The organism is Elusimicrobiota bacterium, from assembly GCA_040757695.1.
Lineage (GTDB): Bacteria > Elusimicrobiota > UBA8919 > UBA8919 > UBA8919 > JBFLWK01.
The window spans coordinates 1-57,671 of sequence record JBFLWK010000009.1; the positions used below are offsets into that span (position 1 = coordinate 1).

Here is a 57,671-nt window from a genome sequence, read left to right on the forward strand (position 1 = left end):
ACTATTCATAGGAATTGTTCAGGTTTCTTGTGCATCCCTGTTTTACAGGGTTATTCCATTTTTGTCAATGAACAATATGTTTCAACATTTATTAGCAAAAATTTGCCAAACTACAGTAATTAATTAAAATGTTAACATCTATTCTCGGTGGTATTACAGAAAAATGAACATTATAGTTTTAATTAAACAAGTGCCTGCGACAACAGATGTCAAAATTGATGAAAAAACCGGCACACTAAAAAGGGAAGGTGTTGAGGCACAGGTGAATCCGTTTGATTTATATGCTGTTGAAGAAGCGGTGCGATTGAAAGAAAAATTCGGCGGAAAAATCACCGTCATCACAATGGGGCCGCCTCAGGCAGAAAAAGCACTCCGTGAATGTTTGGCGATGGGTTGTGATGAAGCAGTTCTTGTTTCCGATAGAGAATTTGCAGGTGCTGATACGCTCGCGACTTCTTATACACTTGCACAAGCAATAAAAAAAATTGGCAATTTTGATATAGTTATTTGTGGAAAACAGGCAATTGATGGTGATACTGCACAAGTAGGACCCGGTGTGGCTGAAATGCTTGATATTTCTCATATTGCATATGTAAAAAAAATAGAAGATTTTGTATGCGACGCTTCAGCCCCAACGGGGCTTCAGCGTCGTATCCGTGTGCAACGAATGATGGAAGATGGCTACGATGTAATTGAATCACCGCTACCTTGTCTTTTAACAGTTGTGAAAGAAATAAACACACCACGATTTCCATCCTTGCGGGGTATGATGTTTTCTAAAAAAGCGGAAATAAAACATTTCACTTCAAAAATAATTGAAGCGGATAAAACAAAACTCGGCATTGCGGGTTCACCAACAAATGTGATGAAAGTTTTTTGTCCACCACCACGAAGCGGTGGCGAAAGAATCGCAGGCGAACCAATAGAACAGGCACAAAAATTAGTTGCAAAATTAAAAGAAACAAAAATTATATGAACCAAATACCTTGTTTCGCTCGTCGGTATCGTTAACTTATTAATTAATTAATTAATTCGTTAATTTATTAATTTATGTCCAAAATTTTTGTAATCTCTGAAAAATGTGTTGGTTGTGGGCTTTGTATAAAAGCATGCCCTTTTGGTGCTATAACTTTAACTGAAAGACCTGACCATACCAAAAAAATAAAACTCGCAGTGATAGAACTAACAAAATGTAATTTTTGTTCTGCCTGTCTTGAGGCATGCAAAAAATATGAAGCAATAGTTATAGAGAAAGACGACTTCCGACTTCCGACTTCCGACTTCCTGTCTTTCAAGAATGTCTGGGTTTATGCCGAACAACGGCATGGTGAAATTTCGCCGGTTGTTTTTGAACTTTTGTGGAAAGGCAGAGAGCTTTCCGATAAACTCAATGTAAAACTTTGTGCAATTTTGATGGGTCATAATATTGAACCCAAAGCAAAAGAACTTATAGAATACGGTGCTGACATAGTTTATGTTTATGACGATGAAATTGTAAGCGAGTTTCAAGATGACCCATATTCAGAACTTCTAGCTCAACTTGTAAAAGAAGAGAAACCTGAAATAATTCTGATGGGTGCAACAAATATAGGCAGAAGTTTTGCATCACGTGTAGCTGCAAAAATAGAAACCGGTCTTACTGCAGATTGTACAGGACTGGATATTGAGCTGGAAACACGAAACCTTTTACAGACAAGACCTGCATTTGGTGGGAATATTATGGCAACAATTAAAACAGCCAATCATAGACCGCAGATGGCAACTGTCCGTCATAAGGTATTTAAGAAGGCAGCAAGAAGAGAGAAGAGAGAAGGAGAGATAGTAGAAAAGACATTTGACAAAACGAAAATAAGAAATAGAACAAAATTTTTACAATTTGTTGCCGATATCTCGCAGAAAGTCAATCTTGCAGAAGCGGATATAATAGTTTCTGGTGGACGCGGACTTGGAAAACCCGAGGGTTTTCAGTTAATAGAAGAATTTGCAAAAGCAATCGGCGGTGCGGTTGGTGCTTCACGTGCAACTGTTGACGCTGGCTGGATTCCTTATTCACATCAGGTTGGACAGACAGGCAGAACTGTTGCTCCGAAACTCTATATCGCCTGCGGTATTTCCGGACAAATCCAGCATCTTGTAGGAATGCAATCGTCAGAACGAATTGTTGCTATAAACAAAGACCTGGAATGTCCGATGATGAAACTCGCCACCTACGCCATAGAAGGCGACCTCTACCAAATAATTCCAGAAATAATCAAGGAATTAAAAAAGTAATAGCTTGAAGGTTTCAAAAATTTTCCGCGATCGTAATTGTTAAATTGTTTTTGTCTACTTTATTTTTCTGAATGTACCTCTTAATCCTTTTTCTTTGTAAACATCTCTCCTTGATTTCAAATAACTCCATATTCTACTATCTAATCTTGAACAGTTAATTACTTCTTCTCTCAATGCTTCAAACCAATTTATTAATTTCTTTGTTTCTATTGTTTCATTAATTGGTATTGAATTAATAAGCAAGTCAAATATTTTTTTCATTTTATCTCCAGGCATTTCATCTAAAGAACGGTATGTTTTTAATTTTAATGAATCCATTTTTTTCACCTCCCCTGATAAATATTGTAAAGTTGAAAGTAGCAGAAACTTTTATCAAATTCAAACGTTTGCCCAAATATCATCATCAACATACTAGTAGACCCATTTCAGTTTCAACCCGTTTATTTGCAAGATTACAATATTCTTTGGATATTTCAAAACCGATGAATTTCCTATTTAATTTAATCGCTGAAATTGCTGTCGTTCCGCTTCCAATGAACGGGTCTAAAACAATTCCACCTTCGGGACAAAAACACTGAATTATATCGTAAGGTAACTTATCCGGAAAAGTCGCTGGATGTTGATGTTTGAGACGGTCACCATCACCACAGGTTAGATATTCCCAAACAGTTCCCCTACATTTCATCGGATTGATTGTAATCGGTCGTGAATTTAATGTTTTTCCATTGGTGCATCGAGTGGCACCACCAGTCATTGTAACACCTGCCCATTTGGAAGGAATTTTCAGTGGTTCTTTATTAAAATATTGCGGCTTTGCACCTTTAAGAAAAATAGGAATATACTCGTGGTCTACCCTGAACCTTTTTGAATACCAAGCACCATCAGTTCCGTGTTTTCTGTAAAGACAACATTCAAAAAGACGAAAACCTGCATTATCACACCAGTCAATAATTGTCCTGAAAGATGTAAGTGTTTTAGCATAATTTACTGTCTGATCCTGAATAACCATAACTGCAACTCCACCATCTTTTAAGATGCGAAACGACTCTTTTCCAACATCAGACAAATTTAGTGTAAAACCATTATATTTTCTAATACTGTCATATGGTGGTGATGTAACAATTAAATCAATTGATTCGTTTGGTAACTGTTGCATCCCTTTTATACAGTCAAGATTTTGAATTGTGTTAAGCCATTTTTTAATCATTACAATTTTATTATACAAAATCTAAATATTTTTTTCAACATTATTATTATTATACAAATTTTTTGTCTAATTGTCTACTTGATTTTTTTTGTTTTTTGTGTATAATTGTTTTTATGCGATACGCAATTTTTTCTGATATTCATTCAAGCATTGAAGCGCTGGAAGCAGTCCTATTAGAAATTTCTAAACAAAATGTAGACGAATATATCTGTTGTGGCGATATTGTCGGCTACGGTCCGAATCCAAACGAATGTGTTGAAAAAATAAAAACTATAAAAAAGGGGGGGGAGAGGGTGGATTTAAAAATTGTTGCCGGGAATCACGATAGAGCATCAATCGGTCTGTTTGATATAGAATGGTTTAATGATAATGCTAAAGCAGCGGTTCGGTGGACTGTTTCAGTATTAACTGATGAAAACAAAAAGTTTTTATTAGAACTGCCAGAAAAAATTGTTATTGCCGATTTTACAATTGTTCACGGCAGCCCCCGAGAGCCAATCAACGAGTATCTTTTGAAATCAACTGATATGGCTGAGAATCTCAACTTTTTTTCAACCCAATTCTGTTTCATCGGACATAGCCATAGACCGTTTATTTATAGTGCCGAAACCGGGATAACCATTCCAGGCGAAAATGAAACAATAGAAATAGCATCAAAATCAATAATAAATGTCGGCTCTGTCGGACAACCCCGAGATGGCGATAATCGTGCAGGTTTTTTGATATTTGAAAATAACAGCGTTACATTTTATCGGGTTGAATACGACATAAAAGCGGTTCAAGAAAAAATGAGAACAGCAACTTTACCGGAATATCTTATAGAACGATTAAAATATGGCAGATAAACTTTATGATGTGATTATTATTGGTGGCGGACCTGCGGGACTGACTGCCGGGCTTTATGCTGCAAGGGCACGATTAAACACACTTCTGATAGATAATTACGGGATAGATAGTCAGGTAGTTTCCGCTGATATTATTGAAAATTATCCTGGATTTGTTGATGGTATAAAAGGTGTTGAACTTTTGCAAAAATTGAAATTACAGTCAGTAAAATTCGGGCTTCAGATGCTTTCTGATGAAGTTGAGTCAGTAACAGAAACGAATCAACATTTTGAAATCAAAACTACAACTAAATCTTATTCAACTTGTGCTCTAATTATTGCAACAGGCGGGAAACCTAAACAACTCGGTATCTCTGGCGAGAATGAACTTAAAGGCAGAGGTGTGTCTTATTGTGCAACTTGTGATGGTGCACTTTTTAGAAATAAAACTGTCGCAGTAGTCGGCGGTGGCGATACTGCAATAGAAGAGGCGCTTTTTTTGACAAAGTTTGCTGATAAGGTTTTTGTTATTCATCGTAGAGATAAACTGCGTGCAACAAAAATACTGCAGGAACGTGCTCTATCAAATATCAAAATAGCGTTTGTGTTGAACTCTAAAGTTGTTGAAATCAAAGGCAGCGGGGTGGGTGGCATTCAAAAAGTAGAAAGTGTAGTAATTGAAAATGTTCAATCAGCACAAAAAAGTTCTATAAATTGTGCTGGTGTTTTCATATTTGCCGGATTTACACCAAATACTGAGTTCCTGAAAAAAAGGGAGAGGGAGGGTGGGGAGGGTGGTGATATTGCTGTCCAAATGGACGACTTTGGCTACATAATTACTGACGCGGAAATGAAAACAAGCAATCCAGCAATTTTTGCCTGTGGCGATTGCCGTGCAAAACCGTTAAGACAGGTTGTTACCGCTTGTAGTGATGGTGCGATTGCAGCAATATCTTGTGAAAAATACATAGAAAGTATCAGATTGAAAGAAAAAGGTTAAAAGGGCTTGACAAAACCAAAATTTATATGTATAATTAAAATTGTAATTAGGTAAGTTTTGCTAAAATTTGTAGTCGTGAACTTTTAGTTCACGGTTTTACGGTGATTGAAAATCACCGACTACAATTTGTGAGGTGGTTTATGAAAAACGCAGAACAGACACAAAACAAAACACACAGAACAGACACAGAACAAAGAATATGGAATAGCGACTACAAAAAACACCAACTGAAGTTGGGTAGAATTACCTTTTACCTTTTACCTTTTACCTTTTACCTTTCTACCTTTCTACCTTTCTACCTTTCTACCTGCCTCTATGCGGATGTAATAAATACTGTTGCAGGAACAGGTGTATCAGGTTTTTCAGGTGATGGTGGTGCTGCAACCTCTGCACAGGTAGCTATGCCACGTGGTATAAATATGGACACCTCCGGAAATATATATATCGCAGATACCGGTAATCATTGTATTCGTAAAGTGAACACATCAGGCATAATTTCTACTGTTGTTAATACATCTACACAAGCAGGTTTTTCAGGTGATGGTGGTGCTGCAACCTCTGCGCAACTTAATTTTCCATCTGATGTTGCTGTAGATAGTTCAGGAAATTTATATATCGCAGATAGCAGTAACCACCGTATTCGTAAAGTAAATACATCCGGTATAATTACAACTGTTGCAGGCACAGGTACAGCAGGTTATTCAGGCGATGGTGGTGCTGCAACTGATGCGAAACTAAACCAGCCGATGGGTGTTACTATCAAGGGAAGCGATTTATACATCGCTGATACAAACAATAATCGGATTCGTAAAGTAGATAGTTCAGGAATAATTACAACTGTAGCAGGCACAGGTGTATCAGGTTCTTCAGGTGATGGTGGTGCTGCAACCTCAGCACAGATTTCAGAAGTGCGTAGTGTAACATTTGATAATGCAGGTAATTATTATATTGTAGAGTTGACAAGCAGTTGTGTTCGTAAAGTGAACACATCAGGTATAATTTCTACTGTTGCAGGCACACCAGGTTCGTCAGGTTTTTCAGGTGATAATGGTGCTGCGACCTCTGCACAACTCTGGAATCCACGAGATATAGCAGTAGATAGTTCAGGTAATTTATATATCGCAGATGGCAGTAACCACCGTATTCGCAGAGTAAATACATCAGGTATAATTACAACTGTTGCAGGCACAGGTACAGCAGGTTATTCAGGTGATGGTGGTGACCCCAGAGCTGCCAATCTTAACGCACCGCATGGTATTGCATTTGATAGTTCCTATAATTTATACTATGTAGGTCACTGTGAGTATACTGTTCGTAAAATTGTTTATACAGGCACTATTCAAGGTAACCTTGTGTATACTGGCAGTCAAACAGGGACATATATTGTAAATGTCTCAACCGATATAAATTTCTCAGTCCAGAATACCACAAAACCAGCCACAACATCATATACTTCATCAGGTTTGCTTGGTGCTAATACACATTATGTACAAGGTTTCTTAGATACTAATGGAAATAGTAAAGTAGAGAATTTTGAGCCACGCAGAGCATACCCGGCTATTCAGCAACCGGATACAGACCCTGCTACTGCAAGTATGAAGCAGAATTATGTTGAAATTGGCTCAACAGTATCTAATATCAATCTGAATTTTATTGATTATGGTGCGTTAGCAGGTGAGATTACAAAAACCAGCGCTCAGACCGGTAATATAGTTGTATATGTGGCTACAAATACATGGCCATCTCCAGGTAACAGGTATTCCCGGACTGGTGCTGGTGAATCAGAATTGGTTCTTGCAGCACCGGGGAATTATACGCTTTATGTTCCAACAGCACCCGGGAATTATTCTGTAATTGCGTTTATTGATGGTGATAGTGATCTTTACAGGGATACCGGTGAAGATTATGCTCAATCATTAGCCACTATGACTGTTACTGCATTAACTACTTCTTATATTAACTTAAATATCGCGCCTGAAACACTTGCACAGCCATCTAATTTCTACGCTACTTCAGTAGCGGTTTCATCTATTCAATGGCAGTTCACAGATAATGCTGATAATGAAACAGGCATGTATGTTTCATCAGGAATCAATACAACAATGCGACTATCCGAGAATTTAGGTCCGTTAGCAGGCACAGGTGGGACAACAAAATGGTGGGAAACCGGGTTATCAATAAACACACAATACACCAGATACGCAGAAGCATATAATGCTGGTGGTTCAACCTGGTCTGTCTCAGCATCAACCTACACACTTGCTAACCCACCGTCAGGCAGTAGTATAGTGTCAGTGTCAAGTTTCAGTATCAGTATTTCGTGGTCAAATAATTCTAATCCTGGTTATACCAGATGGGGTATCTTGCGGTCAAGTGATAATTTTGGAACAAGCACTACATTAAAAGCATTTGTTGATAATTACACGAGTACAAGTTATACCGACTCCGCAGGATTAAATCCTGCGACTACATACTGGTATAAAGTGAATGCATTCAATGAGGATGTATACGCAACTACATATGACACGACTGTATCAACAATAACTTTACCACCACCACTACCTGCACAACCATCTAATTTCTACGCTACTTCAGTAGCGGTTTCATCTATTCAATGGCAGTTCACAGATAATGCTGATAATGAAACAGGCATGTATGTTTCATCAGGAATCAATACAACAATGCGACTATCCGAGAATTTAGGTCCGTTAGCAGGCACAGGTGGGACAACAAAATGGTGGGAAACCGGGTTATCAATAAACACACAATACACCAGATACGCAGAAGCATATAATGCTGGTGGTTCAACCTGGTCTGTCTCAGCATCAACCTACACACTTGCTAACCCACCGTCAGGCAGTAGTATAGTGTCAGTGTCAAGTTTCAGTATCAGTATTTCGTGGTCAAATAATTCTAATCCTGGTTATACCAGATGGGGTATCTTGCGGTCAAGTGATAATTTTGGAACAAGCACTACATTAAAAGCATTTGTTGATAATTACACGAGTACAAGTTATACAGACTCCGCAGGATTAAATCCTGCGACTACATACTGGTATAAAGTGAATGCGTTCAACGAGGATGGGCTTGCTACGGGCTATGACACTACAATAACAACTGTGACACTGCCAGCACCACAACCACCACTCGCACCAAGCAATTTACACCCCACTTTAGTGGGTTCTACATCTATTCAATGGCAGTTCACAGATAATGCAGATAATGAGACGGGATTGTATGTTTCAAGTGGCACGAATACGGCTATGCGAATTTCACCGAATTTAGCGAATGGCACATATACTGGAACAACAAGTTGGGTTGAGACAACACTATCGCCAAATGTTCAATACACCAGATATGCAGAAGCATATAATGCTAGTGGTTCAACATGGTCTGTCTCAGCATCAACCTACACACTTGCTAACCCACCGTCAGGCAGTAGTATAGTGTCAGTATCAAGTTTCAGCATCAGTATATCGTGGTCAAATAATTCTAATCCTGGTTATACCAGATGGGGTATCTTGCGGTCAAGTGATAATTTTGGAACAAGCACTACATTAAAAGCATTTGTTGATAATTACACAAGTACAAGTTATACGGATTCGTTGGGGATAAACCCCAACGCTACATACTGGTATAAGGTGAATGCGTTTAATGAGAATGGGCTTGCTACGGGCTATGACACTACAATAACAACTGTGACACTGCCAGCACCACAACCACCACTCGCACCAAGCAATTTACACCCCACTTTAGTGGGTTCTACATCTATTCAATGGCAGTTCACAGATAATGCAGATAATGAGACGGGATTGTATGTTTCAAGTGGCACGAATACGGCTATGCGAATTTCACCGAATTTAGCGAATGGCACATATACTGGAACAACAAGTTGGGTTGAGACAACACTATCGCCAAATGTTCAATACACCAGATATGCAGAAGCATATAATGCTAGTGGTTCAACATGGTCTGTCTCAGCATCAACCTACACACTTGCTAACCCACCGTCAGGCAGTAGTATAGTGTCAGTATCAAGTTTCAGCATCAGTATATCGTGGTCAAATAATTCTAATCCTAACTATACCAGATGGGGTATCTTGCGGTCATCAGACAGTTTTCTATCAAGTATTACCATTAAAGGTTATGCAGATAATTATACAAATACAAATTATACAGATACTGATGGGCTAACTGCCAGCACCTCGTATTGGTATAAAGTTCAGGGATGGAATCAAAATGGTATAGCAACTGATTTTGATACAACTGTATCAACCCAAACATTATCACCCGAAGCAGTGCCACCACCTGCACAACCAACATACCCGACCACTGCTTTAATAGGCACTACATCTATCCAATGGCAGTTTACAGATAATGCGAATAATGAGACAGGGCTGTATGTTTCATCTGGGACGTCTATCGTCTATCGTCTATCGTCTAATCTTGGTCCGTTAGCAGGCACAGGTGGGACAACAAGTTGGTGGGAACTTTCGTTAGCAGTGAACACACCATACACCAGATACGCAGAAGCCAATAATGCTACAGGCAGTAACTGGTCAGATTCATCAACAAAATATACTGCTGCAAAACCACCGTCAGGAAGTGGCATAGTGTCAGTGTCAAGTGTCAGTGTCAGTATTTCATGGTCTGCGAACAGCAATCCTAATTATACCAGATGGGGTATCTTGCGATCTGCGGATAACTTTGCAAGTTCTACAACATTAAAGTCATTTTCTGATAATTACACGAGTACAAGTTATACAGACTCCGCAGGATTAAATCCTGCGACTACATATTGGTATAAGGTAAATGCGTTCAATGAGGATGGGATTGCTTCGGTCTACGACCTCGCAATGACTACCATTACATTGTTTGTGCCTGTTGCACCGTCAGGAATGAATGGTACTGCATTGTCACCAACATCTATAGAATGGTCTTGGGTTGATAATGCAAGTAATGAAGATGTTTACAGGGTAAAATCAGATACAAACGGGGTAATGGCTTCACTTTCAGCGAATACAAATTCCTGGCCAGAAACCAATCTTTCAGTAAACACCTTGTATAACAGATATGTTGAAGCGTTCAATACAATTGGTGCGTCTTCATCAACTACTGTGGGTAAATATACATTAGCCAATTCACCAGTCACACTTATATTCAAGAGTGTTGGGACATCAAGTGTAGAACTTCAATGGGATGTGAACGATAATCCTATTTGGACAAGGTTTGGAATCGCACAATCTACGACATCAGATTTCACAGGCCCAACAGTCAGCACACCTGTTGTATTTGCTAATAATTTGACTTCTAATGTTAAAACAGTTTCAGACCTTGAAGCTGCGACAACATATTATTTCCGTGTCTGGGCATATAATGGCGACCAAATAGAGTCCGCACCAATTCAAAGCAGTACAAGAACAGTAGTGCCGCCGCTTGTAAGACCAAGCAATTTATACCCCACTTTAGTGGGTTCTACATCTATTCAATGGCAGTTCACAGATAATGCTGATAATGAAACCGGGCTTTATATTTCTACAGGCACTTATACAACAATGCGGATTAGTGAAAATTTAGGTCCTTTAACAGCCACTGGTGGGACAACAAAATGGTGGGAACAAGGGCTTTCAATAAACACAGCGTATACGCGGTATGCAGAAGCATACAACGCTGATGGTAGTATCTGGTCGGTTTCTATATCATCTTATACTGCTGCTATGCCACCGTCATTAACAGCGGTTTTGAATGTATCACAAAATTCTATTACATTGAACTGGTCAAATAACAGTAATCCAACAGGAACAGAATATCAAGCGAGCAGGTCAACTGCATCTAATTTTGGAAATGAAGTGTTCAGCAACTGGACTACTAATACCGGGATTCTTATTGGTTCGTTGCCTTCGGATACTACATATTATTTAAGAGTAAGGGCAAGAAATGGTGATGGTATCATAACTCAATATGATACACCTGTTTCTACAAAGACAGAACCAGGTCCACCAAATGGTACTGCTGATAATTTAACAGGAACTGTTATCTCTACAAGTTCAATCCAATGGGCATGGACAGATACTGCTACAAATGAAACTGGCTACAGAGTAAAAAGATCGCCGGATGGTACAAATATCTCCGGCGATAAACCAAAAGATACGGTCTCATGGCTACAGACCGGGCTGTCCTGTAATGTAATAGCATATGTATATGTAGAAGCGTTTAATGCATATGGTACATCCACATCTGTAATTGCATCAAAATACACACTTGCTAACCCACCGTCGGGGAGTGGTATAGTGTCAGTGTCAAGTTTCAGTATTAGTATTTCCTGGTCAAATAATAGTAATCCTACAGGAACAAAATGGGGTATCTTGCGGTCTGTAGATAATTTTGCAAGTTCTACAACATTAAAGGCATTTTCTGATAATTATACAACAACTTCTTATCTTGCTTCTGACCTTTTACCGCTTACTTCTTATTGGTTCAAGGTCTGTGCATATAATGAAGAAGGTATTGCAACGACTGATATATCAGTAGCTACAATAACACTTTCACCACCTCAACCACCAGCACCTACTACAGGCTGGCTTGCTGGTAAAGTAACAAAGTCAGATGGCATCACTGGAATTGGTCAAGCGGTTGTAGAGGCAATACAGTCAGGTATAGTCAAGAGTAGCGCAACAACATCTACTAATGGCACATATCAATTTATCAACCTGTCAACTGGAACTTACGATGTTCGTGCTACAGCGACAGGTTATATTTCACAGACAAAAACTGGCTATACCGTTTCTGCAGGTGCAACAACTACTGTTAATTTTGTATTACAGGAACAAACTGGAACAATCACAGGCAAAGTGACGAAATCTGACGGAGTTACAGGAATTACTCAAGCAATTGTAGAAGCACTCCAGTCAGGTATAGTCAAGAGTAGCGCAACAACATCTACTAATGGCACATATCAACTTATCAACCTGTCAACTGGAACTTACGATGTTCGTGCTACAGCAACTGGCTATATCTCACAAACAAAAACTGGCTATACTGTTTCTGCTGGTGTTACAACAACTGTTAATTTTGAATTACAAGAAACAGCATCAGTCGGCATAATTTCAGGTAAAGTCACAAAGACCGACGGTACAACTACACTCCCTAACGCATTAGTTGAAGCATTCCAATCCGGCACTATCACCGGTGTAGCAAAGTATTCATCCGCATTGGTAAAATCTACCACTACAACAGACACAGCAGGTAATTATTCACTTGTGCTTACTCCGGGTGTCTACGATATCCGTGTATCTTTAACAGGGTATCAATCCCAAACAAAGATGGGCTGTGAAGCATCTGCCGGTAAAACAACAACACTGGATTTTGCACTATACGCTACAATAGACGAAAAACCACAAAAAGAATATAAAACAACTTTAGGTCAAAATCTTTTTATACCATCAAAAGGCGGTACCTGTAAAGTCGGATTTTCAGTTCCAGTAAGCGGTAAGGTTACAATCAAAATTTATGACATACTGGGTCGGTATATAACAACACTTGTAGATGACGAGTTTAATGCCGGGAATTATCAGAAGGATTGGGATGGTACAGATGAAGGTAAAGAGATTGTCCCACCGGGAGTGTATATTTTGCATTACGAATACCCGGGTGGTAAGAAAGAAACAAGAAAAATAGGAGTGAAACGTTAATGGAAATAATAATAGGAATTGCGCTTGGCAGTTTAAGTATTTTTTTAGGATTGTTAGCGATTTTACTTTCCTGGCGCTGGGCTAAAATGACAGACCAAACAATTAAATCAGAGGATGCAAGAGCTAAACAAATCATAGAAGATGGAAACAGACATACACAGCAATTGATAGAAGACGGCAACAGACGAACACACGAGTTGTTGGCAAAGATAGAGGATGGGAATAGATACGCTAGAGAGATACTGGCAAGAATGGATGACAGAACAGCCAAAATGGATGAACGTGCAGCTCGTCAGACTGAAGTCTTGATACGGCTGTTAGAGCAATCACAAACTCGCCAGACGGTTACTACAATTAGAGAAGAAGGACCGTAATATAAAACTAAATAAGATGCAAGGAGGAAATATGAAAAATAATTACATTAGTATGACATTTTGGAGCATTTTCAATTTTACATTTTTAATTTTTAATTGCCTTTACGCTCAGCAAAGTGGCGGGATATTTTTAGAGATCCCATCATCAGTTCGAGCAGGTGGTATGGCAGAAAGTTATACCGCACTATCAAACGAGACATTCGGACTGCACTACAACCCTGCGGGAATTTCGTTTATTGAGAATGCTGCGGTCTCGTTTTTGCATCATATATATCTACAAGATTTTAATGGTGAGTTTTTAGGTTTTGTTAAGCCTGTCGGCAAATTCGCGGTTGGTTGCGCACCTGCATATATCGGGATGAAACAAGAGCCGATTTATGATACGCTTGGGAATGAGACCGGCGAAAGTTTTCAGTATAATGGGCTTGTAATACCAGCTGCGGTCTCGTATCTGTTATCCAAAAATGTTGCTATTGGTACAAACCTCAAACATTATTCTGAGACTATAGACGATTTTTCACAGAGTGTTTTTACGGTTGATGTCGGTAGCATTCTATCTTATCGTAGTTTCCGACTCGGTGTTTCAGGACTGAATTTAATCGGTGAACTTGAAGGATATCAACTACCAAGAACACTAAAAACCGGGTTGGCAGTGGTGGCTAAGAAATTTACTTTATCAACCGAATTTGATAGGCAGTTAGTAAAACAAGAAAACCTTATCAGTGTTGGTGCTGAAGTGCCTGTTGCAAAAATATTTTATTTAAGAGCTGGATATAAGATAAAAGGAAATGGAGACTTTGGTGGACCAACCGGTGGAGTTGGTATAAATTGGAAAGGCATCAACCTGGACTATGCATTCTCAGGTTATGGTGATTTAGGCACTACACATAGAGCTGGGATTTCGCTTGCACTGCTGCCTGAAAAAGAAAAAGTGGTAGAAGAAAAAAGGGAGGTATCTGTTGAAAAACCAGAAATTATCACAAAACCTGTTATAGAAAAGCCAACTGTTCAGATAAATATTGCAGTTGCAGATTTTACAGGGAACAATGTATCCCAAGCGGATGCCACTATCGTTGCAGGTTTCTTAAGAACAGAACTGGTAAAAATAGGTTATTATAATGTTATTGAGAAAGCAAATATGGATAAGATATTAGCAGAAGCAGCATTCCAGCAGACGGGTTGTACAACATCAGAATGCGCTGTCCAAATAGGTAAACTGCTGAATGTTAGAGAAATGGTTGTTGGCTCGCTATCAAAACTTATGGATACATATTTTATAACAGTGAATCTTGTAGAGGTAGAAACCGGTAAGATATTGAAATCAGAAGATATAAAAGCACAAACCGCAGCGGACCTTAGAGCTGCCTGTAAAGAACTTGCAGAAAGAATTTGTCAGTAAGACTGCATACCACAGAGATACGGAGTCACAGAGAAAAAATGCAAAGATTAAAAATCAAAAACTCTGTGTAATCTGGTTCTCTCTGTGGCTCTGTGGGATTTGGAATTTGCCGTTAACTGGAGGCAAATCATGGAAACAGGAATGGCAATAGGAATAATAGCATTAATGTTTACAGTTTATGCATGGTATAATGGCAGGGCAATGAGAAACCTATTAAAAGAACTTTTTTCAAAAATGGATGAAAGAGCAGAACAGCGGCACAGAGAAGTGATAGAAACATCGGAACAGCGACACAGGGAAGTGATGGAGACTCTAAAGCAGCAACATCAAGACCATCTAGATAATGTTGAGCTATTAAAAAAAGGGTTTGGGGATTTAACAAAAGAGGCAAAAGAGATAAAAACAGCTATTGGTCGTTAAGGAGGTTTTATGTTAAAACGGTTTTTGGTAATGGGTTTTGTGGGATTGGTTTTATCTGTGTTTATCTGTGGTCTCATCTGTGTTAATCAGTGTTTTGCAGCAAAATGGACATATGCTGTTTATTTAGATGCAGATAACAATTTAGAGGATGCCGGTATTGACGATTTCTTAGAGATGGCAAAAGTAGGCAGTAATTCCGATATAAATATCGTTGTCCAGATGGATAGGGCGTCTGGCTATGATTCAACATACGGCGACTGGAAAACCTGCAAGAGATTCAAAATAACAAAAGATATGAAACCTTATGCATCAAACGCACTTGAAGACCTCGGTGAAGCAAATATGGGCTCACCTACTACACTGACAAATTTTATCACCTGGGTATGGACAAATTATCCAGCAGATAGATATGCACTCATTTTATGGAATCACGGTGGCGGCTGGCGTGACCGTTCACCATCTCGGTCTCCATTAGAGCGCGCAGTCTGCTGGGACGATGGAAACAATGATGATTGTCTTTATATGAAAGAAGTAAGAACCGCAATCTCTAATGCATCACATACTTTTGACCTCATTGGATTTGATGCCTGCTTGATGGGACATTTGGAAGTTGCATATGAATTAAGAAATGTTTTAGACGATGCTAACGGCGTGATGGTCGGCTCTGAAGAAACGGAACCTGGCGATGGCTGGCCTCACGATACAATCCTGTCATATCTAGCAGCAAACCCATCTGCAACACCAAAACAATTAGGAACAGCAATCGTTGATAAATATGGTGCTTTTTATGGTGCATCTGCGGCGTGTACTCAATCAGCAATTGATACTACAAAAATAAATGATGCCGTCAGCAAACTAAACATATTTGCGGATTCAATGAATGACAACTCTCAACTTACAGCAATTCAAACGGCGAGAACCAACTGCAAGGCATATTCGGAATCCGACGGTTATTATGGTGTTGATATTTATCGGTTTGCTAATCAGGTTGGTGGCACTGCGGCAACCAACCTGAAAACTGCCATAACATCCGCGGTTGTCAAAAATTACAAGGGCTCTGCAAGAAACGATACTGCAAAATACGGCTCTTACGGGCTCTGCGTCTATTTCCCAAAAACAAAATCATATTATGATTCCGCTTACACCTCTGCGATTTTATACGGCTCTGAAACAACAAACAAATGGGACGATTTCTTGAAACGATATTACGATGGTAATCTCGGAACTGGTGGCGGGTCAACACAAACAGGCGCTGACGGTAGTGGCACAGCATCGCTTTCTAAAAAAGGTGTCGCACCGAATACATATTATACATCAATCACATACACACTAACACCAACAGCAGCAGGTTCACTCGGTGGCGGAAAGGTAGAAGTGACTATTCCATCCGGGTGGACTGCACCACAAAATACTTCATCAACCGGTAAGGGCTATGTTAAATCATATATCTATAAATATCAGACAACTTCATACAACCTTACAACTGCTATATCAGGTCAGAAAGTTACTATAACAGGTATTCCATCAGACCGGCTTGCTTATGGAAGCGGTGATAAATTAAAACTGCAATACAAAAAATTTACAACACAATCAACCGAAGGTACTGCAAAGTTTTATACCAAAACTGCAGGTAGTGGCGGGACACTTACCGCAATCTCAAAACAGCCAACAATAACGGTTGGTGCGTCATATGCTTCTTCAAAAAGCGATATAGATGAAGAGGTTGAGGCAGAAGATGGCAGTGTAAAACAGGCAGCACTTGGACAGAATTATCCGAACCCGTTTAATCCTGCGACAACATTTAATTATTTCATACCTGAAGGCGGGCGGGTAACCATCAAACTTTACAATGTTGCCGGACAGGAAGTGGATACTGTGGTTGATGAAGACCAATTATCAGGCGAGCATTCTATAAAATATGACTCCGGCGATAAACTCTCACGCGGCGTCTATTACTACCGCCTGACTCTTAACGGCAAAGAAATCGGTACAAAACGTGCAGTAGTTCTGAAATGAGAATCATAAAACAAATTGAGATTGAACAAAAACCTGCAATTGCACTGTTTGATACCGGTGCAACTGCTTCGTATATCCGTGAGGAACTACTTTTTGATGTACCAAAAAGAATCATTGGGAACCCATATAAAGTTGGTTTAGGTGGTAAACCGATTGAAGTAAAACAAATCTGTGTAGCTATTGGAAAAATGGAAAAATGGGAGATAAAACTTGACCCTAAAACAGGTCAACTTGATTTAGAAGGTCTTAGAAGACGGGAGTTTACAGAGTTTTAGGAATTTACTCTAATGAAAAAACTTATTCTATCCGGACAGGTTTTGTGCCTGTTTTTTTTATCTATGAGATTCCTCGTTTCACTCGGAATGACGCTTTGCGTCATCTGCGTTAATCTGTGTTTTGCAAAATGGACTTTTATCGTCTATATGGCAGGTGATAATTCGTTAGATACTGCGTTAGGTGGCAACCAGTTAAACAAAGATATCAAGAAAATGGAAACTACTATAAATACTACTAATACGAATGTTATTGTGCTTGCAGATAGAAATGGTGATGAAAACACATATATCTACAACATACTGAATGATAATAGTTACTGTATAACAAGTCCAACAATTTCTGTATCAAATCTGCTGCCTGCTTGTACAACAAACGAATTGAATATGGGCGACCCAGCAACACTGGTTGCGTTTTCTACCTGGGTAATTACAAACTGGTCGGCTGATAATTATTGTCTTGTATTATGGAATCACGGTGGTGGCTGGTGGCCTAAAGCACCGAAACGAGGGATTGCTTGGGATGATAATACATTAGACAACGATTACCTTACTACTGCTGAACTTGGAACTGCACTATCACAAATCAAAACTATTCTTGGAGGGGAGTGGAGTGGAAAAAAAATTGATATCGTCGGGTTTGATGCCTGCCTGATGGCACAACTTGAGGTCGCATATCAGATAAAGGACTATGCTGATTATATGGTTGCCTCAGAAGAAAACGAATACGGATGGCCTTACGACGGTTTATTGGCTGAACTTGGTACAAACCCCAATTACGAACCTGAAATAGTTTCACAAAAAATTGTAGAGATATGGGATAAGGCGTATTCAGATGAGACATTTTCCTGGTTTTCTGTAAACTTTGACAGCAGAACTGCTTCAGCAATTGACCTATCAAAAATTGAGACATTGACAACTGCAATAGATAATCTGGCAACTGAACTGCTCGTATCAAAAAACACAGTTCCGCTGTATCTTACAAGAGATGTTGTTGATTTTTTTGGTGGGAAGGGTGGCAGCAGAGATGAGAATGACAAATTTGGTGGTATTGATATTTACGACTTGGCTTATATCATCAAACAGAATCCTGATTTATCTGCCGGTAGTTTGAGAAATGCTGCTGTATCAGTTATGGATACGGTTAATGATTGCGTTATTGCTAATAAGACAGGTAATTCTCATAAAAACGCACACGGGCTTTCAATAAACTTTCCTAAAACATTACTCGCATGGCAAAACGAAAATAATCCTGACAATTATTACGAGACACTACAATTCGCACAGGCAACACATTGGGATGAGTTTTTGACGGATTACTATTCAAAAGTGCTCTACGGACCTCAATCACTAAACTATGTGGTTTCTGCACCGAATCCTTACAATCCTTTAACCGGTAATCTGACAATAAAGAATTTTCCTGATAATTCACAGATAGAAGTAAAAATTTACAATCTTGAAGGAGTACTCGTTAGAAAAATTGAAGGTTCAGGCAACTCAATTGACTGGGATGGCAAAAATGAAGAAGAAAATACTGTAGCATCGGGAATTTATTTTTATGTTGCAAAAACACAAACCGATTCTTGTAAAGGAAAGATTACAGTCATAAAAAGATGAAACTTTATTATAGGACAAGTGTTCTAATTACTAACGACAAAATTTATAGGACAAATGTCCTAATCAAAAAATGAAAAATCAACAGAACAATGGAATTTGGAAACAAGGAAATATGGAAACAAGAAAATATGGCAAAATACTTGTTTCTATATTTCTATATTTCTATATTTCCTGTCTTTTAGCATCTGATTCTGGCACCTCCGCAGGGTTGTTGTTTCGTATCAGCCCATCTGCAAAAACAGCCGGTATCGCAGAGGCGGTAACTTCTATTTCTGAAAATCTGGCTGCATCTGATGTAAATCCTGCTTCTATCTCAACACTGCCTCACTACAATTTTTCGGTTTCACATTCGGAATACTTTGAGGATGTTAATATAGAAGAAATCAAGTTCTCTAAATATCTGCAAATAATGGGTGGGCTTAGCGGTAATATCGGGCTATTAACAAAATATCTATCTCTAAAAGATATAGAACGCGACAAACGCGGTGTAAATCAGAATGAGTTCAGAAACAGCGCTACTGTAATCGGACTTTTATATGCGACAAAAATCTATCCGGTTGATTTCGGGCTTACTTTCAAATATCTTCATGAACAACTATCTGACGAAACCGCTGCTGCGATTGCTTTTGATTGCGGGTTTTTATACTCTACACCACTTTATAAACTGCCAATTGATTTCGGTTTCTCAGTAAGAAACATAGGTCCGAAAACCGGCTATGGCGTTACAAAAGATTTTCTGCCGTTTGAAACCCGTTTCGGAATGAGCCATCAGTTTTCTAAAGCGCTGGTTTCTATAGACGGTATCTGGCAGCGTGAAAATAATCTGCTCGCTAATTTGGGTGCAGAATTGACTGTTACAAAAAATTTTTGTTTCCGCTGTGGATATACAACATTAAATAGATACTCATTAGGTGCTGGATTTTTAGCCGGAATGTTTTCTGTTGATTATTCAGTCACCACACACACGGAACTAACAGATATCCACAGGTTCACAGTAAGTTGTAAATTCTAATGAATACAAAAAAGTGGTTATGTGGTTATGTGGTTATGTGGTTAGTCTCTACTAATCACTTAATCACTTATTCACTTATTCACTTGCTTTTTACTACTTATCCACTTATCCACTGCCTCTCTGCTGCTACCCATACCGGTGCTGATTTCTTGAAACTTGCCGGTGGCGCAAGAATCATCGCACTCGCAGAAACAGCCGCAGCAGTAAAACTGGATGCCAGTTCGTTTTTTCATAATCCAGCAGGAGTTGTCGGTTCGAAAAACGAAATAACTTTTTCACATTCTTCAGCACCGCAGGGTGATGCCGTCACTCAATATCTGGGCGGAATTTATTCGCTAAAAAAAGATGGTGTGATGGCTTTTGGCATACTGAGTTACAGGATTACCCCTATACCCGTTACCGACGAATTCAACTATGATATTGGCGAATTGATTTGGAATGACTGGGCGTTTTCAATCGCATATGGAAGGAACCTTTTTTACAATTTAGCCGCAGGAATAAATATAAAATATATCTATAGATACGAAAAGAATCCACTATTTGGCAAAACGATTGGCAGAGCAACCGCAGTAGATTCTGGCGTTTTGTATAAAATTATCAAAAATCTTAAACTCGGTTTTGCATGTGAGAATCTCGGTACAAAAGTGGCCTATTCTAACGACCCTGTAAAAGATAACCTGCCAACATCACTAAGAACCGGATTCACATACTATCTATTAAATACACGCGAGAATCTGCTTGATGTATCGTTTGATTTATTCAAAGAAAAAGATGATAAGTACAGACCGCGAATCAGCGCTGAATACACATATCTGGACTGGCTGTTTTTACGGGGCGGTTACATAAATAAAGCAGGCGAGATTTCAGGACTGAATTTCGGGCTCGGCGTCGCCTGGCAAGGTTTCATATTTGATTTTGCAAGCAGTGTCAACAGCGTGTTTGCTCGGACAATTTATTTTTCGTTTTCTAAAAAATTCTATTGACAATTAGAAAGAAATTTGGTATAATATAATTGTTATACGTAATAGGTAAGTAGGCGTGAACGTGTAGCCGTGGATTTTCAATCCACGTCCTTTTGCGGTGATTAAAAATCACCGACTACAATGCCAGCAAAATTGATTGGAGGTTAGCTTTATGAGAAAAATTATTATTACCGGGTTCTTGTTCGTCTTATGTATAGGGAGGCTATCAGCATTTGATGTATCGGTAACTGATTTGGTTGGTGAAGATATTGGCGCAAACACAAATATCACGCTGCCATCGGTAATTAAAGCATCCAGCGACTGGATACCACTATACAAAATCACTATTACAACCACTACCAGTTATACTTTGAATATCACAACTGTTACACTAGTTCGTAAAACTACATATTTTGATGCCAGTGTTGATTTGCTCGCGTTATCTAATGGACTGGCTTTTTTCAAAGATGATGGGAATGGTGTCTGGGAAGGTTCTGCTACCGAATACCAATGTAGTGCTTCTGCAACACCATCCACCTGGACTGAAAACCCGGCAGATACCTGGCGGGTGATGTTATCACTTACTTCAAACAGAGGTATAACCGCTGGTGATAACTTTTTCTATTTAGCAATTCGGACTTCTGATAGTATTGAAAATGGTGCTCAATTCCGGGCTGACTATAATGCTAATGGGGAACTGGTGCTTGAATTTTCTGACGGCACAACTGAAACCGGTAATTATGGTGCAGCAGATACTATGACTGCGGATATAATCGCACCGTCATTCCAGTACTCATATACACCTGATGCTACAGATGGCACAACTGCTAAAGTAATCAATTGGGCTTCTGATAATGTATATTCTCAATCTAATGATTCAACTATCAATATCGCAGTAGATTTGGGCGAATTACAAACAAAACTTGACCCGGATAGTATTTTTGCATTATCTGAACTATTCACGATAGATGAAACTGATTATTTAGGTGCGGGCTCGGTTTCATATCCTTGGTATGCTGATATCGCAGATGGCGATGGGAATGCTGATGAGTGTTGGATTCAGTACGATTTAAGCGCATCAACTGTTAATCAAAACACAGATGGTGTTAATCCGCTAAAATTCCAGATACGTGTCCGCGATGCTGCAGGTAATGTCTCAGCACTGGAAGACTCATTCAATATTTATATTGATTCCAAAGCACCTGAAGCAGTCGCACTCAATACACCAGCTGCTGATGCCTGGATAGGTCCTAACAACATGCCAACATTATCCTGGGCAACTTCTACTGAACCACATCTGAACCAATACCGACTTATAGTGACAACAATCACAGATGTGAACTATGCGATGACAGCAGGCGGTACTTCCAGATACCGCTACAAGAACTTAGGTGATGTTACATCCGCATACTTCCCAACTTCTTGGGATGCCGGCTCTTTATCAGTTGCTACTTCGTCTACCACCATATACTACTGGTCAATAGTTGGCATAGATTATGGTAATAATATAACACCATACACATCTCTATCACCACGCAGTTTTTATTATGATAATGAAACACCTACAATTTCTAACAATCTACCTACAACTACACAGACAAGCAGTGTGCCAGTAATTACCGCTGTGTTTCTTGATAATTATAAATCCGGGATTGATATTTCGTCATTCACAATGCTACTTGATGGTAATGCGGTAACACCATCATACGCACAGATAATACCAAGTTCTTATACGATTTCATACACACCAAACCCACCACTTGCAGATGGCTCACATACAGTCCAACTCCAGTGCCAGGATAATGTTGGAAACCAATCATCTGTAACGCAATTTTCATTTTCAATTGATACGAAACGACCTGTTGTATTGGACAGCGATAATGATGGCTGGGCTGATTACGATGAATTAGCAAACAACTGGAATCCAAACAGTAATTCTTCACCGGGTGGTACTGGTAACGATTTCTATCCGCTAAAAAATCAAGTTGTTAATTACGATGATTTTGTAACCAATAATACCAGTAAAATAAAAATTACAATAGAAGACCCGTTAAGCGGTAGCGTGGGCGCTACATCAGGCGTTGATATAGATAACTCAAGTATTACTGTCACAGGACCGAAAGGCAGTTTCTCGTTTGGAAATGATAACATACCAATCACAGACCAAGTTTCAAGCAGCAACAACCAATGCAAAACTTCGTCGTTCACCTGTCAGCTGCCACTTCCACTTTCAAACATCGGTGCTGACGATGGTACCTACACAATCACAATTAAACCAAAAGAAAATACTACAGGATTAGATGGCGATACTGTTACCCGGATATTTATTTACGATGCTACACTGCCTACAATAACACCCGCCACAAACCCAACTACCGGTAATACATCAAGTTATATAACATTATCACTCACTGCTGCTGATACAAATGGTATCAGTAGTGCTGCGGATGCTGTTCAGATTGTGTATCGGCTAGGTACAGGTGGCGCGGATACAACCGCAAATATGGTTGCTGGTGCAGGTGGCAGTTATTCGTTTACTGCCCAACTTACTACTGCGGGAACTTATTACTATTACTTCTCGGCAACTGATACTGCAAAGAATATCGCATATTCGCCCGGCGACGATACACAACCCGCAGTTGCAGAACGAAATATGCTATATATCGCAGATAAAACCGCACCACAGGCTGTAATCTCAAAATTAGAAACTTTACGCGGATATCTAACTACCGGCTTGACACCATCCAATCCGCCTGTTTATACAATAACAACTTCGCCATCTATCATACAAACACCAACTGTATACGCTGCCGGTGCATCTACATATACACTGATTCAAGCAACTGTTCCGGTAGAGACAACAACGCTGAGTTTCCAATACCGTCAATCACCATCAGGCAGCTGGATAGATCTTACAACTGAAAAAACCGCTTCTACTACATATCAAACCTGGTGGCAGACAACTGGATTGACTGTCGGCAGTTACTACGATATTCGGGCAATCGCTACTGATGCTGCCAGTAATACTGATACACCAACTTCTAACAGTTCGTTTGGCTTCATTACCGTGTATATCGCTACACCACCAGCACCGAAATCAGATATTATTACCGATAACCGCATTGATGATTCTGCACGGCTGTTTGGCGACAAAGTGCTAATTTCAGCAACACCATCTGCATCAACCAGAAACATTGAATACGCAGCGGTAAAATTTCAATACAAACGAAGTGATACATCTGCATGGACAGATATCGCTACAGATACTACAACAGATACTACACCAACAAATGTTACTATTACATTAAATGAGAATGATATACCTTATATTATGGACTCTAAAGGCGTGGATATTACAAAAAGTATCACAGCAGTAAAGTTTGATTGCACTACTGATAATACATATGACCGTTCTATGACAAAATCCGGTAATCTCTGGTCTGTAACAATACCATTTGCACCCGGCACATACCAGTACAATTTTGACCTTACATTCGCTGATAGTACCGGGTTAGCAAACTTACAAGACCCACACGAATACGATGATGCCGGCGGGAATTCACAAATCATTGTCGGTACATTTTCTACTATGTTTAATATCTCAGCACTTACCAGTAATGTTTCATACGATTTTAGAGCGGTTGCTACTGATTCACGTAATAATACAGATGCTTCACCATCTTATATCACAATGATTTACGATAATAGCGCACCAGCTCAACCAACAGTAACAGAACCAGTTGCACCAGCCAACCGCTTAAAAGCAGATGGTGCTACTACAATTGCTGTAAAAGCAGCCGCAAGTGATACTTACGGCCTTGATGTAGTAATATTCCAGTATTCCGACGACAGCGGAACAACCTGGAAACAGATTGGAAGTGATGCTGACTTATCTGATGGCTGTACAGTGCAATGGCAACTTCCCAATCTGGCAAGTGATACTACATATTATATCCGTGTATTCGCCTGGGATACAGCAGGGAATATTTCCAGCGCATCGTCAAACTATCCTGTGATACTGGATGTAACAGACCCAACAATAACAAACTTTTCGGTTGTTAGCCCATCTACATCTACAACATTAACCTCCGGTACCAGATATACACTGATCGCAGAAACACTGGATTCCGATATAGCTTATATTACATATACACATACTCTTAGTAGCGGGACCTGGATACCATCAGCAATAATAACTTCTAAAACCGGTTCGGGAACAATTTCAGACCCGTATAAATATACTGTCTATTTTGAGCCAACTAATACTGAGACTGAGACAGAAGAAACACTTACCGCAACTATCACTGACTTTTGTGGCAGAACAGGCACAAAAACACTTACTGTAAATTCGTTGGATATAACACCATCTGTTGCAACACTTTCTCAGGTCAACATTGACGATGATGGCGATGGCAGTTTTAATAAAGATGCTGTTGATAGCGTGGATAATGATGCTGATGGGCTCATTGATGAAGACCCAACTAACCCAGTAACTGCAGGCAGTAATATCTATATCGGTAGAAACGGCGCCTTTTTGCAGGCAACTGTGTCAAATCTGGACGGTGGAACTGTAAAATTCCAATACTCAACTTCCGCTACAGGTCCCTGGACAACTATTGAAGAAGTAGCAGCCGCCACAATCACAACAACAACCAACCAATTTATTCCGCTAGCATTCGGGCTTGCAGAAGGAACATACTATCTGAGAGCATTAGTCACCGACAATGATGGTAATGTTGATTCTAATCCAACTGTTATCTCAGCAATTTATGATGGAACAGAGCCAACTATAAATACATTCACAGCACCGACGACAACTATTGATTGCTCAAGACCATTCACACTATACGCAAAAACTAATAATACTGATGTATCAAGAATCGTGTTTCAGTACTACGACCCCTCCCCCCCAACACCAGGCTGGGTAGTAATTGATACAACAACCGCAAATCGGCTTATTAGATTGGTCAGTTCTAAGATAACACCATCTGCCGTCGGGCTCGCAGAGCAAACAATAACAGTAACAGCACCAAATGTTACACAACCAACCTCTTTACAGGTGCGCGCATTCTGTATTGATAAAGCAGGCAACCGAAATACTGATACTTCACACGCACCAGTATCAACTATTTCGTTAAATGATACCGCAGCACCTGTGGCAACTATTGTTTCTGCTGCCAATGGAACGGTCTCTGCTGAAACATCAGAAGCGAATGTGAAATCAGTGCTGTTCCAGTACCGTCCATCAGGCAGCAGTATCTGGATGGATTTAGGTACTGATACACCACCCCCTGACGCTACTTTCGGGAATACAGGCACACGCTGGACTTCGCCAATTACATTAACAAATTTACCAGCAGATACTTATCAACTCCGCGCAATCGCAACCGATATGTTCAACAACAGCAGTGTCTCAGTAGCACCTGTCTTGACTGCTTCAGTTAGTGTAAATGATGAAGGTACAAAAACATACTCGTTACCACGCTCAACACAAATAGTAATTGGTATATCTAATGTCAGTTTTACAGGAACAGGTTCAGTTCAAATGACAGTAAATGTTATTTCAGCAAATCCGCTTACTTCAGCACCAACAGTATCGTTTTTTATCACAGATGGTTCAAGTAATACTGCTACAAAAACAGTTGCGCTTACCGGTGCTACTACAAGCTGGTCTGGAACGGTTGAATTAACAAATCTGGCTACTACCGCTGGAGCCGGTAATGCAAGCATCACTGTCTACGGAACTGATGCAGCCGGTAATGTCTGGGGCGATACCGTCGGACTGATTCTATCAGCACCTGCTAATAATCCTACAGGCACTTCAATAGATAACATGGCAAGATTAGATAGTTATAGTAATTGGCCAGCACTTGCTAATAATGGCTGCTTGTTTATAGGACCTGCTTACCAACCACAAATTTCAACAGAGCAATCAGCAGTAATAAAGCCAATTGGTCGTGTGTATGAATTCGCATCATCTGATGGAACAAAACAATTCCTCGCTGGTATAACCGCTTATTGCTGGTTGGATTATGCAGATGCTGATATACCATCAGGTTATACAGAAGGCAAATTAGGTGTCGCATACTGGGATTCTGTTAATTCAAAATGGTCTTCTGAAGGTATTACTTATGTTAGTGCGAACCAAACAGCTAATAGAGTATGGTTCACAACAACACATCTCGGTAGATACGCACTGATGGTAATAAACTCAACAACAACAATCACATTCCGGTCACCTGTTCAGGGCGGTTATGTCGGCACAACACCATCAATAGATATAGAAGCAGCAGACACATTCTCAGGTATAAGAGAGTTTAAACTTGAACTGGATGGCTCGGATGTAACGGCTGTATTTGGAGGAACAACTCGTATTCTATCAGATACATCAGCAAGATATACCGCAACACCAACACTTACACCAGTAGAACATACACTGAAAGTAACCGTTACCAATCAGCAAGGTCAGGTAGCAACCTCAACAATAAAGTTTAACTCTGGTACACTTAACTGGACAGGAACACAGCCAACAAATGCACAGATACTGGTCTCTACAAAAACATTACCGACAATACCGTCAACACAGAGTTTTCTGAGTAGTGCGTCTCTTTCTGCAGTTGATTTTTCATTTGCTGATAAAACTACAACTTTCCCTGCTAATAGCAATGTTCAACTACAAATAAATTACAACGACGCTGAACTAACAGGTGGAACAACTGCAGAAACGAATTTAGGAATCGCATGGTGGGATTCCACTAATTCTAAATGGTCTGCAGAAGGCATCACCAGCGTAAGCGTTGACCAGGACAAAAATGTGATTACATTCAATACCAAACATACTGGAACTTTTGCACCGATGGTAATCAATTCCACAACAACAATCACATTCCACTCACCTGTTCAGGGCGGTTATGTGGGAACTTCACCGTCAATAGATATAGAAGCATCTGATACTTTCTCAGCAATAAGGCAGTTTAAACTTGAACTGGATGGCTCGGATGTAACGGCTGCTTTCACCGGAACAACCAGTATTCTATCAGATACATCAGCAAGATATACCGCAACACCAACACTTACACCAGTAGAACATACACTGAAAGTAACAGTTACCAATCAGCAAGGTCAGGTAGCAACCTCAACAATAAAGTTTAACTCTGGTACACTTAACTGGACAGGAACACAGCCAACAAATGCGCAGATATTGGTCTCTACATCTCCACATCCATCAATACCGTCAACACAGAGTTTCTTGAAAACCGCTTCTTCTGCATCTTTTGATTTTTCATTTGCTGATCAAACTACAACTTTCCCTGCTAATAGCAATGTTCAACTACAAATAAATTACAACGATTCTGAACTGACAGGTGGAACAACTGCAGAAACGAATTTAGGAATCGCATGGTGGGATTCTACTAATTCTAAATGGTCTGCAGAAGGTATCACCAGCGTAAGTGTTGACCAGGACAAAAATGTAATCACTTTCAATACCAAGCATACTGGAACTTTTGCACCGATGATAATCAATTCAACAACAACAATTACATTTCGGTCACCTGTAAATGGTGGTTATGTAGGCACAACACCATCAATAGATATAGAGGCATTTGATACTTTCTCAGCAATAAGACAGTTTAAACTTGAACTGGATGGCTCGGATGTAACGGCTGCTTTCGCCGGAACAACCAGTATTCTGTCAGATACATCAGCAAGATATACCGCAACACCAACACTTACACCACAAGAACATACACTGAAAGTAACAGTTACCAATCAGCAAGGTCAGGTAGCAACCTCAACAGTAAAATTCAATTCAGGCACACTTGCATGGACCGGTACACAGCCGACAAATGCACAGATACTGGTCTCTACATCTCCCCCACCATCAATACCGTCAACACAGAGTTTCTTGAAAACTGCTTCTTCCAGTAGTTATGATTTTTCGTTTATGGATAAAACTACCAACTTCCCAACAGGTAGTAATGTTCAACTCCAAATAAATTATAACGATTCTGAACTAACAGGTGGAACAATTGCAGAAGCGAATTTAGGTATCGCATGGTGGGATTCAACTAATTCTAAATGGTCTTCCGAAGGTATCACCAGCGTAAGCGTTGACCAGGATAAAAATGTGATTACTTTCAGAACTAACCACTTTACCATTTTTGCACCAGTGATAATATATTCTACTACAACTGTTACTATCAACTCACCAGCAGAAAACAAATATGCATCTGCTAATCCATTGATATCATTATCAGCAGAAGATACATTTTCAGCAATCCGCGAGGTAAAAGTAGAGGTTGATGGTTCTGATATAACAGGGCTTTTGTATCAGCAGGCAGCAATTGATGGGATTGATAACGACTCAGATGGGCTTGTAGATGAACAAGGTGGTGATGCAACCACATTCCTTGACGATGAATTACCATTTGCACTCACAGGCACAAATGCTGCCAAATTTATTGCCCGAGCGCTCTACCTGAACCTCAAAGATGGTGAACATACACTAAAAATTACTGTAACTAATGAGCAAGGAAAATCAACTATTAAAAGTATCAAATTCAATACTGGAAGTACACTTGAAATGACCGAACCACATAATTATCCAAACCCATTTGACCCAACAAAGATACCAGCATATATGACCGCGCCAACTTATATCTGCCCGAATATCACAACTGATGCACTTGTAAAAATAAAAATTTATGACTTTGAAGGTCACGAAGTCGCTTCGTTAGAAGAACGACTCTATAACCAGAACGAATACATCACATGGGATGGTAAAGATAACGAAACACAAAAATATCTGGCTAACGGTGTATATTTCGCTAAAATAGAAGCAAATAGCAGCACACAAAAAGTAAAAAAATTTATTAAAATCGCTATAGTCAGGTAAAAAATGTTTTCGCGTTAGCGACAACATGAAAACTTAAATTCTTGAATTTTGGAGGTGTCTGATGAAAACAAGATGCAAGATGCAAGATGCAAGATGCAAGGGTTGGCAGTTATTGGTTTTACTTGTTTCTATATTTCTATATTTCCATATTTCCTGCCTCTACACCGATGAATCCACAGATGCACTGCCTTATCTCCGAATGGGTGTCGGTGCAAGAGCATCAGGTTTAGGCGGTGCCTTTACCTCAATCGCAAATGATGGCTCTGCTGTTTATTGGAATCCAGCAGGACTAACTAAATTAAAAAAAATTGAACTATCATCTATGTATGGATTGCTTTCGTTAGATAGGAGTTTGAATTTTTTAAGCGCCTCGTATTCTATAAGCGAAAACATAGGCACTATCGGTTTAGGAGTGCTCAATGCCGGCATTAAAGATATAAAAGGATATGACGAAAATAACCAGCCAACAACTAATTTTAACTACCAATCTTTCGCAGGTATGGTCTCATACAGCAGAACTTTTACAGAAGGTGCATCAGCCGGCTTAACTATAAAATTTATATCGGATAAACTGAAAGATTCTACCGCTTCAGGAATAGGTGGTGATATCGGGTTCCTGGTTTCACCAACTGAGAAACTAAATTGTGGGTTGATGCTGCAGGATATCTATACTTCATTATCACTTGCTTCAGGTAAGAAAGATACTGTCCCGATGAGTTCCAAATTTGGTCTCTCGTATAAATTGTTGCAAGATAAAATGACTGTCGCTGCTGATATAAATAAAGTAACAGACCAGAATAGTATACGATGGCAACTCGGTAGCGAATATACTTTACAGCCAATATCTTTACGGCTGGGATTAAACCAAAAATATCCATCAGCGGGATTTTCAATAAATATCTGGAATCTGTATCTGGACTATGGCTACACAGCGGATAACCTGAAAGAAGGTGACAGACATTTCGTCTCAATCCGAGCAGCTTTTGGTAGTAGTGCTGGAGAAACATTTACAGAAGAAAAAAAAGTAGAAACTAAAGAACCTAAGTTTGAAGAACCTAAACCTGTCAAAGAACTAAAAAAAGAAGAAAAAAAAGAAGAGAAACCAATGAGTGAAGCATCAAAACGGAATCTAATGCGAAACCATTATAACCGCGCTGTAGAACTATATTCTAACCAAAAATATGAAGAAGCAATAAAAGAATGGCAGGAAGTACTGAAACTTGACCCGAATCACCAGCCATCTCAAGAAAAAATAGAAAAAGCAAAAGAAAAATTAGGCAAATAATAGTAAATACTCTTCGGGGTAAGGTGACCTGACTTCGCTGAAGCTTCGGTGGGGCAGGAATTCCTAACCGGTGGTGATAGTCCACTAAAGCCGATTTTACATCGGCTCCGAATCTGTGAAACACAGATACCGACGGTAAAGTCCGGATGAGAGAAGAGTAGCGTTAAAAAGTTTCTGCTTTTAGAATCCCCGAAGATACTTTGGGGATTTTTGTTTGTATGAATAGAACTGATAGAACTGAGCAGGAGACTGTGAGAACTGTGAGAACTGCAGGTGAGAACTGGAGAACTGTGGAGAACTGAGAACTGTGCCAGACTTGTGAGAACTGTGAGAACTGTGCCAGACTTGAAATTTTCAATCTTTTTTTAAGTGCTATATGTAGGCGAGCCAAGGGCTCGCAACCACTCCAGAATTGGTGGAATCCTCTGCTTGCAGAGGACAAACATTGAAATTCCGATACAATCAAATTTCCCTGGTAGCCGCAACCTTTAGGTTGCAGCAACGATGCAGGGTAAACCCTGCAACTACCAAAAATGTGGGTTGTGACACAGTCTCAATTTCAAGTCTGGCACGGTATTGCGGTGTCTGGCTAAATCTCTAAAATTGTAAAACTTGGAGTAAAGATGAGTAATGAAATGTTAACTATTGAAGAGGCGGCAGAAGTGTCAGGCATACCTGTAAATCTTATTAAGCGTGTTGTCTTGGAAGGGTTGGTGTTTCCTGTTGCAAAAGAAGAGCCTTATCAATTTACAGAAGAAGAAGTAAAACTATGGAATAATAGCGATGAAGCGGGAAAACGCATTTATGGGAAAAAAGGGGTTGAATTATATCCTGTTAATGAATACCAAACTAAGAACAAATACATTCTTCCGTTTACAAATTGCTGGTTAGTTACAGATGGCGGAAAAATTGAATCAGGGCACAGGGACGAGATTGGACACTGTGTTCGTTGGGCATGGGATTTTTGTATTATTCATCCTGATGATTACAAAAAATGTTATACCGGTATGTCGTGGAAGGATTTATGTAATCTGAGATACAGATATCATCAGCAAGAAAATATCCCTGACATAAACTGGCAGGAAATAAGTCTTGAGCATAAACCTGAAAAATGGTTTACCAGAAATGAGTTGGTATTGGCGTTTAATAATGGAACTTTACATAAAGACCATTATTGTTATGAAAAGGAAATCATTGCACCTGCTGATGGAGTTATTATTTTACCTGCTTTTACTTCAGAAGAACAATTTTTAGGTAAAGTAGAAAAGAATATTAAAAACAATTCTGATGAAACAATACAAAATATCATAATTGACCACGGGAATAATGAGTATTCACAAATTGGTCATGTGCTGGCACGTTCTGTTAAGGTGCGTCCTGGACAGAAAGTAAAGCAAGGTGAATTTGTTGGACTTTGCGGACAGTGGCAGATATGGCCTCATATTCATTGGGCAGTATGGGATTATTGGCATCCACTTTTTGCCAAAGGACTTCCTGTGACAATATCAAAATTATGGGTATATGAAGATGGTAAACACCGCTTCTGCATGCAGGGGCGGGGTAAATTTGTTTTGAAGCAGAATTTAATGCTTGAAAGAGGAATGATAGTTTCAAATAATAAACAATGAAATATTACAAATATCACGAACGGAAATATCAAAGTCTCAGAAGAGAAGGGAAAAAAAGATGGCAAGTATCACTTATAAAACCATTTACAGAGTTTCTATTGTTTCACAGGCTGCTGCCAAAATCAAAGGTTCTTGAACTTGGCTGTGGAACAGGTGATATTTCGTTTTCTTTTGCTCGTAGAGGATTTGAAGTGACAGGAGTAGATATTTCACCGACTGCTATTAGGATGGCTAAAAAAAGAGCAAAAGAAAAAGGACTAAAAGTAAAATTTGTTGTTGGTGATGTTACTAAACTGAAAGGGTTTTGTGATAACTATTATGATTTGGTTTTGGACGGTCATTGTCTTCATTGTCTTGTTTGGCAAGAAGACCGTCAAGGATTCTTAAAAAATTCTCTAAGAGTGCTAAAACCAGGTGGTTACCTTGTAGTCAACACAATGGCAATGCCGCCACGGAAATATGTGGACAAATATAGAAATGAATTTATCCTTCAAAAAGGGATCCAACTTGATAAAAATGGTCGTGCGTGGATAGTAGTCGGGAAAACACAATTTGCTTTACCTATTCGTTATACAGGGTTTAAGACTGCACTGCTCAAAGAAATTAGAAATGCTGGGTTCAGAATTCGTAAATGGATATACCAAAAAGAACCTGAAGGACCCGAAGTTTGTCGCCTTATAGTATATGGTGAGAACTGTGAGAACTGTGCCAGCTGTGAGAACTGTGCCAGACTTGAAATTTTCAAATTATTGTAAGCAGAAAGTTTCCAAAATTGCTTATTTTCTCCATCGGTTAATATCAAGATACCCCGAACAAGTTCGGGACTCCAGTGCATACCGGAATCCTCTGCTTGTAGGGAACAGGCATGCCTGTTTCCTACAGTAAACTTCTGTGCAAGATGAAAAAAACTGATACTATAGATAGTGATAAAAAATATATGCAACTGGCTTTACAACTTGCTAAAACAGGCATCGGAAAAGTAAGCCCTAACCCGATGGTCGGCTGTGTAATTGTAAAAAATGGAAAAATTGTTTCAACCGGTTATCACAAAAGAACTGTGCCAGACTTGAAATTTTCAAATTATTGTAAGCAGAAAGTTTCCAAAATTGCTTATTTTCTCCATCGGTTAATATCAAGATACCCCGAACAAGTTCGGGACCCCAGTGCATGCTGGAATCCTCTGCTTGTAGGGAAAAGGCATGCCTGTTTCCTACAGTGAACTTCTGTGCAAGATGAAAAAAACTGATACTATAGATAATGACAAAAAATATATGCAACTGGCTTTACAACTTGCTAAAACAGGCATCGGAAAAGTAAGCCCTAACCCGATGGTCGGCTGTGTAATTGTAAAAAATGGAAAAATTATTTCAACCGGTTATCACAAATACTTGGGAGGTTCGCATGCGGAAGTCAATGCCTTGAAGAACTACAAAAACCTAAAAGGTGCAACAATGTATGTTAATCTGGAACCGTGCTGCCATTACAACAAGAAAACACCGCCTTGCGTTCCACTTATAATCGCAGCAGGCATAAAAAAAGTTATTATTGCCATGAAAGATCCGAATCATGCGGTGGCGGGTAAAGGGATAAAACAACTTATAAAAAACAATATAAAATGTAAAGTCGGGGTCTTGAAAAACGAAGCGGAGAAATTAAACGAAAAATATATCAAATATACAAAAACGAAAATTCCTTTCGTAATTCTTAAAATGGCGTATTCGCTGGACGGTAAAACGAAAACGGAAAACGGCGATTCTAAGTGGATAAGCTGTGAAAAATCAAGAAACCTCGTCCATAAAATAAGAAGCGAGGTTGATGCTGTTCTGGTCGGTATAAACACGGTATTAAAAGATAATCCGTATCTCACATCGCACGGCAGCGGAAAAAATCCTGTAAGGGTTATACTGGATACAAACTTGAAAATCCCTTTTAGTTCAAATGTGCTGAACAATGCGGCTGAAACAATAATTGCAACTTCTAAAACATCAAATAAACAAAAAAAAGCAAAACTTAAAAAGGCTGGTATAAAAATAATTGAGATGCCTGTAAAAAATAACCTTATTGACCTGAGAAAATTTCTTATTGAACTTGGGAAACGGCAGATTTCGTCGCTGCTAGTTGAAGGCGGTGAAACTGTTGCCAACTTTTTTCTTAAACAAAAACTGGTTGATAAAATTGTGTTTTTTATCTGCCCCAAAATAATCAACGGTTTTTCAAAAATGAACCAAGTATTAGAAATTAAAAACATATCTGTAAAAAAAATCAAAAATGATTTACTATATGAGGGCTATTTAACGACAAGTTAAAGGTTAAAGGTCAAAGGTTAAAAATATATGTCCAGCTTTTATTTTAATTTTTAACTTTTTACTTCTAACTTCCCGAGTAAAGTGAGGTCTTAATGTATGACTATGCAGGTGCAATACATATCCATTCTTTTTATTCTTACGACGGGAATGTAAAAATTGAAAATATTATAGAATCGGCTAACAGCTGTGGGCTTGATTTTATTGTCATCACCGACCATTTTTCTATTGAAGCAAAAAAATATGAGGGCTGGCATGGAAATACTCTTGTAATCGTCGGTGAGGAGATTTCGCCGAGATACAACCATTATCTTGCATTTGATATAAAAAAAGCGGTTGTGGTTGATAAACAGGAAAATTTGCCGCAAAAATATATTGATGAAGTGAACTCACAGGGTGGATTCGGTTTTGTTGCGCATCCTGACCATCAGGGAAATAAAAAATTTAATGTTAACTCTTACCGATGGAAAGATTGGTCTGTAAACAACTATTCCGGGTTCTGTATCTGGGATTTGCAAACCGACTGGCAGGAAACATTAACAACTTATCTTAAAGCACTGCTGAGTTATTGGTTCCAAGCGTATTTTCTGAAAGGACCTAAAAAAGAAACATTAGCCAGATGGGATGCTGTAAATCAGACTGACAAAAAATACGGTATTGGTGAAATTGATAACCACGAAACTATAAAAAAATACTTTAGTATAAAATTTAAGGTTTTCCCGTTTGACCTCGTATTCAAAACTATACGAACTCATATAACAATAGATGAACCATTTGTAAAAAATAACTCCGATATTGATAAAATCTATAATGCGCTTAAAACAGGAAAATGTTTTGTGTCAAACGATTACTTTTCAAATGCAAAGGGCTTCCAATTTTACAAAGAAAATGATAAAATAATTGTCAGAACGCCAGCAAAGTCAAAAATAAAAATTATCAAAAATGGGAATTTATTTGTAGAAGATTTTTCTGATACATTATCGGTGAAACCAGACGGGAAAGGTGTCTACAGGTGTGAATGTTATCTAAAAAAATGGGGGCTTAAACCCTGGATTTTTTCTAATCCAATTTTTATATAAAATAATACTGTTATATGATAGCAAAAAATGTTTATCAAGATATCGTAACTTTTATTCCGAAACATCTTGTTGAGATTTTTCATTCTAAGAGATATAAATATGAGTTTGCACCAAATTACTTAAACTACACAATGCTATATATTGATATCACTGGATTTACTGCTTTATCTGAAAAACTGGCTACTATTGGAAATGAAGGTGCTGAAAAACTTGTCATTATACTTAATTTTTATTTCAGGAATATAATAAAAATAATTGATGAGAACAAAGGTTATATTATAAAATTCGGCGGAGATGCTATTCTTTCAATGTTTCCTGTAATCAAAGGAGATATAAGTTCGTCTGTTAGAGCATGTTTTGTTGCCGCTGGTGAAATCGGTGTTTTTTTCAAGAATAATCCAACTGTTAGAACTCCTCTGGGAACAGTAGAATTCAATGTCACAATGTCTATAAATAATGGTCAGGTTTTTAGTTCTGTTATCGGCAGCAAAAACCATCGTTTAGAATACTTCATATCCGGTAAAATGTTAAATGAACTTGCCTTGGCTGAACTGGTCTGTCCAAAAGGTGAAATAATAGCATGTGAAAGAATGAAAAATTTATTGATAGAAAATAGAGTAAATTATAGAAGAATAAATAGATGTGAAAGTATTTTCTATATAACAAAACCTGAAAATATTGATTTAAAAAACTCTCCACTGGTAACAAAAATAAAACGGATAAAATTATCCTATAAAAATTTACAACTTCAAAGTTTTGTAGAGAAATTCCTTGATCCAGTAATTCTGAAATGGATAAAAAAAGGGTATACTACTGAACTAACGTTTTGTGAACATAAAAGATGCAGTTCTGTTTTTGTAAATTTTATTGGCCTGGAAGAAATAAAAGATGTAGAAAAGACAAATATTATTATAAATCAGTATTTCAACAAACTGCTCCAGATTTGCTTAAAATATAATGGAACATTTAATGGCACTTTTATATCCACTGAAGGTATAAGTTTTTTAGTTATTTTTGGTGTGCCTGAATCACAGGAAAAACAGGAACTTCTGGCAATTGATTTTGCAATTGAATTAAGAGATTATTTTATAAATTTCAATAAAGAGAATAAACTTCGCTTTGCACAAAAAATTGGAATAAATACCGGTAATGTCTTCTGCGGAATCATAGGTTCTCATCTCAGAAAGAACTACACTATTATGGGAGATGCTGTAAACTGTGCCTATCGTTTTATGTCAAAGGCAAAAGATAATTCAATGTTTGTCGGAGAGGAAACTATAAAGTATTTAAGGAACTGTTTTTTATTTACAAGATACAGAATAAATGTTAAAGGTAAAAAGAATTTACTTAATGTATATGAAATTAAGAAAAAGATAAAAAAACCTGATGAAAAGTTTAAGGGTGTGTTTATTGGTAGAGAAAAAGAAAAAAAACTAATAAAAAATATTATAAACGAATTTTTAAAAGGCAAAAGTCGGATAATTAATATTACCGGTGAAGCAGGTATTGGAAAAAGTTATTTAATACAGAAAATGGTTTCTCTTTTGCCAGAAGAAAAACTCAAGGTTATCCAGACGGAATGTCTGCCATACACAAAATCTATGCCGTTTTCAGTATGGATAAATGTGCTTAAGGGTTTTTTGAATTTGACAGATAAAACAACCGTTCGTGAATTTAAAAAATCTATTTCAAAATATTGCGACGATGAATCTTCAGCCCTTATTGGAGAATTGATTGGTTTTGTTATAAAGACAAAATATAAAAGAGAATTTATTGGTGAAAAAAGAAAAATTAAAATAATACAGGCGATTCTAAATATACTGTTGAATTTTTCCAAAAAAGAAATACCTTTGGTGTTAGTTTTAGAAGATTTGCACTGGATTGACGAACTATCTCTTGAAATGCTTGAAGAATTTGCCAGATATTTCCCGGTTAACAACATACTTCTCATCTTAACCGCAAGACCAATGGGAATTGTCCTCCCCAAAAACAAAAAAACAATTTACTTAAACCTGAATTCTTTTACCCTAAAAGAAACAGGAAAACTACTTGAGATATGGTTGCCTAGAAAAAAGATAGAAACTAAAATTGTAGAGGAAATTTTTAGGAAAACCGGTGGAAATCCATTTTTTCTTTCAGAGTTAGTCAGCACATTAAAGAATAGTGATCTAAGTTCTGATGATTTCAATGTTCCAGAAAAAGTTGAACAACTCCTGGTTACAAAAATTGACCACCTTCCAATAGAGACAAAAAATCTTCTTAAAATTGCTTCAGTTATAGGAAGCACATTTGATATTAATTTACTGAAAGAATTACTAATCCATATAAGATTTAAAAAAATAGAAATTATAACAGAACTTAATAATTTTAAGAGAACCGACCTTATTGAATATCTTTCCAGGGTTGGGTTATCAATCTATGCTTTCAGGCATATTTTAATTCAGAAAACTGTATATAATACATTGAATTATAAATTAAAGCGACATTTACACAAATTGGTGGCTTGTTGGTATGAAAATAAATTCAGACGAACTCCTGAAAAATATTATGAGATTCTTGCCTTACATTTTGAGAGAGCAAATTTAACAGGTAGAGCCATTAACTACTTGATTTTAGCAGCCGAAAAATCAAAAGCGATTTTTGCTAATAGAATTGCTCTTGAGTTTTATAACCGCACCGAAAATCTCTGTCTTAAGAATTTTAGACGATTTAATCGCCAGAAAAAGAGGTTCCTTTCTACCCTTTATGAAAACAGGGGTTTACTTTATAACCTGTTGGGCAAATATGATGCAGCGATTGTAAATTTTAATAAAATGAATGAATGGGCAACAAAAAATAATGACGAAGTCAAATCTGCTTATGCCTATAATTTAATTGGAAGTTGTTATAGACAGGTAGGTTCTCATAAAAAAGCGATGGAGTATTGTTTGAAGTGTCTTAAAACTGGCAGGGCATTAAACAATAGCAAACTTATTTCATCAGCTTTATTAAGTATCACAGTAATTTATTGGTATACCGGAAATTACGATAAGGCAATTGCATTCGGTGAGGAATCACTTAAGTTGCGGCGAAAAGAAGGAGATCTTCAAGGTGTCTTGCGGGGACTATTTGGAATCAGCAACTGTTATGTTAAAATTGGTGATATTAATAGGGCGTATAAGTATTTTATTGAACTGTATAATTTATCAAAAAAATTGAAAGATAAAACTGGGCTTTCTTACGCTTACGAGGGTTTGGGATACTGCTGGCATTGGTGGGGTAGTATCGGCAAAGCAATTTCTTGTTTTGAGAAATCGCTTTCTTTAAGAACTCAAATAGAGTTTTATAGAGGTATTGCTTATTCGTATTCAGATATTGGTGAAGTTTATTTTGAACTTGGATTATTTATTACGGCAGAAAAATATTTCAATAAGGCAAACGAATTCTTGAAAAATATAGAAGATAATAATTTAAGAAGTGATATAATAAGAAATCTCGGTTATATAAATCTTGTAAATAATAGGAAAAAAATTGCATTGGAATACTTCAAACAATCATATACGATTGCAATAAAAACAAGATTTTATGAATCAATAATCAAATCGGTTTATTCTCTATGTTTTTATTATAGAATAATTAAAAATTTTGACAAAACAGGATACTTCCTTAAGAAATTGTTGACCAAGTTAGTAAAAAATTGTCTGCAACAATATTTTGTGAGAGGTCTAATCATTAAATCACAAATCTATAAGAGTAGGAAAAGATATAAACAGGCAGAAGAAATTTGCAAGAAAGCATTATCTACAGCATATAATTTAAATAACACTTTTCTTAAAATAGAAACACTGAAAAATTTAATTTTTATTACCGGAGAAAAAAGGAAAAAAATTATAAAGAAACTTCATAAAAATTTAAAAATAATATCAAAATCAATTCCTGATAAAAAATTGTCTATGGCTTATCTTAAAAGACATCATATCAACGAATTCTATGCATGAAATTGACCACGGTGCTGAAAAGGTAACGATGTAAAAAAATGGATTGCTATTGTGAGCAAAAATTATGTTTACAGGAATAACTGAAGATTTGGGCACTGTAAAAAAAACAAACAAAACGCAGATTGTTGTTGAGACAAAACTTGATGATATAAAAATCGGCGATAGTATCTGCATCAATGGTGTATGTCTTACTGTTTGTGAGTTCACGAGTTCACGAGTTCACGAGTTCACGAGTCAAATTTCAGAAGAAACATATAAGAGAACAAATCTTGGTGGGCTGAAAGTAGAAGATAAAGTAAATCTTGAAAGAGCAATGAAATCGGACGGGCGGTTTGGTGGACATTTTGTTACAGGGCATATTGATGGTGTCGGACAAGTTTTAGCAATTTCAGAATTCCGGAATTCTAGAATAGTGAAATTCTCAAATCCTGAAAATTTGTCAAAATATATCATTGAAAAAGGTTCAATTGCTGTTGATGGTATAAGTTTAACAGTAGCAGAAAAAAAGGGAAACTCGTTTTCAGTTGCAATAATTCCATATACATTAAAAAACACAACATTGGGAATAAAAAAAGTTGGGGATAGTGTAAATCTTGAGACAGATATTCTGGCAAAATATGCTTCACAAAAACTGGAAAAACAAGTAATAACTTTTGATACGCTTAAAAAAGCAGGTTTTCTATGATGCAATGGTTTAGTTTTTCTAAAATTTGTAGTCGTGGATTTTCAATCCACGGTTTTTACGGCAATTAAAAATTGCCGACTACAATTATTTATATTTTTTCATGAAAATTTATCTGTTACTCTATGAAAAATTTTTCAGATATAAAAGAAGCAATTACTGATTACAGAAAAGGCAAAGCGATAATTATAGTGGACGACCCGATGCGAGAAAACGAAGGTGATATCGTTTATTCTGCTGAAAAAATTACACCTGCAAAAATCAACTTTATGGCAAAAGAAGGCCGCGGGCTTATATGCGTCTGCCTTGAAGGGAAACGACTGGATGAACTTGATATACAGCCAATGGTTGCAAATGGTGTAGAAGTCCAAGAGGCGTCATTCACGGTTTCGGTTGACGCAAAAAAAGGTATCACAACAGGTATCTCGGCACATGATAGAGCAACAACTGTTAAAGTACTCATAAACTCAAAAACAAAACCGGATGATATTATCAAGCCTGGTCATATTTTTCCATTGCGATACAAAGAAGGCGGAGTGCTGGTCAGAGCAGGGCATACAGAAGCCAGTGTTGATATAGCAAAAATTTCAGGACTTTATCCTGCAAGTGTGATTTGTGAAATTATGAATGAGGATGGCACAATGGCACGACTCCCACAACTTATAAAATTTGCGCAAAAATATAAACTTAAAATTATTACAATCGCACAGATTATTGAATACCGTAGAAAAACAGAAAAACTGATAGAAAAAATAGTAACTACTGATTTCCCGACGAGATATGGGAATTTTGTGCTGCATTTGTATCAGGATAAAATCAAAAAAGAAAACCATATCGCATTGGTAAAAGGTGAAGTAAGAAATAAAAAAAATGTGTTAACGCGAGTTCATTCATCCTGCCTTACTGGCGATACTTTTCACTCGTTGCGGTGTGATTGCGGTGACCAATTAGAAAAATCAATTCAGATTATTCAGAAAGAAAAAGTTGGTGTCTTGCTGTATATGCATCAGGAAGGCCGCGGTATCGGGTTAACAAATAAACTGAAAGCATATCAACTACAGGATAATGGCTATGATACAGTAGAAGCGAATTTAAAACTTGGTTTTAAACCCGATTTGCGTGATTACGGCATCGGCGCACAAATACTTTCTGATTTGGGTCTTTCAACAATAAAACTTCTGACAAATAATCCGAAAAAAATAGTCGGGCTTGAAGGCTATGGCTTAAAAATAGTAGAACGGATTCCTATACAAATTACGCCAAAATCAAAAATCGCTAAAAAATATCTCAAAACAAAAGAAAAAAAATTAGGACACCTGTTGTAGCAGCCGTGTATAATTACGGTTTTTCATATAAATTTTTAATTTTACATTTTACATTTTTAATTGATTTTACAGGAGGTGGTTGAGTATGGGAAAGATGTTTGAAGGTAAACTGGTGGCACGGGGCTTGAAGTTTGGAATCGTGGTTTCAAGGTTCAATGAGTTCATCACCGCCAAACTGCTGGAAGGTTGTATGGATGCACTCAAACGGCACGAAGCAGATGAAGAAAATATTGATACTGTTTGGGTGCCAGGTGCGTTTGAGATACCATTCATTGCAAATAAACTGGCATCATCAAAAAAGTATGATGCGGTGATTTGTCTCGGTGCGGTAATTAAAGGCGATACACCACATTACGATTATATCGCAGCAGAAGTAACAAAGGGTATCGCACAAACCGGATTGAAAATTGGTGTGCCAGTTGTTTTCGGAGTTATCACAACTGACAATCTTGAACAGGCAATAGAACGAGCAGGCACAAAAGCTGGTAATAAAGGCGCAGAAGCTGCAATGACAGCAATAGAACTGGTAAACCTGAATTCACAATTAAAATAGTTTTTGAATTCTTAATTCTCAATTCTTAATTCTTTAATTTTATGGGTTCAAGAAGAATTTCACGTGAATGCGCGATGCAAATACTTTATAGTATTGATGTTTGCAAACTAACAAAAGAAGATGCAGAAACTTTTTTTTGGAATACACAATATTACGATAACAACATCGTTGCATTTGCAAAAGAACTTATTGACGGCACATTGGCAAACCTCAACGAAATTGATAAACACCTAAAACAAACGGCTGAAAACTGGGAACTTGATAGAATGGCATCTGTTGATAGAGCAATCTTGCGACTATCTTCATATGAATTACTTTTTACACCTGAAACACCGCCGAATGTCGTGATAAATGAGGCAATAGAATTGGCAAAAGATTTTTCAACTGAAGAATCAGGAAAATTTGTCAACGGTATCTTGGATAAAATAAAATCAAAAATGCAAAAATACAAAAACTAAAAGTGAACTTCCCTAGTTAGCGAGAACATGAGAAACCCCAAAATAAATGTTATTAAAGTTTTTAAAGCATTATCTTTTCAAAAGAGAGTAAAAATATTTTTGCTTTTATTGAAGAATAGAAATGGTTTGCATTTAAGTTTAATATCTGAAAAATTAAAAATGCCTATTCAAACAGCAGGTCGTCATATTTTGAAACTTCGCAGTGCAGGGATCGTAACGAGTAAAAGATACAAAAATAAAATGGTATATACAGTAAGACCGTTAGCTGCGGAATTTGATACAGATTTAGTTTTGTTTATCAAAAAGTATTTGAAATGAACTTCCCTAGTTAGCGAGAACATGGGAAGACCAAATTTAACAAAAAACTATGAATACCAAACAGGAAATTGAAAAACTGAAAAAAGAAATCAGACATCACGATTATCTGTATTATGTCCTTGCTCAGCCGGAAATATCAGATACTGAATATGACAAACTAATAAGACAATTAAAAAAACTGGAAGAAAAAAATCCGCAACTTATTATGCCGGATTCGCCAACACAAAGGGTCTCTGGCGAAGTTGTAAAGGATTTTAAGACGGTAAAACATTCTACACTGATGCTATCATTGGACAATACTTATTCTGCAGATGAAGTAATTGAATGGGATAAACGCGTGAAGAAAGCAGTTTCTGATGAAGTATTAGAGTATGTAATTGAACCAAAAATTGATGGTGTGAGTTGCGCGTTAACTTACAAAAATGGATTGCTTGTCTTTGGTGCTACTCGTGGTGATGGCGAAAGTGGCGAAGATATTACACTTAACATAAAAACAATAAAATCAATACCACTCAAACTACTCACTACTGCCCACTGCCTACTACCTGTCCTATTGGAAGTTCGTGGTGAAGTTTATATTGACAAAAACGATTTCCAAAAATTAAACAATCAACTTTCTGAAAAAAAAGAACAAATGTTCGCAAACCCCAGAAATGCCGCTGCAGGCTCATTACGTCAGAAAGACCCGAAAATTACAGCAGAACGAAAGTTAAAATTTATCACGCATTCATATGGGAAGATAGAAGGGACAGAAAAATTCAAAACGCATTTTGAGTTTCTTAAACTGTGCGAAAAATTAGGACTACCGACAACATTAAAAAAAGTAACAGCCACAAAAAGTATAGACGAAGTGGTTGCAGTATGCAAAAAATGGGAATCTGAACGAGAAAACCTTTTATACGAAATTGACGGGCTTGTTATAAAAATAAACTCACTTGCCCAACAACAAAAACTTGGCTTTACTATGAAATCACCACGCTGGGCAATCGCTTACAAATTCCCAGCAAAACAGGCAACTACAAAACTAAAAAATATAGTGGTGCAGGTTGGTAGAACCGGGATTTTAACGCCTGTCGCGGAACTTGAGCCGGTTGAATGTGGTGGTGTGACTATCGCTCGTGCAACACTTCATAATTTTGACGAAATAGAACGGCTTGGTGTGAAAATCGGTGATACTGTTTTAATAGAGCGTGCAGGTGAAGTGATTCCAAAAATTGTAAAAGTGATTGAAACAAAACGAACAGGAAAAGAAAAACGATTTTCAATACCGAACAAATGTTCGGTTTGTGGTGAAGAGGTTGTCAAAGAAAAAGAAGCAGAGGTTGCCTGGCGATGCATAAATCCATCCTGCCCTGCACAATTAGAACGAGGACTTATTCATTTTGCAAAACGGAAAGCAATGGATATTGAAGGGTTTGGAGAAGCTGTAGTCGAGCAACTGGTCTCTAAAAAAATGGTTTCTAACTTTGCGGATATCTATTCTCTTAAAAAAGATGACTTGTTGAAACTTGAATTGTTCAAAGATAAAAAAGCAGAAAATCTTTTGTCCGCAATTGAAAAATCAAAAAACCGTCCTTTAAGCCGACTTCTGTTTGGGTTAGGTATCCGTAATGTTGGTGAAAAAGCAGCAATTGTATTAGCCGAAAAATTTCTTACACTTCATAATCTGATGAAAGCAACTCTTGACGATTTACAAAAAATATATGAAGTTGGTCCTGTTATGGCTGAGTGTATTGTAAACTTTTTCAAACAGCCAAAGACAAAAGAACTTATAGAAAAACTCAAACAAGCAGGTGTCAATATGAAAGAAGAGGTTCGTAGGGGTGAATTTATTCGCTCGCTTGAAGGTAAAACATTCGTTTTCACGGGAGAACTGAAAAATTTTTCAAGGACTGAAGCAGAAGCAAAAGTACGAGAATTAAGCGGGAATGCTACTTCATCAGTCAGCAAAAAAACTGATTTTGTAGTTGCCGGCGAAAATCCGGGTTCAAAATATGAGAAAGCCAAAAAAGTAGGTGTAAAAATAATCTCAGAAGAAGAATTCTTGAAAATGATAAAATAATGGGTAAAATTATTTTTGGGGCAGTCATTTTAATACTTTTGTATGAATTCTATCCACAAATGGTAAAATTTGTCAAACAATGTTTTCCATCACTGTTTGTTAAAAAATCGTGGAAATTTAACATCTGGTATTATATTGATTTCAGGAAATTAATATTCACAATAATTGGTATTGTATTGATATGGCGGGTTTTTAAAACAGTTAAAATTCCTGATATATCTTGGTTTCCTACGAAACCTTTTTTGATGAAAATAATGGAATGTGTTATCTACTTTACACTGCTGAATTTTTTATTCAACTATGAAAGTGGTTTATTCTCAGTTTTCAGACATCCATTCATTACAAAAGTTAAACGACTTGTTAACTGGTTTATCTTTCTGTATCTGATAATTGGTACTTATCCATATGCTGATATAGTTACAAAAAGAGTTAAAATGTCATTTACGAAATCACAACCGAAAACACAACAGAAAATAGATACACAGAAACTGTATGAGACAGAATTCCCGATTCTTAAAAAAATAGACGAAACATTAAAATAAAGTGGCTATGTCGCTCTCCATGGTGGGTCATTGCGAGTGAAACGAAGCAATCTTGGTTCGGATTTGCACGACTGATAAGCAAGATTACTACACCACAATTATCGTCGGGGCTCGCAATGACAAATTGAATATTGTGTATTGTAATTTCTTGTTATTGGTTGGAATTTTTCTTAATATGAACAATGTCTATGCAGAAGTTAAACAGGTAGAACAGAATCTTAAAAAACATGTAATACATCTTGCTAAAGATATTGGAGAACGAAATTATGTTCAATATAAAAATCTTGAGACAGCAGCGGACTATATTTTTGCTGAGTTCAAAAAATATGGGTATGAACCATATAACCAGTTTTATACTATAGAAAAAGGCGATTTAGTAAAACGGAAAAGATATAGAAATGTTATTGCTGAGAAAAAAGGAAATAGTGAGATTATCGTTATCGGTGCACATTACGATTCTGTTCTGGGCTCTCCAGGCGCTGATGATAACGCCTCAGCAGTAGCAGGATTGCTTGAGATTGCAAGATTGCTAAAAAATATCAATACAAAACGAACAATACAATTTGTTGCATTCACAAATGAAGAGCCACCGTTTTTTTATACAGAGAATATGGGCTCAAGAGTTTTTGCACGTGAAGCAAGAAAGAATAATGAAAAAATTGTAGCGATGATTACACTTGAGATGATAGGATATTATACAGACAAGAAACAGAAATATCCGTTATTTTTAGGGCTTTTCTACCCAGATAAAGGGAATTATATCGGCATTGTAAGTGATATATTTTCGTATAGGATTGCAATAAAAATAAAAAGGTATTTCAAACAACATTCTGCTTTCCCTGTTCAGATGCTTATCGCACCACGAACTTTTTCAGCAATAAATTTATCTGATAACTCATCTTTCTGGATATACGGCTATAAAGCAGTGATGATTACAGATACCGCATATTTCAGAAACCCGAATTATCATAGTGAATATGATTTACCTGAAACACTTAATTACAAAAGTATGGCTGAAGTCGTTGATGGTTTATCTAAAGCGGTTCTGGAGTTAGTTAATGAATAGAATAATTTTAAGTGTGTTTTTTATTCTCTGCTTGTTTTCGTGTAAGACAAATTCTATATCAGATAGAAAAAGTGTAGACGATACAGATAGATACTACAAAGCAAGCGTAGCAATGGTGGAAACACAACTCAAAACACGAGATATTACGGACAAAAAAGTTTTACAGGCAATGCTAAAAGTGGAACGGTATAAATTTGTTCCAAAACAATATCAAAAAAATGCATATGACGATACTCCTTTACCAATTGGCTATGGTCAGACGATTTCACAACCTTATATTGTAGCATTGATGACACAATTATTGAACCTCAAGGGTAATGAAAAAGTTTTAGAAATAGGAACGGGTTCAGGATATCAAGCAGCGATATTAGCAGAATTGTGCAAAAATGGTGGAGCGGTTTATACGATAGAAATCATTCCTGAACTCGGAAAAGGCGCTGAAAAACTGTTAAATACTATGGGATATAAAAATATCTCCGTAAAAATAGATGATGGATATCTTGGCTGGCCGGAATATGCACCTTTTGATGGGATAATAGTAACCTGCGCACCTGACGAAATTCCACAACCATTAATTGACCAACTCAAAGACAGCGGAAAAATGGTAATACCAGTAGGCGAGTTTTGGCAGGAACTGATACTGGTTAAAAAAATTAAAGGAAAAATTATCAAAAAAAGTATAATCCCTGTAAGATTCGTTCCGATGATTAGAAAAGAATAACTATGTCTAAAAAATTATGATTAACTTCGGAGTAAGTTTGCAAAAACAGAAATTATTAGAAGAAAAAATGCAAAAATTAGGTATCTATGAAAAAGATATTATAGAAAGCTTTATTCGGTCAGGTGGTAAAGGTGGACAATATCTCAATAAAGTATCTACCTGCGTTTATCTAAAACATCTACCAACAGGTATTGAGATAAAATGTCAAAAAGAAAGGTCGCAACTTTTGAACCGTTTTATCGCAAGACGAATACTTGTAAATAAAATTGAACAAACAATTTTAGGCAAACAAAGTGAAGAACAACAACGGATAGCAAAAATCAGACGACAAAAAAGAAAACGTTCTAAACGGGCAAAAGAAAAGATTTTAAGAGATAAACAATTCCAATCGTTAAAAAAAGAAATGAGAAAAAAAATAATAAATTATGAGTAATGTGTATTTTTCAAAAATTATTTCGCAGGATAAAATAAAGAAACTTTTAGAAAAAGTTGGATTTTCAAGTTTTATTTCTAAAAACGACCTTGTCGCAATAAAAATCCATTTCGGTGAAAAAGGGAACCAAGGATATATAAAACCTGAATTTGTAAAACCAATAGTTGAAATGGTAAAACTGCTCGGTGGAAAACCGTTTTTAACAGACGCTAATACGATTTACAAGGGAGCAAGAGCAGATGCAGTCAGCCATTTTAATACAGCAATTGAACATGGGTTCGGTAGTTGTGACTGCCCAATAATAATCGCAGATGGGTTGCGTGGAAATTCTTATGTAGATGTCGCTGTTAATCTTAAACATTTTCAAAAAGTAAAAATTGCAACGGATATTTACTACGCCGATAAAATTGTTTTTCTCACGCATTTCAAAGGACACGAAATTTCTGGGTTTGGTGGAGCATTAAAAAATATCGGTATGGGTTGCGGTTCCCGACAAGGCAAATATGAGATGCATAATTCAATAAAACCAAATATAAAAATTGAAAATTGTATTGGGTGTGGAACTTGTATAAAATGGTGCCCATCAGGTGCATTGAAACTTGTAAATAAAAAAATTATAATGAACAAAGAAGTTTGTATTGGTTGTGGAGAGTGCATCTTATCCTGTGAACAGCATACTATAAAAATACCATGGAATGAATCTACAAAAAATGCACAGGAAAAAATTGTGGAATATGCTTTAGGTGTCTTAAAAAATAAAAAAGCGATTTACATAAATTTCCTGAACTACATTACAAAATTCTGCGATTGCTATGAGACAAAAGAAAACCCATTGATTGACGATATAGGAATTTTATCTTCCGACAACCCCGTCGCTATTGATATGGCATCAGTTGAACTGGTTAATAAAAAATTTGGGGCTGATTTTTTCAAACATATATTCCCAGATATTGATTGGTCGGTACAATTGGAATATGCCGAAAAACTTGGTCTTGGAATGAGAAAATACGAACTTACACAACTATAATTAGCTAATTTCGTAATTAGCAAATTAGCTAATTTGCTAATATTAGAAAGGAGGAATATGCCACTTTTAGTGAAAATTTTTAAAGCTGTAGCGAACGAAAAAAGGATTAAAATTTTAGAACTTCTACACAAGAAGAAAAAAGTATGTTTGCCTGAAATTAAACGTATGCTTAGGGTTTCAAAACCAACGGCATGTCGTCATTTAAAAGTATTAGAACATGTAAACATAATTAGTTCCTTACGACAGAAAAGAAAAATTTATTTTATCTTAAATCCTAAACGTGTCTTGCGGTTCAATAGAAAAATCTTAAAAATGATTAAGCAGCAGAGAAAAAGATAAATGAAATTTATTGTTGATAGAATGCTTGGACGTTTGGCAAAATGGCTTCGGCTTTTGGGGTATGATACTGTTTATTATACAGGCAGCTCGGATAAAGAACTTGTTTTTGAAAGTATAAGGCAGCAACGAATTCTTTTAACAAGAGATACTGGTATTTCAAAAAAAAAACCAATAAAAATTATAGTTATAAAAAGTGGGAATTATTTTGAGCAGATTGAACAACTGAAGTCCGAATTAAATTTGAAAATTGATAAACCTGAGATTTTTACACGATGTATTGAATGTAATACACCTCTTGATAAAATTGAGAAAGATAAAGTTAAAGATAAGGTTCCGTTATTTATTTTTCAAACACATAATGATTTTTTTTACTGCCTTAATTGCAAAAAAATTTACTGGCAGGGTTCGCATATAAAACTTGCACAGGAGTTAATCAAAAAATGGCAATAAAAGAAAAATCAACAAATTATCAAAAAGCACAAAAATATGCTTTCTGGCTGTTAGCCAGACGAAATCATTCTGAAAAGGAAATACGAGAAAAAATCGGAAGAAATTATGACGAAAACGTTGTTGAAAAAGTAATAGAAAAACTAAAAATTCTGAAACTGATAAATGATGAAAAATTTGCAAAAGAATGGACTGAATATCGTTTAAGAAATAATAAGAGTAAAAATTTTATACTGCGGGAACTTAACAGAAAAGGTATAACACATGAAATGGCTGCTACTATATTAAACTCGTTTTCAATAGATGAAACGGAAGTAGCATACAAGATAATAAGAAATAAACTTCCAAGATATAAAAAACTTGAACCGCTGAAAGCAAAAAATAAAATATACCAATTTCTTACAAGGAAAGGATTTGATTACGATACCATTGAACAGGTTGTAAATAGATTAGGAAAGGAGAATTCAGATGAGACCGATTAAAACTACATTAATAAGCGTATCCGACAAATCAGGAATTATTGAGTTTGCAAAAGCATTACAAAAACAAAATGTAAAAATCATCTCAACTGGTGGTACTGCAAGAATCCTAAAAGATGCTATGATTCCAGTCGTGACGGTTGATGAAACAACTGGCTTCCCGGAAATTCTTGATGGTAGGGTAAAAACTTTACATCCTAAAATCCATGCAGGTATTCTTGCAAAAAGAACCAAAAAACATCTTACCGAGTTAAAAAAACTTGGTATAGATACGATTGATATGGTTGTTGTCAATCTTTATCCATTTGAACAAAAACCTTCTATTGAAAACATAGATATTGGCGGAGTTGCTCTTCTTCGTGCAGCAGCAAAAAATTTTGAGAATGTAGTAGTGGTCTGTGATCCGACAGATTATTATCACATTATCGCTAATATGAAAATGGGAAAAATAGATTTTGTATTCAGAAAACAACTTGCAGCAAAAGCGTTTAGGCATATTGCATATTATGACGCTGTTATTTCCAATTTTTTTACAGATGAACCTTTTCCTGAAAAAATATCAATTGGACTTAAAAAACTTCAAGAACTGCGATACGGCGAAAATCCACATCAGAAAGCAGTAATATATCAGAAGTCACCCGCCTGCCATCAGTCGGGCAGGGAAGTCAGAAGTCAGAAGTCAGAAATAAAACAATTACAAGGGAAAGAACTTTCGTATAATAATTATTTAGATTTAGATTCTGCATTTAATCTTGTTTGTGAATTCCAAAAGCCATCATGTGTGATTGTAAAACATAACAACCCTTGCGGGGTTGCAACCGCTAAAACTATCTTTAATGCATACAAAAATGCACTCGCTTGTGACCCTGTATCTGCATTCGGTGGAATTGTTGCCTTCAATAAAACTGTTGATGTAGAAACTGCAAAAAAAATAATAAAAATCTTTACAGAATGCGTAATCGCACTGAATTATTCAAAAGATGCGCTAAAAATATTTTCTCAGAAACAGAATTTACGTGTTTTATCTTTTCGTGTTTCCGCAAACACGAAAAGTTCAATATGTGGGTTTCGCAGTGTATTCAATGATAAAATACTTGTTCAAGAAAGAGATAATAAAATTTTTGATAAATTAAAAATTGTGACAAAAAGAAAACCAACAAAACAGGAATTGGAATCATTAAAATTTGCTTTTACCGTCGCAAAACATGTAAAATCAAATGCTATTGTTCTTGTTAGAGGCACTCAAACGGTAGGTATCGGTGCAGGTCAAATGTCCAGAATAGATGCCCTGCATATAGCAACCATGAAATTGAATTCAATCCCCAATCCCCAATCCCCAATCCCCAATCTCTCTTTGGTTCTTGCTTCCGACGCTTTCTTTCCATTTCGTGATGTCGTTGATGCGGCATCAAAAATCGGTGTCGGCGCGATAATTCAGCCTGGTGGCTCGCTTAACGATAAAGATTCAATCAAAGCATGTAACGAGCATAAAATTTCAATGGTATTCACAGGAATACGTCATTTCCGACATTAAAGTTAATTCTTTACAGATTACTCAATATTTTGAGTAATCTGTTGACATTTAGAAAATAATTTTGTATTATTGAACTATGAAAAAATATATCCGTAAACAGTTATATGACGAATTATGGAAGGCATTAACAGGAAAGATTAATTTGATTCAAGCGGTAATCGGCCCTAGACAGGTTGGTAAAACTACGCTGGCTTTACAGATATTTGACAATTGGAAATATCCAAAAATTTACGAAACAGCCGATCAGCCAAATATACCTACAGTTAGCTGGATAACTGATAAATGGCAGAATGCAAGAAATTTATGTAAAAAAACCAAACAACCCGTGCTATTAATTTTAGATGAAGTTCAAAAAATTCCAAAATGGAGCGAAGTTGTAAAAAAATTGTATGATGAAGATAAAAGATTACATAATAATAATCATGTTTTATTATTGGGCTCATCGGCACTATTGATGCAGCGCGGATTAACAGAGAGTTTGGCTGGCCGCTTTGAATTACACAGGCATAATCAATGGTCTTTTTCTGAATGTAAAGAATGTTTTTCATTAAGTTTAGATGAATATATTTATTTCGGTGGATATCCTGGGGCGCTTTTATTAATTGAAGATGAAAACAGATGGGCAAATTATATGCGGGAATCACTTATTGAACCAGTGTTATCAAAAGATATAATTCTATCTACACCCATTACGAAGCCTGTACTGATGAGACAATCGTTTGGATTAGCTGTAAATCATGCTGCACAGATTGTGAGTTATCAGAAAATGCTTGGCACATTACAGGACGCCGGCAACACTACAACCATTGCCTCATACCTCAATTTAATGTCTAAGGCATTTCTTTTAACACCGTTAGAAAGATGGAGCGGTGCAAGAATAAGGAGAAGAGGGTCTATTCCTAAAATATTAGTATATGATAACGGGTTGAGCACCTCTATGGCTGGAGTGAAATTCAATACAGCCAAAAAAGATAAAATGTTTTGGGGACGATTGGTTGAAAATTCTATTGGTGCAAGATTGTATTTTATTTTTAACAAGTTGGGAGGCGAGATATATTACTGGCGAGAAAGGAACAACGAAGTTGATTATGTGACAAGATTAGGAGATAAAATAATAGGATTTGAAATTAAATCAGGTAGACTTGATAAAAATCCTGCTGCGTTATTATTATTTAAAAGAAAATATAAAAATTCAAAAACTGTAATTATATCCAATTCAAAAGAGCTAACAGTTAATTCTGAAAAAAACATAAATATAAATGAATTTTATAAGAATCCCGAAAAATATATTATTGAACTTTGAACGCTGACAGAATGACATAATCTCTGCCTGCAACGAGCATAAAATCTCAATGGTATTCACAGGTATGCGTCATTTCAGACATTGAAAACGATAAGATGTTATGGACAACTATAAATTAAACCAGCATCCTGTAAAACGAAGTTTAAGATATTCATTCATAGATGGTTGTTTTTTCTCTGTAATGTTTGGGTTTGGTGATACATATTTGAATCCTTATATCATCGCATTAAAAGCAACACCACAAGAAGTTGGTCTACTCACATCATTACCGGGGTTCGCTTCAAGCATTCTTCAATACAAGACACCAGATATCACAAAACTTTGGGGTAGAAAAAGAACAATGGTGACATCTGTGTTTCTTCATGCATTGATGTGGCTACCGATACTTTTAATACCATTTATATTTCAAACAAAACTTGCATTATGGTTAGTCGGTTTCGTTACGCTTTATACTATGTTTACAGGTTTAGGTGGACCGGCATGGGCAAGTATAATGACACAATATATTCCTAATCAATCAAGGGGGAAATATTTTAGTTTCAGAAACAAATGGCTTGGTAGTATTACGCTAATTTCAAGTTTTATTGCTGGTATAATTCTATGGCTGATGAATAAAAAAAGTATTTATGGCTTCACAATAATTTTTTCAATAGCGTTTCTGTGCAGGTTCATAAGTTGGTATTTTATTACAAAATATTACGAGCCCAAGATACATACTCCAAAAGAGGCAGAATTTGGATTAAAAGATTTTTTGATACGATTCAAAGAAAGCAATTTTGTTAAGTTTGTGTTATATGTTGCATTCACTTCTTTTGCTGTTTATTTAGCTGCACCGTTTTTTGCTGTATATATGTTGAGAGAACTGAAATTTGATTACTTATCGTTTGTAGTTATAAATACAACTTTGACAATCACTATGTTACTTACACTATCAACCTGGGGAAATCATGCTGATAAAGTTGGCAATATGTCGGTAATACGACTTGCTGGCTTTATGTTACCATTTTTACCTGTGTTATGGCTTTTTTCTACATCAAAAATATATCTTGTTTGTATAAATGCATTGGCAGGTTTCGCATGGGCTGGGTTCAATCTCGCTGTCTCTAATTTCATTTTTGATGCTGTATCTCCAGAAAAACGTGTTCGGTGTATATCGTATTTTAACCTGATAAACGGTACAGGAGTATGTCTTGGTGCGTTAATAGGCGGGTTTGTAATACCTCATCTACCTCAAACTTTTGGAAGTAAGATTCTAACAGTATTTGTAATTTCTGGTATTTTAAGATTTGTTGCTCAAATAACTTTACTGCCTAAAGTAAAAGAAGTGCGGAAAACAGTATCTGTAAAAAGTAAGGACCTCTTTTTCAGTGTGCTTGGCATAAAACCAATTATCGGTATCCCACAAGATACTATAAGAATTGAATAGATTTTTAGAAGGAATTTTTATAAAATAGATGTACTTTATGACCACGAATGAAATCAGGAAGAAATTCCTGAAATTTTTTGAGACTAAAAACCATACAATTTTTAAGAGCGACTCGCTTGTGCCTTCATCAGACCCGACACTACTTTTTACAATTGCAGGAATGGTACAATTCAAAAATTATTTTCTCGGGACACAGAAACTAAAATCAAAATACCAGAGAGCATCATCGGTCCAGAAATGTTTCAGAACTTCAGATATAGAAAAGGTAGGATATACAAAGAGGCATCTAACATTTTTTGAGATGCCTGGTAATTTCTCTTTTGGTGATTATTTCAAAAAAGAAGCGATTGAATGGGCTTGGGAATTTTTGACAAAGGAGTGCGGCATTAATGCCGCACTACTGTATGCAACCGTCTATAAAGATGACGATGAAGCATTTACAATCTGGCAAAAAATTATTTTAAAAGAAAAAATTGTAAAATTAAAAGAAGACACAAATTTCTGGGAAATGGGAGATACAGGTCCTTGTGGACCTTGCTCTGAAATTTTCTATGATACCGGTATTGAAAACAGTTGTGGAAAGCCAACCTGTGGTCCTGGTTGTGATTGCGATAGATTTATTGAAGTATGGAATCTTGTTTTTACACAATTTGATAAACAGCCCGATGGCACACTTAAAAATCTTCCTCAAAAAAATATAGATACTGGTATGGGTCTTGAAAGACTTACAGCTATAATTCAGAATGTTAATACATTTTTTGAAACTGATGAGTTTATAAAAATTATAGATTTTATTGAAAACATTTCAAATAATAAAAATGATGTTTCAACAAAAATTATTGCTGATCATTGCCGTGCAATCACACTTCTTATTTCTGATGGGATTCTGCCTTCCAATGAAGGAAGGGGTTATGTCTTAAGAAGAGTTCTAAGAAGAGCATTAACTCATGGAAGGAAACTAAATCTTGTAAAACCTTTTCTCTACAAAATCTGTGGAGAAGTTATTGGGATAATGAAACAAGTATATCCCGAATTGATTTCTCATCTGGAATATATAGCACGGGTTGTAAAAATGGAAGAAGAAAAATTTCTACAAACACTTGAACATGGTATAGAGATTCTTGAGGACTTGAAGAAAACGAAACAAAAAATTTCCGGAAAAGATGCGTTCGTTTTATACGATACTTACGGCTTTCCACTTGATTTAACAAAAGAACTTCTGGCTGAATCCGAAATTTTTATAGATGAACAAGGATTTGAAGAAGAAATGGCGAAACAAAAAACTCGTTCTAAAACTGCCTGGAAAGGTTCAGGAGATAAAGATATGGGTAATTATTATGAACTTCAAAAAAAATTCGGGAACACTGTTTTCAAAGGTTATGATGAAACAAAAATTACAACTGAAATTGTTGCAATTGTAAAATATGGGAAAGTAGTTGATACTGCAAAAGAAAACGATACTGTTGAAATTATTCTGAAAGAAACACCTTTTTATGGTGAGAGCGGTGGACAAGTGGGAGACACCGGCAAATTAAAAATTAAAAATGAAAAATTAAAAATTGAAAACGAAGCGGAAATTGTTGATACGCAGAAACCTGTTGAAAATCTTATAATTCATAAGGCAAAAATAGTGAAGGGTATTTTGAAAACTGATGATACTGTTGAAGCAGAAATTGATGAGACCAGACGACAAAATATAATGAGAAATCATACCGCAACACATCTTTTGCATAAGGCATTAAGAAAAATTGTTGGAACACATATTGTTCAACGGGGTTCACTTGTTGCTGATGATAGGCTCAGATTTGATTTCTCTCATCCGGCACAACTTAAAAAAGAAGAACTGGATTTGATAGAAAAATATGTTAATGAAAAAGTTTTAGAAAACTTAAAAATTACAACAAAAATCACAACGGTAGATGATGCCAAAAAAATAGGTGCGATGGCTCTGTTCGGTGAAAAATACGGCGAGAAAGTTCGCTGTATAACTATCGGCGAGGAATCATCACCTGAAAGTATAGAACTCTGTGCAGGAACCCATTGTAAATCAACCGGTGAAATGGGGCAGCTTATAGTTTTATCAGAAAGCAGTATCGGTAGCGGTTTGCGGCGAATAGAAGCAATTACCGGAATCTCGGCATACAACTTTATGAAAAACCAGCGGGAAACGATTGACGAAATCGCAGAGATATTGAAATCATCCAGAACAGAAATTATTCCGAAACTTCAAAAACTATCAGACGATAAAAAGAAACTTGAAAAGGACGTTTCCAAAATGCCAAAAATACAAGAAAACGATTTGCTAAAAAATATCAAAGAAATCAGCAATGTAAAACTGCTAGCTGTAAAAATAGAAACATCAGCCATAGATGAAATGAGAAGCATTTCAGACAATCTGAAAAACAAAATCAAATCGGGCATTGTGGTATTGGGTTCTGTTATTGACGACAAACCGACGATAATTGTATCTGTTACAAAAGACCTCACGGCTAAATTTGATGCACGGAATATAGTGAAAGAATTATCAAAGATTATCGGTGGTGGCGGCGGTGGCAGGTCTGATATGGCACAGGCAGGTGGAAAAGATGTCTCAAAACTAGACGAAGCAATTGCATCAGTTGAAAAGATAATAAGAACGAAACCACAGATGAACCCCCGATAGCACCATTCGGGGGCAGGCTCTGATGAACACAGATAAACATAAAAAAATCATAGTTGTCTTT

At 36.9% G+C, this 57,671-nt stretch carries 41 protein-coding genes and 1 pseudogene (1 of these 42 running past the window's edge); 40 read left to right on the plus strand and 2 right to left on the minus strand.

All coding sequences use genetic code 11. The annotated features are described in order from the left end of the window. The first annotated feature begins 163 nt into the window (after positions 1-163). Together AB1349_02865 and AB1349_02870 are read left to right on the plus strand one after the other, a co-directional pair. Positions 164-976 carry an electron transfer flavoprotein subunit beta/FixA family protein gene (locus tag AB1349_02865; GenBank protein ID MEW6556275.1) on the plus strand — a complete coding sequence of 271 codons (813 nt, stop codon included), beginning with the start codon at positions 164-166 and terminating at the stop codon, positions 974-976. A 74-nt stretch (positions 977-1,050) separates the two neighbouring features. Beyond that, the gene (locus tag AB1349_02870) at positions 1,051-2,271 is read left to right on the plus strand and encodes an FAD-binding protein (GenBank protein MEW6556276.1); all 1,221 of its coding nucleotides are present in this window, start codon (positions 1,051-1,053) and stop codon (positions 2,269-2,271) included. A gap of 54 nt (positions 2,272-2,325) precedes the next feature. On the opposite strand, the gene AB1349_02875 is transcribed toward AB1349_02870, so the two are convergent. Both AB1349_02875 and AB1349_02880 read right to left on the minus strand, forming a co-directional pair. Then, complete coding sequence (locus AB1349_02875; protein ID MEW6556277.1) at positions 2,326-2,589, minus strand: hypothetical protein; 264 nt, start codon at positions 2,587-2,589, stop codon at positions 2,326-2,328. Between the two features lie 85 nt (positions 2,590-2,674). Then, positions 2,675-3,478 carry a site-specific DNA-methyltransferase gene (locus AB1349_02880; protein ID MEW6556278.1) on the minus strand — a complete coding sequence of 268 codons (804 nt, stop codon included), beginning with the start codon at positions 3,476-3,478 and terminating at the stop codon, positions 2,675-2,677. A gap of 113 nt (positions 3,479-3,591) precedes the next feature. Between AB1349_02880 and AB1349_02885 the strand changes: the two genes are divergently transcribed. The 38 genes and pseudogenes from AB1349_02885 to AB1349_03070 all read left to right on the plus strand — a co-directional run. Then, entirely contained in the window at positions 3,592-4,323 is a 732-nt protein-coding gene (locus AB1349_02885) for a metallophosphoesterase family protein (GenBank protein ID MEW6556279.1), read from the plus strand. Beyond that, a complete protein-coding gene (gene trxB, locus AB1349_02890; GenBank protein ID MEW6556280.1) occupies positions 4,313-5,302 on the plus strand; it encodes a thioredoxin-disulfide reductase in 990 nt (329 codons plus the stop codon). The genes AB1349_02885 and trxB overlap by 11 nt, the downstream gene beginning before the upstream one ends. Before the next feature lie 140 nt (positions 5,303-5,442). Next, complete coding sequence (locus AB1349_02895; protein ID MEW6556281.1) at positions 5,443-12,993, plus strand: carboxypeptidase regulatory-like domain-containing protein; 7,551 nt, start codon at positions 5,443-5,445, stop codon at positions 12,991-12,993. Next, on the plus strand, positions 12,993-13,367 hold the full coding sequence (locus AB1349_02900) for a hypothetical protein (protein ID MEW6556282.1): 375 nt from the start codon (positions 12,993-12,995) through the stop codon (positions 13,365-13,367). Before AB1349_02895 ends, AB1349_02900 begins: the two co-directional genes overlap by 1 nt. Positions 13,368-13,398: 31 nt before the next feature. Further along, complete coding sequence (locus AB1349_02905; GenBank protein ID MEW6556283.1) at positions 13,399-14,766, plus strand: PorV/PorQ family protein; 1,368 nt, start codon at positions 13,399-13,401, stop codon at positions 14,764-14,766. A 129-nt stretch (positions 14,767-14,895) separates the two neighbouring features. Continuing rightward, positions 14,896-15,186 (plus strand): hypothetical protein, encoded by a 291-nt coding sequence (locus tag AB1349_02910; GenBank protein MEW6556284.1) that lies wholly within the window; start codon positions 14,896-14,898, stop codon positions 15,184-15,186. A gap of 9 nt (positions 15,187-15,195) precedes the next feature. Next, positions 15,196-17,202: a clostripain-related cysteine peptidase gene (locus AB1349_02915; GenBank protein MEW6556285.1), complete on the plus strand. Its 2,007-nt coding sequence runs from the start codon at positions 15,196-15,198 to the stop codon at positions 17,200-17,202. Further along, entirely contained in the window at positions 17,199-17,477 is a 279-nt protein-coding gene (locus AB1349_02920) for a hypothetical protein (protein MEW6556286.1), read from the plus strand. Before AB1349_02915 ends, AB1349_02920 begins: the two co-directional genes overlap by 4 nt. Before the next feature lie 12 nt (positions 17,478-17,489). After that, on the plus strand, positions 17,490-19,091 hold the full coding sequence (locus AB1349_02925) for a clostripain-related cysteine peptidase (protein ID MEW6556287.1): 1,602 nt from the start codon (positions 17,490-17,492) through the stop codon (positions 19,089-19,091). Positions 19,092-19,161: 70 nt separating this feature from the next. Next, positions 19,162-20,103, plus strand: a complete 942-nt coding sequence (locus AB1349_02930; protein MEW6556288.1) for a PorV/PorQ family protein — start codon at positions 19,162-19,164, stop codon at positions 20,101-20,103. Then, a complete protein-coding gene (locus tag AB1349_02935) occupies positions 20,103-21,086 on the plus strand; it encodes a PorV/PorQ family protein (protein MEW6556289.1) in 984 nt (327 codons plus the stop codon). Before AB1349_02930 ends, AB1349_02935 begins: the two co-directional genes overlap by 1 nt. A 151-nt stretch (positions 21,087-21,237) precedes the next feature. Next, positions 21,238-29,961: an Ig-like domain-containing protein gene (locus AB1349_02940; GenBank protein ID MEW6556290.1), complete on the plus strand. Its 8,724-nt coding sequence runs from the start codon at positions 21,238-21,240 to the stop codon at positions 29,959-29,961. A 61-nt stretch (positions 29,962-30,022) separates the two neighbouring features. Beyond that, positions 30,023-31,246, plus strand: coding sequence for a PorV/PorQ family protein (locus AB1349_02945; protein MEW6556291.1), 1,224 nt, complete (start codon positions 30,023-30,025; stop codon positions 31,244-31,246). Positions 31,247-31,869: 623 nt separating this feature from the next. Next, complete coding sequence (locus AB1349_02950; protein MEW6556292.1) at positions 31,870-32,874, plus strand: M23 family metallopeptidase; 1,005 nt, start codon at positions 31,870-31,872, stop codon at positions 32,872-32,874. After that, a complete protein-coding gene (locus tag AB1349_02955; protein ID MEW6556293.1) occupies positions 32,871-33,629 on the plus strand; it encodes a methyltransferase domain-containing protein in 759 nt (252 codons plus the stop codon). Before AB1349_02950 ends, AB1349_02955 begins: the two co-directional genes overlap by 4 nt. 143 nt (positions 33,630-33,772) lie before the next feature. After that, positions 33,773-33,928: pseudogene (locus AB1349_02960) on the plus strand (riboflavin biosynthesis protein RibD). 178 nt (positions 33,929-34,106) lie between these two features. Beyond that, positions 34,107-35,180 carry a bifunctional diaminohydroxyphosphoribosylaminopyrimidine deaminase/5-amino-6-(5-phosphoribosylamino)uracil reductase RibD gene (gene ribD / locus AB1349_02965; protein ID MEW6556294.1) on the plus strand — a complete coding sequence of 358 codons (1,074 nt, stop codon included), beginning with the start codon at positions 34,107-34,109 and terminating at the stop codon, positions 35,178-35,180. Between the two features lie 92 nt (positions 35,181-35,272). Beyond that, positions 35,273-36,256: a CehA/McbA family metallohydrolase gene (locus tag AB1349_02970; protein MEW6556295.1), complete on the plus strand. Its 984-nt coding sequence runs from the start codon at positions 35,273-35,275 to the stop codon at positions 36,254-36,256. Between the two features lie 14 nt (positions 36,257-36,270). Continuing rightward, positions 36,271-40,233, plus strand: a complete 3,963-nt coding sequence (locus AB1349_02975; GenBank protein ID MEW6556296.1) for an adenylate/guanylate cyclase domain-containing protein — start codon at positions 36,271-36,273, stop codon at positions 40,231-40,233. Between the two features lie 64 nt (positions 40,234-40,297). Continuing rightward, positions 40,298-40,918: a riboflavin synthase gene (locus AB1349_02980; protein ID MEW6556297.1), complete on the plus strand. Its 621-nt coding sequence runs from the start codon at positions 40,298-40,300 to the stop codon at positions 40,916-40,918. A gap of 122 nt (positions 40,919-41,040) precedes the next feature. Beyond that, positions 41,041-42,240 (plus strand): bifunctional 3,4-dihydroxy-2-butanone-4-phosphate synthase/GTP cyclohydrolase II, encoded by a 1,200-nt coding sequence (locus AB1349_02985; protein ID MEW6556298.1) that lies wholly within the window; start codon positions 41,041-41,043, stop codon positions 42,238-42,240. An 85-nt stretch (positions 42,241-42,325) separates the two neighbouring features. Further along, entirely contained in the window at positions 42,326-42,793 is a 468-nt protein-coding gene (ribE, locus tag AB1349_02990; protein MEW6556299.1) for a 6,7-dimethyl-8-ribityllumazine synthase, read from the plus strand. Positions 42,794-42,834: 41 nt separating this feature from the next. Continuing rightward, the gene (gene nusB / locus AB1349_02995) at positions 42,835-43,251 is read left to right on the plus strand and encodes a transcription antitermination factor NusB (protein MEW6556300.1); all 417 of its coding nucleotides are present in this window, start codon (positions 42,835-42,837) and stop codon (positions 43,249-43,251) included. Positions 43,252-43,278: 27 nt separating this feature from the next. Further along, positions 43,279-43,569, plus strand: a complete 291-nt coding sequence (locus AB1349_03000) for a winged helix-turn-helix domain-containing protein (protein ID MEW6556301.1) — start codon at positions 43,279-43,281, stop codon at positions 43,567-43,569. 49 nt (positions 43,570-43,618) lie between these two features. After that, positions 43,619-45,631, plus strand: a complete 2,013-nt coding sequence (gene ligA, locus AB1349_03005) for an NAD-dependent DNA ligase LigA (GenBank protein ID MEW6556302.1) — start codon at positions 43,619-43,621, stop codon at positions 45,629-45,631. Then, positions 45,631-46,173 carry a hypothetical protein gene (locus tag AB1349_03010; protein MEW6556303.1) on the plus strand — a complete coding sequence of 181 codons (543 nt, stop codon included), beginning with the start codon at positions 45,631-45,633 and terminating at the stop codon, positions 46,171-46,173. Before ligA ends, AB1349_03010 begins: the two co-directional genes overlap by 1 nt. 175 nt (positions 46,174-46,348) lie before the next feature. Further along, the gene (locus tag AB1349_03015; protein ID MEW6556304.1) at positions 46,349-47,239 is read left to right on the plus strand and encodes a M20/M25/M40 family metallo-hydrolase; all 891 of its coding nucleotides are present in this window, start codon (positions 46,349-46,351) and stop codon (positions 47,237-47,239) included. Beyond that, entirely contained in the window at positions 47,232-47,960 is a 729-nt protein-coding gene (locus AB1349_03020; protein ID MEW6556305.1) for a protein-L-isoaspartate(D-aspartate) O-methyltransferase, read from the plus strand. Before AB1349_03015 ends, AB1349_03020 begins: the two co-directional genes overlap by 8 nt. 16 nt (positions 47,961-47,976) lie before the next feature. Further along, positions 47,977-48,393 (plus strand): peptide chain release factor-like protein, encoded by a 417-nt coding sequence (locus AB1349_03025; protein ID MEW6556306.1) that lies wholly within the window; start codon positions 47,977-47,979, stop codon positions 48,391-48,393. Continuing rightward, entirely contained in the window at positions 48,386-49,420 is a 1,035-nt protein-coding gene (locus AB1349_03030) for a DUF362 domain-containing protein (protein MEW6556307.1), read from the plus strand. The genes AB1349_03025 and AB1349_03030 overlap by 8 nt, the downstream gene beginning before the upstream one ends. A 57-nt stretch (positions 49,421-49,477) precedes the next feature. Further along, positions 49,478-49,759 carry a metalloregulator ArsR/SmtB family transcription factor gene (locus AB1349_03035; protein ID MEW6556308.1) on the plus strand — a complete coding sequence of 94 codons (282 nt, stop codon included), beginning with the start codon at positions 49,478-49,480 and terminating at the stop codon, positions 49,757-49,759. Further along, positions 49,760-50,209 carry a Mut7-C RNAse domain-containing protein gene (locus tag AB1349_03040; protein ID MEW6556309.1) on the plus strand — a complete coding sequence of 150 codons (450 nt, stop codon included), beginning with the start codon at positions 49,760-49,762 and terminating at the stop codon, positions 50,207-50,209. After that, the gene (locus AB1349_03045) at positions 50,200-50,688 is read left to right on the plus strand and encodes a regulatory protein RecX (GenBank protein MEW6556310.1); all 489 of its coding nucleotides are present in this window, start codon (positions 50,200-50,202) and stop codon (positions 50,686-50,688) included. The genes AB1349_03040 and AB1349_03045 overlap by 10 nt, the downstream gene beginning before the upstream one ends. After that, a complete protein-coding gene (purH, locus tag AB1349_03050; GenBank protein MEW6556311.1) occupies positions 50,675-52,219 on the plus strand; it encodes a bifunctional phosphoribosylaminoimidazolecarboxamide formyltransferase/IMP cyclohydrolase in 1,545 nt (514 codons plus the stop codon). Before AB1349_03045 ends, purH begins: the two co-directional genes overlap by 14 nt. Positions 52,220-52,295: 76 nt before the next feature. Continuing rightward, the gene (locus tag AB1349_03055) at positions 52,296-53,522 is read left to right on the plus strand and encodes an ATP-binding protein (GenBank protein MEW6556312.1); all 1,227 of its coding nucleotides are present in this window, start codon (positions 52,296-52,298) and stop codon (positions 53,520-53,522) included. Between the two features lie 100 nt (positions 53,523-53,622). Then, complete coding sequence (locus AB1349_03060) at positions 53,623-54,948, plus strand: MFS transporter (protein ID MEW6556313.1); 1,326 nt, start codon at positions 53,623-53,625, stop codon at positions 54,946-54,948. Between the two features lie 37 nt (positions 54,949-54,985). After that, positions 54,986-57,610 carry an alanine--tRNA ligase gene (gene alaS, locus AB1349_03065; protein MEW6556314.1) on the plus strand — a complete coding sequence of 875 codons (2,625 nt, stop codon included), beginning with the start codon at positions 54,986-54,988 and terminating at the stop codon, positions 57,608-57,610. 22 nt (positions 57,611-57,632) lie between these two features. Continuing rightward, positions 57,633-57,671: the start of a hypothetical protein gene (locus AB1349_03070; protein ID MEW6556315.1), read on the plus strand. The gene runs 1,302 nt beyond the window's last position; only the first 39 of its 1,341 coding nucleotides appear in the window; its start codon is at positions 57,633-57,635; its stop codon lies beyond the right edge, outside the window.

Bases quoted from the DNA above. Each gene is read 5' to 3' on its own strand.
- AB1349_02895 (MEW6556281.1), top strand. From the start codon at position 5,443: ATGAAAAACGCAGAACAGACACAAAACAAAACACACAGAACAGACACA.
- AB1349_03020 (MEW6556305.1), top strand. From the start codon at position 47,232: ATGAATAGAATAATTTTAAGTGTGTTTTTTATTCTCTGCTTGTTTTCG.
- ribE (MEW6556299.1), top strand. From the start codon at position 42,326: ATGGGAAAGATGTTTGAAGGTAAACTGGTGGCACGGGGCTTGAAGTTT.
- purH (MEW6556311.1), top strand. From the start codon at position 50,675: ATGAGACCGATTAAAACTACATTAATAAGCGTATCCGACAAATCAGGA.
- AB1349_02880 (MEW6556278.1), bottom strand. From the start codon at position 3,478: ATGATTAAAAAATGGCTTAACACAATTCAAAATCTTGACTGTATAAAA.
- AB1349_02885 (MEW6556279.1), top strand. From the start codon at position 3,592: ATGCGATACGCAATTTTTTCTGATATTCATTCAAGCATTGAAGCGCTG.
- AB1349_02920 (MEW6556286.1), top strand. From the start codon at position 17,199: ATGAGAATCATAAAACAAATTGAGATTGAACAAAAACCTGCAATTGCA.
- AB1349_02875 (MEW6556277.1), bottom strand. From the start codon at position 2,589: ATGGATTCATTAAAATTAAAAACATACCGTTCTTTAGATGAAATGCCT.
- AB1349_02985 (MEW6556298.1), top strand. From the start codon at position 41,041: ATGAAAAATTTTTCAGATATAAAAGAAGCAATTACTGATTACAGAAAA.
- AB1349_02900 (MEW6556282.1), top strand. From the start codon at position 12,993: ATGGAAATAATAATAGGAATTGCGCTTGGCAGTTTAAGTATTTTTTTA.
- nusB (MEW6556300.1), top strand. From the start codon at position 42,835: ATGGGTTCAAGAAGAATTTCACGTGAATGCGCGATGCAAATACTTTAT.
- AB1349_02970 (MEW6556295.1), top strand. From the start codon at position 35,273: ATGTATGACTATGCAGGTGCAATACATATCCATTCTTTTTATTCTTAC.
- AB1349_03015 (MEW6556304.1), top strand. From the start codon at position 46,349: ATGAACAATGTCTATGCAGAAGTTAAACAGGTAGAACAGAATCTTAAA.
- AB1349_02865 (MEW6556275.1), top strand. From the start codon at position 164: ATGAACATTATAGTTTTAATTAAACAAGTGCCTGCGACAACAGATGTC.
- AB1349_02925 (MEW6556287.1), top strand. From the start codon at position 17,490: ATGAAAAAACTTATTCTATCCGGACAGGTTTTGTGCCTGTTTTTTTTA.
- AB1349_03000 (MEW6556301.1), top strand. From the start codon at position 43,279: ATGAGAAACCCCAAAATAAATGTTATTAAAGTTTTTAAAGCATTATCT.
- ribD (MEW6556294.1), top strand. From the start codon at position 34,107: ATGAAAAAAACTGATACTATAGATAATGACAAAAAATATATGCAACTG.
- AB1349_02935 (MEW6556289.1), top strand. From the start codon at position 20,103: ATGAATACAAAAAAGTGGTTATGTGGTTATGTGGTTATGTGGTTAGTC.
- AB1349_03060 (MEW6556313.1), top strand. From the start codon at position 53,623: ATGGACAACTATAAATTAAACCAGCATCCTGTAAAACGAAGTTTAAGA.
- AB1349_03045 (MEW6556310.1), top strand. From the start codon at position 50,200: ATGGCAATAAAAGAAAAATCAACAAATTATCAAAAAGCACAAAAATAT.
- AB1349_02955 (MEW6556293.1), top strand. From the start codon at position 32,871: ATGAAATATTACAAATATCACGAACGGAAATATCAAAGTCTCAGAAGA.
- AB1349_02870 (MEW6556276.1), top strand. From the start codon at position 1,051: ATGTCCAAAATTTTTGTAATCTCTGAAAAATGTGTTGGTTGTGGGCTT.
- AB1349_02975 (MEW6556296.1), top strand. From the start codon at position 36,271: ATGATAGCAAAAAATGTTTATCAAGATATCGTAACTTTTATTCCGAAA.
- AB1349_02915 (MEW6556285.1), top strand. From the start codon at position 15,196: ATGTTAAAACGGTTTTTGGTAATGGGTTTTGTGGGATTGGTTTTATCT.
- AB1349_03030 (MEW6556307.1), top strand. From the start codon at position 48,386: ATGAGTAATGTGTATTTTTCAAAAATTATTTCGCAGGATAAAATAAAG.
- AB1349_03025 (MEW6556306.1), top strand. From the start codon at position 47,977: ATGATTAACTTCGGAGTAAGTTTGCAAAAACAGAAATTATTAGAAGAA.
- AB1349_02910 (MEW6556284.1), top strand. From the start codon at position 14,896: ATGGAAACAGGAATGGCAATAGGAATAATAGCATTAATGTTTACAGTT.
- AB1349_02930 (MEW6556288.1), top strand. From the start codon at position 19,162: ATGAAAAATCAACAGAACAATGGAATTTGGAAACAAGGAAATATGGAA.
- AB1349_02950 (MEW6556292.1), top strand. From the start codon at position 31,870: ATGAGTAATGAAATGTTAACTATTGAAGAGGCGGCAGAAGTGTCAGGC.
- trxB (MEW6556280.1), top strand. From the start codon at position 4,313: ATGGCAGATAAACTTTATGATGTGATTATTATTGGTGGCGGACCTGCG.
- AB1349_02945 (MEW6556291.1), top strand. From the start codon at position 30,023: ATGAAAACAAGATGCAAGATGCAAGATGCAAGATGCAAGGGTTGGCAG.
- AB1349_03035 (MEW6556308.1), top strand. From the start codon at position 49,478: ATGCCACTTTTAGTGAAAATTTTTAAAGCTGTAGCGAACGAAAAAAGG.
- AB1349_03055 (MEW6556312.1), top strand. From the start codon at position 52,296: ATGAAAAAATATATCCGTAAACAGTTATATGACGAATTATGGAAGGCA.
- AB1349_03010 (MEW6556303.1), top strand. From the start codon at position 45,631: ATGGGTAAAATTATTTTTGGGGCAGTCATTTTAATACTTTTGTATGAA.
- ligA (MEW6556302.1), top strand. From the start codon at position 43,619: ATGAATACCAAACAGGAAATTGAAAAACTGAAAAAAGAAATCAGACAT.
- AB1349_02905 (MEW6556283.1), top strand. From the start codon at position 13,399: ATGAAAAATAATTACATTAGTATGACATTTTGGAGCATTTTCAATTTT.
- AB1349_03040 (MEW6556309.1), top strand. From the start codon at position 49,760: ATGAAATTTATTGTTGATAGAATGCTTGGACGTTTGGCAAAATGGCTT.
- AB1349_02940 (MEW6556290.1), top strand. From the start codon at position 21,238: ATGAGAAAAATTATTATTACCGGGTTCTTGTTCGTCTTATGTATAGGG.
- alaS (MEW6556314.1), top strand. From the start codon at position 54,986: ATGACCACGAATGAAATCAGGAAGAAATTCCTGAAATTTTTTGAGACT.
- AB1349_02980 (MEW6556297.1), top strand. From the start codon at position 40,298: ATGTTTACAGGAATAACTGAAGATTTGGGCACTGTAAAAAAAACAAAC.